The sequence below is a fragment of the Streptomyces sp. GbtcB6 genome (assembly GCF_019091475.1).
GTDB classification, from domain to species: Bacteria; Actinomycetota; Actinomycetes; order Streptomycetales; family Streptomycetaceae; genus Streptomyces; species Streptomyces hyaluromycini.
The window spans coordinates 172209-229355 of sequence record NZ_JAGXJL010000002.1 but is presented as its reverse complement, the minus strand read 5'-3'; the positions used below and the strand labels follow the sequence as shown (position 1 = coordinate 229355).

The 57147-nt window shown below is 71.5% G+C and carries 46 protein-coding genes, 4 pseudogenes and 1 riboswitch (1 of these 51 cut by a window edge); of the genes and pseudogenes, 21 read left to right on the top strand and 29 right to left on the bottom strand.

Annotation, left to right across the window (positions count from 1 at the left end; all coding sequences use genetic code 11):
• Window positions 1-1386 carry the 5' portion of a xanthine dehydrogenase family protein molybdopterin-binding subunit gene (locus KVT45_RS03935; RefSeq protein WP_217545047.1) on the bottom strand. The gene continues 987 nt to the left of window position 1, outside the view, so the window shows 1386 of its 2373 coding nt (coding positions 1-1386); it begins with the start codon at window positions 1384-1386; the stop codon falls past the left edge of the window.
• Complete coding sequence (locus tag KVT45_RS03930) at window positions 1383-1865, bottom strand: (2Fe-2S)-binding protein (protein ID WP_217545046.1); 483 nt, start codon at window positions 1863-1865, stop codon at window positions 1383-1385. Before KVT45_RS03930 ends, KVT45_RS03935 begins: the two co-directional genes overlap by 4 nt.
• Before the next feature lie 265 nt (window positions 1866-2130).
• Here KVT45_RS03930 and KVT45_RS03925 point away from each other — a divergent pair.
• Both KVT45_RS03925 and KVT45_RS03920 read left to right on the top strand, forming a co-directional pair.
• A pseudogene (locus tag KVT45_RS03925) lies at window positions 2131-2394 on the top strand (GTP-binding protein); the annotation flags it as partial.
• 153 nt (window positions 2395-2547) lie between these two features.
• Window positions 2548-2859: a hypothetical protein gene (locus KVT45_RS03920; RefSeq protein ID WP_089103473.1), complete on the top strand. Its 312-nt coding sequence runs from the start codon at window positions 2548-2550 to the stop codon at window positions 2857-2859.
• Between the two features lie 180 nt (window positions 2860-3039).
• Here the strand turns inward: KVT45_RS03920 and KVT45_RS03915 are convergent, their stop codons facing one another.
• The 4 genes from KVT45_RS03915 to KVT45_RS03900 form a co-directional block, all read right to left on the bottom strand.
• On the bottom strand, window positions 3040-4296 hold the full coding sequence (locus tag KVT45_RS03915) for a glycosyltransferase (RefSeq protein WP_217545045.1): 1257 nt from the start codon (window positions 4294-4296) through the stop codon (window positions 3040-3042).
• A gap of 4 nt (window positions 4297-4300) precedes the next feature.
• Window positions 4301-5332, bottom strand: a complete 1032-nt coding sequence (locus KVT45_RS03910) for an alpha/beta hydrolase family protein (protein ID WP_145968953.1) — start codon at window positions 5330-5332, stop codon at window positions 4301-4303.
• Window positions 5333-5522: 190 nt separating this feature from the next.
• On the bottom strand, window positions 5523-12191 hold the full coding sequence (locus KVT45_RS03905; RefSeq protein ID WP_217545044.1) for a type I polyketide synthase: 6669 nt from the start codon (window positions 12189-12191) through the stop codon (window positions 5523-5525).
• The gene (locus KVT45_RS03900; protein WP_217545043.1) at window positions 12188-13957 is read right to left on the bottom strand and encodes a fatty acyl-AMP ligase; all 1770 of its coding nucleotides are present in this window, start codon (window positions 13955-13957) and stop codon (window positions 12188-12190) included. The genes KVT45_RS03905 and KVT45_RS03900 overlap by 4 nt, the downstream gene beginning before the upstream one ends.
• Before the next feature lie 353 nt (window positions 13958-14310).
• Between KVT45_RS03900 and KVT45_RS03895 the strand changes: the two genes are divergently transcribed.
• The 3 genes and pseudogenes from KVT45_RS03895 to KVT45_RS03885 all read left to right on the top strand — a co-directional run bounded on the left by KVT45_RS03895 (window position 14311) and on the right by KVT45_RS03885 (window position 18005).
• Complete coding sequence (locus KVT45_RS03895) at window positions 14311-15762, top strand: MFS transporter (protein WP_217545042.1); 1452 nt, start codon at window positions 14311-14313, stop codon at window positions 15760-15762.
• A gap of 97 nt (window positions 15763-15859) precedes the next feature.
• Window positions 15860-16081 (top strand): annotated as a pseudogene (locus KVT45_RS03890) (GTP-binding protein); the annotation flags it as partial.
• Window positions 16082-16148: 67 nt separating this feature from the next.
• Window positions 16149-18005 (top strand): cellulase family glycosylhydrolase, encoded by a 1857-nt coding sequence (locus tag KVT45_RS03885; protein ID WP_217545041.1) that lies wholly within the window; start codon window positions 16149-16151, stop codon window positions 18003-18005.
• Between the two features lie 61 nt (window positions 18006-18066).
• Here KVT45_RS03885 and KVT45_RS03880 read toward each other — a convergent pair whose 3' ends face one another.
• Entirely contained in the window at window positions 18067-19314 is a 1248-nt protein-coding gene (locus KVT45_RS03880) for a YncE family protein (protein ID WP_217545040.1), read from the bottom strand.
• Window positions 19315-19493: 179 nt separating this feature from the next.
• Here KVT45_RS03880 and KVT45_RS03875 point away from each other — a divergent pair, with 179 nt between their 5' ends.
• Window positions 19494-20159: a TetR/AcrR family transcriptional regulator gene (locus tag KVT45_RS03875; RefSeq protein ID WP_217545039.1), complete on the top strand. Its 666-nt coding sequence runs from the start codon at window positions 19494-19496 to the stop codon at window positions 20157-20159.
• Between the two features lie 78 nt (window positions 20160-20237).
• On the opposite strand, the gene KVT45_RS03870 is transcribed toward KVT45_RS03875, so the two are convergent.
• Window positions 20238-21467 (bottom strand): glycosyltransferase, encoded by a 1230-nt coding sequence (locus tag KVT45_RS03870; RefSeq protein ID WP_217545303.1) that lies wholly within the window; start codon window positions 21465-21467, stop codon window positions 20238-20240.
• 217 nt (window positions 21468-21684) lie between these two features.
• Between KVT45_RS03870 and KVT45_RS03865 the strand changes: the two genes are divergently transcribed.
• Window positions 21685-23664: a ricin-type beta-trefoil lectin domain protein gene (locus KVT45_RS03865; protein ID WP_217545038.1), complete on the top strand. Its 1980-nt coding sequence runs from the start codon at window positions 21685-21687 to the stop codon at window positions 23662-23664.
• A 101-nt stretch (window positions 23665-23765) separates the two neighbouring features.
• Here KVT45_RS03865 and KVT45_RS03860 read toward each other — a convergent pair whose 3' ends face one another.
• Window positions 23766-24101, bottom strand: a complete 336-nt coding sequence (locus KVT45_RS03860) for a hypothetical protein (protein ID WP_217545037.1) — start codon at window positions 24099-24101, stop codon at window positions 23766-23768.
• Window positions 24098-25696: a cytochrome c oxidase subunit I gene (gene ctaD, locus KVT45_RS03855; protein ID WP_217545036.1), complete on the bottom strand. Its 1599-nt coding sequence runs from the start codon at window positions 25694-25696 to the stop codon at window positions 24098-24100. Before ctaD ends, KVT45_RS03860 begins: the two co-directional genes overlap by 4 nt.
• A gap of 105 nt (window positions 25697-25801) precedes the next feature.
• On the opposite strand from ctaD, the gene KVT45_RS03850 reads away from it, so the two are divergent.
• The gene (locus tag KVT45_RS03850) at window positions 25802-26344 is read left to right on the top strand and encodes an RNA polymerase sigma factor (protein ID WP_217545035.1); all 543 of its coding nucleotides are present in this window, start codon (window positions 25802-25804) and stop codon (window positions 26342-26344) included.
• A complete protein-coding gene (locus tag KVT45_RS03845) occupies window positions 26337-27311 on the top strand; it encodes a CU044_5270 family protein (protein WP_217545034.1) in 975 nt (324 codons plus the stop codon). The genes KVT45_RS03850 and KVT45_RS03845 overlap by 8 nt, the downstream gene beginning before the upstream one ends.
• 11 nt (window positions 27312-27322) lie before the next feature.
• On the opposite strand, the gene KVT45_RS03840 is transcribed toward KVT45_RS03845, so the two are convergent.
• The 3 genes from KVT45_RS03840 to KVT45_RS03830 all read right to left on the bottom strand — a co-directional run bounded on the left by KVT45_RS03840 (window position 27323) and on the right by KVT45_RS03830 (window position 28817).
• The gene (locus KVT45_RS03840) at window positions 27323-28171 is read right to left on the bottom strand and encodes a bifunctional 5,10-methylenetetrahydrofolate dehydrogenase/5,10-methenyltetrahydrofolate cyclohydrolase (RefSeq protein WP_217545033.1); all 849 of its coding nucleotides are present in this window, start codon (window positions 28169-28171) and stop codon (window positions 27323-27325) included.
• Window positions 28172-28197: 26 nt separating this feature from the next.
• Window positions 28198-28280: riboswitch (ZMP/ZTP riboswitch) on the bottom strand.
• Window positions 28281-28296: 16 nt separating this feature from the next.
• Window positions 28297-28464 (bottom strand): hypothetical protein, encoded by a 168-nt coding sequence (locus KVT45_RS03835; RefSeq protein WP_217545032.1) that lies wholly within the window; start codon window positions 28462-28464, stop codon window positions 28297-28299.
• Entirely contained in the window at window positions 28452-28817 is a 366-nt protein-coding gene (locus tag KVT45_RS03830; protein WP_089103487.1) for a nuclear transport factor 2 family protein, read from the bottom strand. The genes KVT45_RS03835 and KVT45_RS03830 overlap by 13 nt, the downstream gene beginning before the upstream one ends.
• A gap of 173 nt (window positions 28818-28990) precedes the next feature.
• Here KVT45_RS03830 and KVT45_RS03825 point away from each other — a divergent pair, with 173 nt between their 5' ends.
• Entirely contained in the window at window positions 28991-29287 is a 297-nt protein-coding gene (locus tag KVT45_RS03825) for a hypothetical protein (RefSeq protein WP_217545031.1), read from the top strand.
• Between the two features lie 95 nt (window positions 29288-29382).
• On the opposite strand, the gene KVT45_RS03820 is transcribed toward KVT45_RS03825, so the two are convergent.
• Both KVT45_RS03820 and KVT45_RS03815 read right to left on the bottom strand, forming a co-directional pair.
• Window positions 29383-31149 carry an ABC transporter ATP-binding protein gene (locus KVT45_RS03820; RefSeq protein WP_217545030.1) on the bottom strand — a complete coding sequence of 589 codons (1767 nt, stop codon included), beginning with the start codon at window positions 31147-31149 and terminating at the stop codon, window positions 29383-29385.
• Window positions 31150-31228: 79 nt separating this feature from the next.
• Complete coding sequence (locus KVT45_RS03815; RefSeq protein WP_217545029.1) at window positions 31229-31810, bottom strand: rhodanese-like domain-containing protein; 582 nt, start codon at window positions 31808-31810, stop codon at window positions 31229-31231.
• 71 nt (window positions 31811-31881) lie between these two features.
• Between KVT45_RS03815 and KVT45_RS03810 the strand changes: the two genes are divergently transcribed.
• Window positions 31882-32169 carry a metal-sensitive transcriptional regulator gene (locus tag KVT45_RS03810; protein WP_217545028.1) on the top strand — a complete coding sequence of 96 codons (288 nt, stop codon included), beginning with the start codon at window positions 31882-31884 and terminating at the stop codon, window positions 32167-32169.
• A 96-nt stretch (window positions 32170-32265) separates the two neighbouring features.
• Here the strand turns inward: KVT45_RS03810 and KVT45_RS03805 are convergent, their stop codons facing one another.
• From KVT45_RS03805 to KVT45_RS03800, 3 genes and pseudogenes are all read right to left on the bottom strand, one after another.
• Entirely contained in the window at window positions 32266-33018 is a 753-nt protein-coding gene (locus tag KVT45_RS03805) for a sulfite exporter TauE/SafE family protein (RefSeq protein ID WP_217545027.1), read from the bottom strand.
• Window positions 33015-33266 (bottom strand): annotated as a pseudogene (locus tag KVT45_RS56105) (rhodanese-like domain-containing protein); the annotation flags it as partial. The gene KVT45_RS03805 and the pseudogene KVT45_RS56105, both read right to left, overlap by 4 nt.
• Before the next feature lie 69 nt (window positions 33267-33335).
• Window positions 33336-34682: pseudogene (locus KVT45_RS03800) on the bottom strand (rhodanese-like domain-containing protein); the annotation flags it as partial.
• A gap of 216 nt (window positions 34683-34898) precedes the next feature.
• Here KVT45_RS03800 and KVT45_RS03795 point away from each other — a divergent pair.
• Entirely contained in the window at window positions 34899-35987 is a 1089-nt protein-coding gene (locus KVT45_RS03795) for an S-(hydroxymethyl)mycothiol dehydrogenase (protein ID WP_217545025.1), read from the top strand.
• Window positions 35987-36616: an MBL fold metallo-hydrolase gene (locus KVT45_RS03790; RefSeq protein ID WP_217545024.1), complete on the top strand. Its 630-nt coding sequence runs from the start codon at window positions 35987-35989 to the stop codon at window positions 36614-36616. Before KVT45_RS03795 ends, KVT45_RS03790 begins: the two co-directional genes overlap by 1 nt.
• A gap of 64 nt (window positions 36617-36680) precedes the next feature.
• Here the strand turns inward: KVT45_RS03790 and KVT45_RS03785 are convergent, their stop codons facing one another.
• The gene (locus tag KVT45_RS03785) at window positions 36681-37217 is read right to left on the bottom strand and encodes a hypothetical protein (RefSeq protein WP_217545023.1); all 537 of its coding nucleotides are present in this window, start codon (window positions 37215-37217) and stop codon (window positions 36681-36683) included.
• Between the two features lie 50 nt (window positions 37218-37267).
• Here KVT45_RS03785 and KVT45_RS03780 point away from each other — a divergent pair, with 50 nt between their 5' ends.
• Complete coding sequence (locus KVT45_RS03780; protein WP_217545022.1) at window positions 37268-38086, top strand: SDR family NAD(P)-dependent oxidoreductase; 819 nt, start codon at window positions 37268-37270, stop codon at window positions 38084-38086.
• Here the strand turns inward: KVT45_RS03780 and KVT45_RS03775 are convergent.
• A complete protein-coding gene (locus KVT45_RS03775) occupies window positions 38072-39466 on the bottom strand; it encodes a pyridoxal-dependent decarboxylase (RefSeq protein WP_217545021.1) in 1395 nt (464 codons plus the stop codon). The two genes, KVT45_RS03780 and KVT45_RS03775, sit on opposite strands and share 15 nt — an antisense overlap.
• Window positions 39467-39659: 193 nt before the next feature.
• Between KVT45_RS03775 and KVT45_RS03770 the strand changes: the two genes are divergently transcribed.
• Window positions 39660-40355 carry a L,D-transpeptidase gene (locus tag KVT45_RS03770; protein WP_217545020.1) on the top strand — a complete coding sequence of 232 codons (696 nt, stop codon included), beginning with the start codon at window positions 39660-39662 and terminating at the stop codon, window positions 40353-40355.
• A gap of 44 nt (window positions 40356-40399) precedes the next feature.
• On the opposite strand, the gene KVT45_RS03765 is transcribed toward KVT45_RS03770, so the two are convergent.
• Window positions 40400-41599, bottom strand: a complete 1200-nt coding sequence (locus KVT45_RS03765; RefSeq protein ID WP_217545019.1) for a Gfo/Idh/MocA family protein — start codon at window positions 41597-41599, stop codon at window positions 40400-40402.
• Between the two features lie 141 nt (window positions 41600-41740).
• Here KVT45_RS03765 and KVT45_RS03760 point away from each other — a divergent pair, with 141 nt between their 5' ends.
• Window positions 41741-42889: an ROK family transcriptional regulator gene (locus KVT45_RS03760; protein WP_217545018.1), complete on the top strand. Its 1149-nt coding sequence runs from the start codon at window positions 41741-41743 to the stop codon at window positions 42887-42889.
• 153 nt (window positions 42890-43042) lie between these two features.
• Window positions 43043-43198, top strand: coding sequence for a hypothetical protein (locus KVT45_RS03755; protein ID WP_167450010.1), 156 nt, complete (start codon window positions 43043-43045; stop codon window positions 43196-43198).
• Between the two features lie 99 nt (window positions 43199-43297).
• Here the strand turns inward: KVT45_RS03755 and KVT45_RS03750 are convergent, their stop codons facing one another.
• Window positions 43298-44674, bottom strand: a complete 1377-nt coding sequence (locus KVT45_RS03750; protein ID WP_217545017.1) for a S1 family peptidase — start codon at window positions 44672-44674, stop codon at window positions 43298-43300.
• 189 nt (window positions 44675-44863) lie between these two features.
• On the opposite strand from KVT45_RS03750, the gene KVT45_RS03745 reads away from it, so the two are divergent.
• The 3 genes from KVT45_RS03745 (at window position 44864) to KVT45_RS03735 (ending at window position 47342) form a co-directional block, all read left to right on the top strand.
• Window positions 44864-46036 (top strand): MalY/PatB family protein, encoded by a 1173-nt coding sequence (locus KVT45_RS03745; protein WP_217545016.1) that lies wholly within the window; start codon window positions 44864-44866, stop codon window positions 46034-46036.
• 31 nt (window positions 46037-46067) lie between these two features.
• Complete coding sequence (locus tag KVT45_RS03740) at window positions 46068-46826, top strand: type 1 glutamine amidotransferase domain-containing protein (protein ID WP_217545015.1); 759 nt, start codon at window positions 46068-46070, stop codon at window positions 46824-46826.
• A 120-nt stretch (window positions 46827-46946) separates the two neighbouring features.
• Window positions 46947-47342 (top strand): PPOX class F420-dependent oxidoreductase, encoded by a 396-nt coding sequence (locus tag KVT45_RS03735; protein ID WP_217545014.1) that lies wholly within the window; start codon window positions 46947-46949, stop codon window positions 47340-47342.
• Between the two features lie 49 nt (window positions 47343-47391).
• Here the strand turns inward: KVT45_RS03735 and KVT45_RS03730 are convergent, their stop codons facing one another.
• The 5 genes from KVT45_RS03730 to KVT45_RS03710 form a co-directional block, all read right to left on the bottom strand.
• Window positions 47392-50160: a hypothetical protein gene (locus KVT45_RS03730; protein ID WP_217545013.1), complete on the bottom strand. Its 2769-nt coding sequence runs from the start codon at window positions 50158-50160 to the stop codon at window positions 47392-47394.
• Between the two features lie 117 nt (window positions 50161-50277).
• The gene (locus KVT45_RS03725; protein WP_217545012.1) at window positions 50278-51288 is read right to left on the bottom strand and encodes an FAD-binding oxidoreductase; all 1011 of its coding nucleotides are present in this window, start codon (window positions 51286-51288) and stop codon (window positions 50278-50280) included.
• Window positions 51289-51311: 23 nt separating this feature from the next.
• Window positions 51312-51698: a DUF4440 domain-containing protein gene (locus KVT45_RS03720; RefSeq protein WP_217545011.1), complete on the bottom strand. Its 387-nt coding sequence runs from the start codon at window positions 51696-51698 to the stop codon at window positions 51312-51314.
• 52 nt (window positions 51699-51750) lie between these two features.
• Complete coding sequence (locus tag KVT45_RS03715) at window positions 51751-52170, bottom strand: Zn-ribbon domain-containing OB-fold protein (RefSeq protein ID WP_217545302.1); 420 nt, start codon at window positions 52168-52170, stop codon at window positions 51751-51753.
• Between the two features lie 162 nt (window positions 52171-52332).
• A complete protein-coding gene (locus tag KVT45_RS03710; protein WP_217545010.1) occupies window positions 52333-53085 on the bottom strand; it encodes a TetR family transcriptional regulator in 753 nt (250 codons plus the stop codon).
• Between the two features lie 184 nt (window positions 53086-53269).
• On the opposite strand from KVT45_RS03710, the gene KVT45_RS03705 reads away from it, so the two are divergent.
• A complete protein-coding gene (locus KVT45_RS03705) occupies window positions 53270-54010 on the top strand; it encodes a peptidoglycan-binding protein (protein WP_217545009.1) in 741 nt (246 codons plus the stop codon).
• Between the two features lie 51 nt (window positions 54011-54061).
• On the opposite strand, the gene KVT45_RS03700 is transcribed toward KVT45_RS03705, so the two are convergent.
• Together KVT45_RS03700 and KVT45_RS03695 are read right to left on the bottom strand one after the other, a co-directional pair.
• Window positions 54062-56431, bottom strand: a complete 2370-nt coding sequence (locus tag KVT45_RS03700; protein ID WP_308310637.1) for a SpoIIE family protein phosphatase — start codon at window positions 56429-56431, stop codon at window positions 54062-54064.
• Between the two features lie 84 nt (window positions 56432-56515).
• Window positions 56516-56899: a hypothetical protein gene (locus tag KVT45_RS03695; protein ID WP_217545008.1), complete on the bottom strand. Its 384-nt coding sequence runs from the start codon at window positions 56897-56899 to the stop codon at window positions 56516-56518.
• Window positions 56900-57147 lie beyond the last annotated feature (248 nt).

Here is a 57147-nt window from a genome sequence, read left to right as displayed (position 1 = left end):
CACGCCGATGCCGAGGCGCACGGTGTCGCCGCGTTCGTTGCGCTGCTGCTGCTCGGCGCGCAGCTCGTCGTACCCGAACAGGGCGAGGGCCTTCTCGGTGGCCGCCTCGTAGTTGCCGGTGTCGTACGTCAGCCCGGCGATCGAGGTGTACGGGAACTCCTCGTGCCGGATCCAGTTCCGGCGCCGCAACTCCACGGGATCCAGGCCGAGTTCGGCGGCCAGCTCGTCCATGATCCGCTCGATGGCGAAGGTCGCCTCGGGGCGTCCGGCGCCGCGGTAGGCGTCGGTGGGGGTGCGGGTGGTGAAGACGCCGGTGCAGTTGAACTCGTACGCGTCCATCTTGTAGATCGCCGGGTACATGAAGGCGCCGAGGATCGGGATGCCGGGGGTGACCAGCATCAGGTAGGCGCCCATGTCGGCGGTCAGGTCCACCTTCAGGCCGAGCAGCCTGCCCTCGCGGGTGGCGGCGACCTCGATGTCCTGGATCATGCCGCGGCCGTGGTGGGTGGCGAGGTAGCCCTCGGAGCGGGACTCCGTCCACTTCACCGGGCGGCCGAGCCTGCGGGCGACGGCGAGCGCGACGGCCTCCTCGCCGTACACCTGGAGCTTGGAGCCGAAGCCGCCGCCCACGTCCGGGGCGATCACCCGGAGCTTGTGCTCGGGGATGCCGGTGACGGTCGCCAGCATGATCCGCAGGATGTGCGGGATCTGGGTCGCCGAGTAGACGGTGTACTCGCCGGAGGCGGCGATCGGGGTGACCACGACCGCGCGCGGCTCCATGGCGTTGGGGATCAGCCGCTGCTGGTGGTAGCGGCGCTTGAGCGTCACGTCGGCGCGCTGCCGTGCGGACTCGAAGCTCTCGCCGGTGGCCAGCGGCCAGGTGTAGCAGCGGTTGGTGCCCTTGTCGGAGTGGACGAGCGGGGCGTCGTCGGCCAGCGCGGCCTCCAGGTCGAGGACCGGGGGCAGCGGGTCGTACTCGACCTCGACCGCCTCCAGCGCGTCGGCGGCGGCGTACCGGTCGCGGGCCACCACGACGGCCACCGGGTCGCCGGCGTGCCGGACCTCGTCGACGGCGATCGGCGGGTGGTCGGGCAGCACGATGTCCTCGGTCACCGGCCAGGCGCAGGGGAGCGAGCCCAGGCCTTCGGCGAGGTCGGCGCCGGTGAACGCGGCGATGACCCCGGGGCGTTCGAGGGCGGGGGAGACGTCGACGCGGCTGAGGCGGGCGTGCGCCATCGGGCTGCGCAGGACGGCCAGGTGGAGCAGTCCGGCGACCTGGATGTTGTCGGTCCAGTTGGTCTGGCCGGTGATCAGCCGGGCGTCCTCCTTGCGCAGCCGGGAGCGGCCGATCTCGTGTGCTGCGGCTTTCACGGCCTGGTCGGTCATGCCGTGGCCTCCTCGGGTACCTGTTGCCCGGAGGCGGCGAGCACCGCGCGGACGATGTTCTGGTAGCCGGTGCACCGGCACAGATTGCCCTCCAGGGCCTCCCGGACCTCGTCGGAGGTGGGGTGCGGGTTCTCGCGCAGCAGATCCCGCGCGGCCATGATCATCCCGGGGGTGCAGTAGCCGCACTGCAGTGCGTGCCACTCGTGGAACGCGTGCTGGAGCGCCGTCCATTCCCCGTCCTCGGCCAGTCCCTGGACGGTGGTCACCGTGCCGCCGTCCGCCTGTACGGCCAGTACCGAGCAGCTCTTGACGGTCGCCCCGTCCAGGTCGACCGTGCACGCGCCGCAGTTCGAGGTGTCGCAGCCGATCGGGGTGCCGGTCAGGCCCAGAACGTCGCGCAGGTAGTGGGCCAGCAGCAGACGGGGTGCCACCTCGTCCTCGTAGGGCGTGCCGTCCACCGTCACCTTGATGTGGGTCATGTGGCCTCCAGACCGTGCGGGCAGGAGCGAGGGAAAACGGGGTGTATGAGTCATATGGGCGTGATGTAGGTAACTCTATGACCGCGCCTTGGAGGCGGCGAGCGCTGCGGCAGGGCTTTTGTTGAGCGTTAATCCATTGCCGCCGCCCGGGCCGTCCTGCTGCACTGCTCCTCACCCGACGTCACCGAGAGAGGACCACCGATGCGCGCTGCGTGCATGTCCACCGAGGAAGGAATCCCACCCATGCCGAAGGACATCACGCCCAGTGCATCTGCTCAATCTCGGAATTCTCGCGCATGTCGACGCAGGTAAGACCAGTCTGACCGAACGGCTGCTGCACACCGCCGGCGTCATCGACGAGCTCGGCAGCGTCGACGACGGCAGTACCACGACCGACTCGCTGGCCCTGGAACGGCAGCGCGGCATCACCATCAAGTCCGCCGTCGTGTCGTTCCCCCTCGACGGCGTCACCGTCAACCTCATCGACACCCCCGGGCACCCGGACTTCAACGCCGAGGTGGAGCGGATCCACCCAAAGGGATCAGAGGCGCCGCTGATCAGACAAGTCCGCGGCCCGCGGGGGCCTGGAGCCGGTCGTCGGCTGGCCTGATTCTCGGGCCGTCACGGATACCCGCAGCATGGAAAAGACCCGAACGCCGTCGTTTCGCGGAGGCGAACCGCGATGACTCTGCCCGTACACCACCGGCCCGGCCATCTCATGGAACGAGCGGTCCTCCCCTCCCCGGGCTGGGTCGAGCCGATCGCCGCCGTGTTCGACGACCTCTTCCAGCGGATGAGCCGGTTCCTGGAGCAGGCCGCCGGTGTCGCGCCCTCCTTCAGGGCCTTCTCGCCCCTCGGCCGCGTTCAGCACCCGCGCCTGCCCGGCGAAGTGTTCCACCTTCCCCGGCGGCACACCTTCCAGCCACTTCGCCGTCGGCCCCAGCAGCTCCAGCCTGTCCAGGCAGGCCGGATGCTCGCGCAAGTACGACACTGACGGCGCCTTCGCCAGCCGCTTCAGCCCGTCGTACCGGCTGCGCGACCCGGTCACCACCCGCAGCAGCCCGAGGATACGTTCGGTGTTCACGCTGTCGACAACATCGCCAAGACCAGCGGGGTGATCCGGGACGCACTCGAACACGGCCTCCGGATCTGGGGCATAGCCGATACCCCGCTCCTACCGGGAACTTGAAGCCACCCTGCCGAGCTGGTCCAGGACCTGACAGGCCTGGGCGATGCCGTCCTCGGCTTCCAGGGCCCGGCCGAGCCGGCGCGCGGTCTCGGTGTAGGGGGCATGCCGGGTGAGGGCGTGCAGGCGATGGACGAGGGCGGCAACGGTGAGCTTACGGATCGGCAGAGGCGCGGGCCCCGCGCCGAGTTCGTGCACCCGTGCGGCCCAGTAGGGCTGGTCTCCGAAGAACGGGCAGATCAGGGAGGGTCTTCCGGCGCGCAGTGCTGAGGCCGTCGTGCCGGCTCCGCCGTGGTGGACGACAGCGGCCATCCTGGGAAACAGCCAGTCGTGGGGGGTGTCGCCGACCACGAGGATGTCGTCCTCGCTGGTGGCCGGGTCCCCCGGCAGCACTCCACGCAGGTTCGCCCGACGCAGGGCCGTCCGTACGAGGGCGTCGGTCGCCTCGGGGTCGCCGGTTCTCATGCTGCCGAATCCGACGTAGACGGGCGGGGGGCCGTCGGACAGGAAGGCAAGCAGTCGCCGCGGGGGGTTCCACAGCGGCCGATCATGGTGCCAGAAGCCGGTGACGTGGACGTTCGGTCCCCAGTCGAACGGCCGCGGCACGGCAGTGGGGCTGAACGCACACAGCACGGGGGCTTGCCGAACCTGCCGGAAGGGGGCCGACAAGGAGAGCGCTGGGAGGCCCAGGCTCTCCCGGCGCCATGCGTTGACGAACCGCCGGAACACCATCCAGGACCCGAGGTCGACGGCACCGAAACTGAGCCGGTTGCCCACGCCACCCAGCATCCGGGCAGCCGGCGCAAACGGGTGCGGAAAGACCTTCGTGGGCTGGCTCGGCTGGAAGTGAATGACGGCGTGCGGGACCTGGAGGTACTGGCTCAGGTGAAGACCGAGGAAGCTGAAGGTTGGTGCCAGAACCAGGTCAGCTCCCTTCGCGCCGACCTGCGTCTCCTCAAGCATCGACATCATGCGGGGTCGTAGGACCCGGTCCATACGACGGATGAACGCCACCGGATTCCTTCGTCCGGCGAGGAGTTCCTGCCCCTCGGCCGACTCGATGATCTCCACCGGGTCGACCGGAAGGGGATGAAGATCCAGGCCCGCCTCGGCGATCAGATGCCGATAGCGGAGGCTGGCCAGGATCCTCACCGTGTCGCCCCGACGGAGCAGTGCTCGCCCCAGTGCCAGGCAGGGCTGGACGTCGCCGCGGGATCCCGCGGCGAAAATCACCACTGTCCGCATGAAATCACTCCCCGATCGACTTCATGACCGACGGCCAGATGCTGTGCAACTCCGCCTGCCAGTACGGCCAGGAATGCGTCCCCGGCGTGTACAGATGCGTCGTGACGTCGACGCCCTCAGAGCGGAGCGACCGCGCGAATCTTTCGATCTGCCCCCACAGGGGTGCCTCGCCCAGCACGCTCACCAGCACAACATCGGAGGGGCGTCCCGTGTCCAGCGGTCCGGGCTGGCCGCTGCCCGCGGAGAGATGGACGTGCATTCCGCGGAAGGCACGCGGCATTGCAGCAGGGGTGTGGGCGTGCCAGACTTCGTCGTTCTTCACCGGGTCGCCCCAGACATCTTTGATGTCGATCCCCTCGTTCCCGGTACCAAGGGCGAGTTCCAGGCGCACGGCAGGGTCGTTCAGATCCACGTAAGAGCTCATTGAGGCCACGTAACGGAACATCCCCCGGTTGTGCGCCGCGTAGTTGAGTGCGCCGAAGCCTCCCATGGACAGTCCCACGACGGCTCGTGAGTGGCTCGCACGGAACTTCTCCTCCATGAGCCGCACGAGTTCGCGGGTGTGAAAGGTTTCCCAGCGGGGAGCACCGGCGAACCAGTCACTGTAGTAACCATTCCTTCCGGCGTCCGGCATGACGACCAGCACGTCAGAGTCTTTCGCCAACGCTTCCACGTCTGTCTCGCGTGTCCAGGACGTGTAGTCGTCGTCGCCGCCGTGGAACAAGTAGACAACTGGAAAGGTGGTTGTCGGCTTTTCTCTCCAGTGCGCGGGAAGAATGACGCGGACCGGGATGGACATTCCCATCGCCGGAGAACTGACCATGAGATCGCGCATCCGGTTGTCAATGACCTTCACGTCAGTGACACGAGCCTCCGCATGGTGAGGCCGGGGCGAGGCGTCCGGTTTCCACTCGGCCGCGTGCGCCTCGGTCGAGAGAAGAGCCGCGGCGAGCCAGAGACAGACCAGATTTCTTTTCGCGTACTTCAGAAAGTGACCCGCACATGCGGGAGCATGACGAAATGCGTTGATCACCACCAGCAGACACCCCGTTCCACGGAGGGCAAAGGTCCGTACAGCCGTACAGCCGAGCAGCGTTCGCGGGGTACCGGGCTCGGCGTCACCCGCTCGCAGGCCGTGCTCTGGTGGGCGAAAAGCGGCTCTGGTGGGTGAAAAGTGGTTGCGCCTGTTCCACGGGGAGCCCCGCGGAACAGGCGTGGTGCGCCGATCATCGGGGGGGCCACCCCATAGCCCGGGTGACGTGCTGCACGATGGTCTGGACGTGCGGGGGGTCGATGACGGACAGATGGTCGCCGTCGACCGGGACGATCTCGAGGGTGTGGCACAGGGCCGCCCACCCGAGGTCGGTGTCCTGCCGGAGGTAGCGCGGGTCCAAAGCGGCGGTGAGCTGTTGCGGTTGCTTGGCGCGATAGAGCACTACGTGGCCCTCCTGGGGGCGGGGGACATACCGTTCGCCCACGCGGGCGTCGATGTACGAGGTCCGTTGGTGCTCCATAATCCCTGGGCTCATGTCGAGTCCTGCCTCGGCGACCAGACGCATGACAACGTCGATCCGCTGATCGTCCGGGGTGGCCGCCAGCTCTTCGTAGGGCAAGTCGAGGCGGTGTCCGTACGTCTTCTCGATGTATTCGGCGAAACGACCGAAACGCTCGAGCAGGAACTCCCGTGATTCCGGTTGCGGCAGGACGGGGGGCAGGATGGTGTCGATCAGCCCGAGAAACTCGATGTCCTGTCCTTCTTCCCTCAGTTGAAGCGCCACTTCGTAGGCGAGGCATCCTCCGAAAGACCAGCCGAGCAGGTGGTAGGGCCCTTCCGGTTGGATGTCACGGATGAGTGTGCGGTAGCGGGCCGCCTTCTCCTCCATGGTGCTCAGCCGGTCGACGCGTTCCAGGCCGTACACGGGCTGTTCGGCCGGCAGCAGCCCCGTCAGTGGCAGGTAGACGGAGGTCGGGCCACCGGCGGGGTGGAAGGTGAACAGCGGGGGCCGTTCCGACCCGGGGAGTGGGGGGCGCAGGGTGGTGAGTGCCGACCTGCCGGTTCGGTTGACGACGGGCCGGATCAGTTCGGCGACGGCTGCGACGGTGCGCTGGGCGAGGACGGCGTCGGCCGTCAGGCTCAACTCGGTGTCGTCACCGAGGCGCCGGCGAATGACGTCCACCATGGCCGCGGCGGCGGCCTGGTCTCCGCCGGCGGTGGTGAAGTCCTCCCGGATGTCCCTCGGCCCTTGCCGCAGGACTTCGGCCCAGGAGCTCGCGACCAGCCGCTCCGCAGTGTCCCTGGGGCCGAGGAAGCTCGGCAGCGTGAGTGTGGACGGCTCGGCCCGGCGAGTGTCCTCGGGCGCCGTGGGCTGGGAACCGGCCGTCGGCTCCGTGGCGTCCAGTCCAAGTTGTTCGAGCACCGCGCGACCGATTTCACGCAGGCTGGCGCCGCGCAGCAGTCGGGGGGCGGGCACGTCGATGCCGAAGTCCTGGCGGATCGTGTTCTGGATGCGTACCGCCACCAGGGAGTCCAGGCCCAGGTCGGTCAGCGGGACCGTCTCGCTGAGTTCGGCGGCCGCGAATCCCATGACGGCCGCCGTTATCCTGACCAGGCGTGCGTACACCTTGTCTGCGGCGGAGCTGCCCAGAGCCCCGATGCCCTGGGGGCCGACCCAGTCGTCGGCACTGGGTGAACCGATCTCGAGGACGTCGGAGAAGAAAGGAATGGCGGACAGTCCGGGGAACGCCGCCAGCACGCGCTCCGTGTCGAGGTGGACGACGCCCACGTGCGCGCAGTTGAGGGTGACGAGTGCCTGCAGGACGTCCATTCCCTCGCTCATCTGGATGGGCTCCAGCGCCAGCACCTGGTTCCCGGTCGTCATGCCGACGTTCTCCCAGGGGCCCCAGGCGATGGAGGTCGCGGGCAGGCCGCTGGCTCTGCGGTGGTGGGCCACGGCGTCGAGCCAGGCGTTGGCGGCCGCGTAGGCGGACTGTCCGGGTGAGCCGAGCAGTGCCGCGGCGGAACTGTAGATCACCCACCAGTCCAGATCGTGGTCGGCGATAGCCGCCTCGAGGTTCCGGGCTCCTACGGCCTTCGGCCGCAGCACCGTGTCGATGTCCGCCGGTTCCAGGTCGGTGATCATGCTGTCGTGCAGGACGCCGGCACAGTGCGCGATGCCGCGCAGGGTGTGGCCGTCGGCGAGCGCGGCACGCACCAGGTTCGCGGCCACGTCGAGGTCCGCGATGTCCCCTTGTACCACGGCGACGGATGTCCCACGTTCCTGCAGTTCGGCCAGGACGGCCTGGGCCTCGGGTCCCGGGGCACGGCGTCCGTTGAGGACGATGCGCCCGGCACCCTGCTCGGCGAGCCGGCTCGCTGTAGCCAGGCCCAGCCCCGTCAGGCCCCCGGTGATGATGTACGCGCCGTCGGGACGGGTGAAGGCCACGGTGTCGTTGCGCTGTGCGCTGAGGTCGGCCCGGGCCAGACGCGCGGTGAGGCGTGTGCCGGCCCTCCAGGCGATCTCGTCCGCGTCGCTGCCCGCGAGGAGTTCGCGGGCGAGGTCGTCGACCGCTCCGGGCTGATTGTCGATGTCTACCAGCGAGGCCCGCAGCTGAGGGTGTTCGAGCGCGAGGACCCGGACGAGTCCACGCAGGCAGGCGAGAGACGGCGCCCCGGGTTCCCCGGACCCCGTCGCCTGCGCCAGCACGGTGGCCATCCACAGGCGTGGCGGCTGCCGGTGCGTTGCGCCGGCCAGGCGGCGCGCCAACCGTGCCGCCCTGTGCAGTGACCGCATGTCGTCGTCGCGTTCGTCCTGCTGGAAGAACAGGACTACGGCGCTCTGGCCGTCCTGCGGGCTCTCCAGCCAGGCGTCAAGTACGTTGTCGCAGGCGTCGTCCCGGGCATCGGTCGCCGTGACGTCGGTACCGCCGGCTTCCAGGGCTGCCACGAGCGAGGCCGTGGCGCCGCCCGCGGTGTCCGGTTCGTCGCTGATGAGCAGGGCACGCTGCAGACGCCTCGACGGCAGGGGAACGGTGGACTTCTCCCACTGGATGTCGTACGTGCACGTCTCGAGGGACCGTGGCACTTCGCGCCGCTCGACGGGCCGCAGCTGAACGAACCGGGCGACGATCTCGCTCGTGTCGCCCCGGGCAGAAACATGCCACTGGCCGACGTCCGGGCCTGTCGGGCCGGCGCCGTCGGCGGGCGTGCGGCTGATGTCATAGCCGGGGTCAAGGACGCCCGGCCCCTTGATGAGCAGGGACCGTACGCCGACCGGGACGGTGTGTGCGGCGGCTTCGACGGCGCGGTCGCCGACCGGTGGTGTGTCCTCGGCGCCCTGCGCCTCCAGCATGGCGGTCAGGACATGTGCGTAGGACGGCCGGTGCGGGGACAGGGGGTCCTTGGGGATGAAGTGCTGGGCAGGCGTCGGCTTCGTTTCCGGCTCGGGGTGCGGCTCGCCCTGGGGTTCCGGGGCGCGGGTGACACGGGCCGAGGCGTAGCAATGCCAAACGGTCTCGGCGCCACGGGCGTGGAGGGTGATGGTTCCGTGTGTGCCGGAGTCCGGTTCCCACACCGTGGTCAGGGGGGTGCTGCTGGAGATGGCGAGCCACCGGTGGATCTGCAGGTCCTCGATGCCGAGGTGGGTGATGCCCTCACGGGCCCACAGGTCCAGGCCGGCTTCGATCATCAGCTCCGCGGCCTCGGCGAGGGTCAGCACCGCTCTGCCGTGGACCGTGCCGCGAGTGCCGTGCCAGCTCGTGCCGACTTCTCCCTGCCACAGCACCGCGCCGGTTCTCGGGTCGTCGGTGCGCACCCCCAGCAGGGGATGGCCGCCGGCTTCGGTCGATCGGGTGGGGCGGGGGAACCAGAACTGTTCATGCCGCCACGCGGGCGTGGGCAGTGCGGTGCGCGCACCGGCGGGCCACAGCCCAGGGTTCAGCGGGACGCCGGCGAAGTGCAGCCGCGCCAGCGCGACTCGTACCTGGACGGTGTCGTCGGTGTTCTTGCGGAGGGTCGGGAGGACCAGCGCCTGGTCCCCCGCCGGGGTGGCGTCGAGGCTCTCCGCGAGGGGGACGACGACGATGGGGTGGGGCGAGATCTCCAGGAACAGGGTGTGGCCGTCCTCGGCTGCCGCTGTCACCGCCTGTTGCAGAAGCACTGGGCGGCGGGCGTTGGCGCACCAGTAGCTCGTATCGGCTGCCGCGCCTGCGCGGGGATCATCAAGGACTGTGCTGTACCAGGGTGTGGCGGGTGGTCGCGGGCACAGGTCGGCAAGATCCTCGCTCAGTGGCGCCAGGATGGGATCGACCAAGGCTGTGTGGGCGGCTCCGTCCAGCTCTAGCAGTCGGGCGAGCCGGTCCTGATCGGTCAGCTCGTCCACCAGGTCGCGCACCGCTTGGGCCGGGCCGGCCACCGTGCAGCGTTGGGGCGAGGAGTGAACGGCGACCTCGACACCGGGAAAGCGGCTGAGAACGGTCGCCCGGGACTCCACGGGCAGCTCCACCGCGGCCATCGCGCCGGCCCGGCCGGCTTCGAGGATGGCGAGGTGGGCCGACCGGCGGACGATGACGCGCACTCCGTCTCGGTCGTCGAGAGCACCGGCGACCACGGCGGCTGCGACCTCGCCCATCGAGTGTCCGATGACGGCGGCGGGTTCCACGCCATGGGCCTGCATGGTCCGCGCCAGGGCCAGCTGGATTCCGAAGATCAACGGCTGGATCCGGTCCGCTGTCTTGGTCAAATCGGACATGAGCATGTCGGTCAGGGAGGAGCCCGTCTCCCTGAGGAAGTGCGTATCGAGCGCGGACACCTGGGCGGCGAAGACGGCATCGTCGGTCAACAGGCGCCGCCCCATGCCTTCCCACTGTGAGCCGTAACCGGAGAAGACGAAGACCGGTCGCTGCGCTGTGAACGACTGCGCCGCTCGTGCGTCGGTGCACGCGGCCACCACGCCGGGGACCATCTCCCCCTGGGCCAGCGCGGCCAGCCCGGCAGCCGCGTCGGAGTGGGTCCGCGCGACGACGGCGGCGCAGGACGGGCCACGGCGGTGCGAGGCGAGCGTGTGGGCGATGTCGGTGAGGGCGGGCGCGTCGTCGGCTGCCACCCATCGCGACAGACTCGCGGCCGCGTCCGCGAGCCGGTCCGAGGAACGGGCTGACACCACCAGGATGTGCGGGCGGCCGGCCTCTTCGTCGTCGGCCCGCGTGGCATGCGCGCCGGTCGGGCACGCCTGCTCGAGTACGGCGTGGGCGTTCGTACCGCCGAAGCCGAAGGCCGACACACCGGCGCGCGCCGGACGGTTGCCGGCGGTGGGCCATGCGGTCGGTTCGGTGACCACACGCAGGCCCAGCTCGGTGAAGTCGATGTGTGGGTTGGGGCAGTGGAAGTGCAAGCTGGCCGGGATACGGCCGTGATGCAGGGCCAGCGCGGTCTTGATCAGGCCGATAATGCCGGCCGCGCCTTCGAGGTGGCCCAGATTGCTCTTGACCGATCCGATCAGCAGTGGCTGGTCGGGCTGCCTGTCACGTCCGACGACCGCTCCGAGGGCGGTCCCCTCGATGGGGTCTCCCAGCAGGGTGCCGGTCCCGTGCGCCTCGACGTAATCGACGTCGGCCGCGTGGATGCGTGCGTCGCGCAGGGCGTCCCGCAGCAGCGCTTCCTGCGCCGCCGGGTTGGGTGCCATAAGACCCGCCGAGCGGCCGTCCTGGTTCACGGCGGTGCCCCTGATGACGGCGAGCACCCTGTCGCCGTCGCGCCGGGCGTCGGCGAGCCGCTTGAGCACGACGACGCCGCAGCCCTCACTGCGGGTGAATCCGTCCGCCGCGGCGTCGAAGGGTTTGCACCTGCCGTCCGCGGCCAGTGCGCCGGCCTGGTCGAGGGAGGCCGTGACCGCCAGGGACAGAAGGAGATTGACTCCTGCGGCCAGTGCCGTGTCGCACTCCCCGCTGCGCAGGCTGCGGCAAGCCAGGTGCACGGCCACGAGGGACGACGAACAGGCGGTGTCGACGGTGATGCTGGGGCCCCGCAGGTCGAGCAGATAAGACACGCGGTTGGCGGCGATGCTGCCGGCGGCTCCGGTGCTGGTCCACGCGGTCAGTCGCGCGGGGTCCGAGGTGGTCAGATGCCCGTATTCGAGGGCGCTCAGGCCGACGAAGACCCCGGTGGATGTGCTCTGCAGGGCGGGGGCAGGTACGCCCGCGTGGTCCAGCGCCTCGCAGACGACTTCGAGCAGCAGCCGTTGCTGGGGATCCATGACTTCGGCCTCGTGGGGCGTGATGCCGAAGAACTTGGCGTCGAACCCCTCGATGTCGTCGAGAAAGCCACCCCACTGTGTGGTGGATTCCATGAGGGCGGTGACCTCGGGCGCCGTGCCGGCGAAGTTCGGCCAGCGTTTCTCGGGCACCCGGCCGACCGTGTCCGTTCCCGCCATCAGCTGGTCCCAGAACGCGTCCGGCCCGTGTACGTTGCCGGGCAGACGGCACCCGATGCCGACGACGGCGATGGCACCGTCGTCGGTGCGGGCGACGGCGGCCTCCTCATCGGGCGTACGGGGCTGCCGGTCCGACTGCGCGGCGTCGGTCTGGCCGGCGTTCGTCAGGGCGGCAACGAGTTGTCCGATGGTGGGGTACTCCCACAGCAGCGTGGCGGACAGTGATCGGTCCAGGATCTTCTCCAGTTCGCCGGTCAGTCCGACGGCGTCGCGGGAGGTGAGGCCGTACTCCGCCAGAGGACGGCCGTCGTCGAGTTGTTCCGGCGAGATGCCGCTGATGTCCGAGACCAGCCGCACCAGTGCGTTCCGCAGCTCGCCAGCGCCCGATCCGGAGCGGCCGTCTGCGATGGAGGTGGTGGCCTCGGCGTTGTCCTCGACCGGGTCCTGGTGTCCGCCTGGCTGGTTCATACGTCGCCGGTCTCTCTCTGTACGTGCGTGTCGGAGGTCCAGGCACCCCGGAGGTAATGCTCACGGCAGGCGCTGCGGGCGACCTTCCCGCTGGTGGTGTGGGGTACGGTGCCGGGCTGGGCGAGGACGAAGTCGTGCATCGCGATGGCGTGACCGGCGGACACCGCCACGCGTACCGCGCGTGTCACCTCGTCCCGGACCCTGTGGGGTTCCGTGAGGTCACGGACATGCTCGGCTACGACGACCAGGCGTTCTCCGTCGTCGGTGGGAACGGAGAATGCCGCGGTGTGATGACGGCGGATCGCCGGGTTGGCGTTCTCGACGGTGTGCTCGATGTCCTGCGGATAGTGATTGGTCCCGTCGATGATCACGAGATCCTTTAGGCGACCGGTGATGTAGAGGTGGTTTTCGTGCCACACCCCGAGATCTCCCGTGCGCAACCAGTGCTGCGTCTCCGCGCCCGGGTTGTCGCCGTGGAGGGTGGCGCGGAAGGTCGCCTCGCTCTGTTCCGGGCTTCCCCAGTAGCCGCGTCCGACGTTGGGGCCGCGCAGCCAGATCTCGCCCACACGCCCGTCCTCCAGCCGGACGAGGCCGACCGGGTCGACGACGGTGGCCTCCTGGTCGGTGGGCCGCCCGCAGCCGACCAGACGGCTCACGGCCTGTGCCTCGGTGCCCTCGGCCGGCCGGGCGGTGCCGGCCGCCAGCGCGTCGCGGTCGAAGGAGGTGACGGTCGGTTCCTCACCGGCCGGTGAGGCAGACACGAACACGGTCGCCTCGGCCAGCCCATAGGACGGACGCATCGCCGTGGGGACCGCGCCGACTGGGGCGAAAGCCTGCTGGAACCGTTGGAGCGTCTGCTCGGCGATGGGTTCACTGCCGTTGACCATGGCGGCGACCGACCCCAGCGACAGCGTTGCGCGATCCTCGTCGGTGACGCGGCGCACACAGTAGTCGTACGCGAAGTTGGGGGCGGCGGTGAGCGCACCCGGGTGTTCGCTGAGCAGCCGCAGCCAGCGGACGGGCTGCTGGACGAAGGCCAGCGGATCCATGAACACGGAGTGGACCTTGCCGACGACGGGAAGCACGATCGCCAGCACGAGCCCCATGTCGTGGTACAGGGGAAGCCAGCCGACGGTGCAGTTGCGCCCGGCTCGGATGCCGTACGCCTTCAGCGCCTGGCGTGCGTTGGCGCAGACGTTGGCGTGGGTGATCTCCACGCCGGACGGCATGCGGGTGGAGCCCGAGGTGTACTGCAGGTAGGCGCACTCCTCGGGGCGTGGATGAGAATGCTCACCGTCCGCTGGTTCGGCCCATGCCGCCCAACCCGAGAGCAGGTCCTCCTCGGTGACCACACGCACGCGGAGGCCGTCCTGGTTGGCGCAGAACTTTTCTGCGGCCTGAAGCGAGTCGGGGCTGGTGAGGGCGAGCACCGGGTCGGCGTCGGCGAGCGCAGCGGCCAGTTTCTCCGCATGGCCCGGCAGAGTCGGGGGGAACAGGGGAACGGCGATCGCACCGGCGCACGTGACCGCGAGGAAGCCGACGATGTAGTCCAGGTTCTGCGGCCCCACGAGGGCCACCCGCTCGCCGACCGCACCGCCGCGACGCAGGACCGACGCGAGGGTACGGACCCTCTTCTCCAGTTGGCGCCATGTCAGAGAGGCGGAGGCTCCTTCGCGATCGGTGCTGAAGTCCACGAAAGTGAACGCATTTTCGGCGGGGGCCCGCTCCGCAGCCCGAGTGAGATGATGACTGATCGTGTCTTCCATGGTTTTCCGCATGAAGTCACCGAACCTTCGTTCACGACAGACAGCGGGGCTTCTCGGCCGTCAGCCATTCCGGAGAATTGACGACAGACATCGCTGCCCGTCATCCATCTCCCATGCATGGTGGCAGTGCTGGTGATCAGTAAAACGTATAGGCATACCGTGGGACGCAACGCCACGCCGGGAGTCCTGCCAGGCCGACCTGCAGGAAAGCGAGCGGCGCTTCCCGCACACCGGATGCCGTAATCAGAGCGCCCCGGAGTCGCGCCTGCCATGCCCACGGGGCAGAGTACGAAGAAGGGCGCGCGGAACGTGGCGGCCACTTACCGCCGTCGGTGCTACTCAAGGCAGGTACCGTGAGTCGACTGCGTGTCCTCGCCATCCTCGTGGCCGTGCTGCTGCCGTCCTTCATGACCGCCCTGGACAACACCGTCGTCAATGTGGCACTGCCTCAGATTCAGGCCGAACTCGCATTGAGCGAGGCCGACCTCAAATGGGTGGCGGCCATTTACCCTCTCACCCTCGCGAGCCTTCTGCTGCTGGGCGGGCATCTGGCGGACACCGTCGGGCGGCGTGCGACGCTGTCGCTCGGTGTCGCACTCTTCACCGTCGCATCGGTCGGGTGCAGTGCGGCGCCCTCCGGGATGGCGTTGATCGCCTGCCGGGGGCTGCAGGGAGCGGGCGCTGCGCTGATCCTGCCAGCCTCACTGGCGGTCCAGTCGCATGATCTGCCGCCCCGCGTGCGCAATGCCGCCTTCAGCGCCACCACTGCGGCGTTGGCGTCCGCGCTGGCCTGCGGCCCTGTGGTCTCCGGTGTCATGACACAACACTTGGGCTGGGAGTCCGTGTTTGCCATGAACGCGCCACTGGGTTGCGCCAGTCTCCTCGTCGGCTTCCTCATCCCCCGGCCCGGACCCTCGACCCGTGCCGCGTCCCCGGCCTCGGCCTCGGCCACGCTCTCGCTCCGCGTCGTCGCGTTGGCCTGTTGCTCGCTGGCGGCCCTTGCCTACTGCCTGATCGAAGGGCCTGAACAAGGCTTCGACGCCCTTCCCGTCGCCACGTCAGGGGGAGTCGTCGTCGCATCGGCCGCCGGCCTGTCCTACGAACTGACATCGCGCCGGAACACCGTGCTGCGACTCCTCTTCCGGCAACGCCCTTTCGTCGGCGGAATCATTACTCAACTGCTGTGGGGCCTGAGCGTAAGCGGAGTCTATTTCTTTACGTCCCGGTTTCTGCAGAACGGCCTCGGTCTCGCCCCGACACCGTCCGGGCTGACATTCATGCCCGTGGCCCTTTCCGTGATCGTCGCCACCCCTTTCATTGCGCGTATGGCGCGCCGCTGGGGAGACGGCCGGATCTCTGCTGCGGGTCTGCTCCTGGTCGGCCTTGGGTTGCTGATGGTCGCGCTGGGCAGTTCGGGAGGGAAGCTCGTCGATATTCTGCCCGGGCTTTCAGCTCTCGGTTTCGGCTCCGCGCTGGCCGCTCCAGTGACCACCCGCGCTCTGGAATCCTCACCGAATCACCTTTCCGGAATCGCGGCCGGATTGTTCAGTGCCGCCCGTGAGGCGTCCGGAGTCGTCGGAATCGGCCTGGTGGGCGCCATCGTGTCGTTCGTGGAACATGCCGCAGCCGCCGCCGGGGCCGATGACTCGGGTGCCTTTCTCTCCGGCTACCAAGCCGGTCTGTGTTTCGCTTCGGCGCTGGTCGCGGCAGGAGCTCCCGTCGCGTTGTGGGCGCTGCGCCACCGCAGGAGCACACCGGAAGGCGACAGGGGCGCGTCCGCATGCACCTCGAAGCCAGGGCCGTGACGCAGCCCGGCTTTCCGATACAGGGTGCGGTCCGCCCTGGGGCGAACCGCGCCGGGATCGGCCGGAGTCTCCATCAGACCCGGAGCGGTTCGCCGAGGGGACGCTCGCGGTCCTGGAAGGTGCGGTACCCGCGGCCCGGGTGCACGGACTGGAGCAGCGGCTGCCGGGGCTGACCCGTGGCGAGCGCGAGCTGGAGACCGTCTTCGACCACTACGCCGCGGTGCTGCGGGGGCCGGTCCCGGAGCGGCCGCGCACCGACCACAACCCGCTGAGCCGCAAGGAGTACCTGTTGAACGTGGCGGGCCGAGTGACCGGCTGAGGGAACCGGTACGAAACTTACTCGTGAGTCAGAAGTATTGACTGTGTCCGGAAACCACCGGACTGTAATGGGCATGACGAATATCCGGGCACGGCTGATCGTTGTCCTGGTTGTCCTCTGCGGATTCCTCGCGGTGGCGGGCACCCCGTCCGCCACCGCAGCCACCCCGTCCGGCTCCCTCTCGTTCGACGGCACCGCGCTCACCGTGCAGAACGGCCGTTTCATCGACGGCCAGGGCCGTGAGGTCGTACTGCGCGGCTACAACGTCTCCGGCGAGACCAAGCTGGAGGAGAACAGCGGCCTGCCCTTCGCCTCGGTCGCCGACGCGAAGAAGTCCGCCACCGCGGTGCGCGCCCTCGGCGGCGGCAACGCCGTGCGCTTCCTGCTCTCCTGGGCGCACGCCGAACCCGTCCAGGGCCAGGTCGACACCACCTACCTGGCCAACGTGACCGCGCAGATGCAGGCGTTCCTCGACGCCGGCATCCGCGTCTTCCCCGACTTCCACCAGGACCTGTACTCCCGCTACCTGTTCAACTCGGGCAGCTGGTACACGGGCGACGGCGCCCCCGAATGGGCGGTGGCGCTGGGGAACTACCCGGCCGAGTCCTGCGGCATCTGCTTCCTCTGGGGCCAGAACATCACCCAGAACGCGGCTGTCCAGAAGGGCCAGTACGACTTCTGGCACAACAACTACGGCCTCCAGGACGCCTTCCTGGCCACGGCCCAGACCACCATGACCTACCTGGCCCAGCACCTGACGTCCGACGAGTTCGCCGGCGTGGTCGGCTTCGACCCGTACAACGAGCCGTACGCCGGCTCCTACGACTCCGGCGAGGCCTCCCGCACCTGGGAGCAGAACCGGCTGTGGCCCTTCTACCAGAAGTTCCGGGCTCGGATGGACGCGGCCGGCTGGAGCAGCAAGCCCGCCCTCGTCGAACCGAACCTCTACTGGAACGGCAACGTCTCCAAGGAGGAGGGCGGCCTGCTGGACACGGGCACGCTCGGCTCGCGTTACGTCTTCAACACCCACTTCTACGACCAGAAAGCGATCTCCGGCATCCTGATGTGGGGCAACGCCTCCGACGGCCAGTACTCCACCGACTTCGGCACCATCCGGGACCGGGCGTCGGCAGCCGGGACGACGGCGATCGTCAGCGAGTTCGGGCATCCGCTGGCCGGCTCGACCGCCGGCAAGGCGCCGACCGTCGACAAGGCGATGTACCAGGCCCTCGACTCCCGTCTCTCCGGGGCGAACTGGTGGTCCACACCGGCCTCCTCGGGTCCGGTCCTCTCCGGTACCCAGTGGCAGTGGGACATCTACAACGGCCGCCACCACGAGCTGATGAACGACAACCCGGACAAGGTCCTCACCTCGGGTGACGCCTGGAACGACGAGGACCTCTCGGCAGTCAACATGACCGACTCGGGCACCGTGACGCTCCGTCAGGACGCCCGGTTGCTCGACCGGATCTACCCGTCCGCCACCTCCGGCTCCACCCTCGCCTTCACCTACGAGGACCGTTCCCGGGACGGCTCCACGACCCTGACCTGGAACCCGGTGCCCAGCTCGCTGCCGAACGTGGCCGCGCTGGTCGGCTCCGGGCAGTACGCCGTCCAGGTCTGGCGCTCCAGCAGCGCCACCGCACCGACCGAACTCCACCTTCCGGTCTCCTTCCCGACCGCGTCCACCACCGTCGTCTCCGACCTGGGCACGGCCTACGCGCCCCCGGCGTACACGTCCTCGACCCCGGTCGGCGTGGCGGCGGAACCGGGTGGGACGGGCAGCCGCCGACTGCTGCTCACCGACTCGGACTCCGGCGTGCTGCACTTCGCGCTGGTGACCAACGGGGCGACCTCGCCCAGCTCCACCGTGCTCAACGCGGCCAAGGCGGAGCTGGCCGCCTGGGTGGCTGCGAAGTTCTGAGCAGTGCTTCGGCCTCCGGGGTGCGCCGCACCCCGGAGGCCGAATGTTTCATGACGATCGGTCAACTTCCGGACGCACCCGCCCAGTCGGCCTGCACATGGCCGAGCCGGACGCGCTGCGGATGGTCGCCGACCGGGACCGAGGTCACCTTCTGGCCGGTGCCGAAGTCGATGGCCGTCACCTGGTCGGCGCCCGCCTCGGAGATGATGCAGTCCTTGCCGTCGCCGCTCACCGTCGCCCAGTACGGGGTGGACGCGGTGACGAGCGGGCCCTCCTGGAGGGTGGCCCGGTCGACGATGGTGGCGTAGTTGTCCATCGTCCCGGCGACGCACAGCTTGGTGCCGTCCGGCTTCATCGAGATGCCGTGGTGGCGCGAGTCGAGGAGCCAGGTGGTGCGGTCGGTGCTGGTCGCCGGGTTCGCCGGCAGCGTCTTCACCCGGGTGATCTTGTCGGTGGCGATGTCGTACTCCAGGAAGCCGTTGAAGAACGACACCTGGAAGTACATCTTGGACCAGTCGGGCGTGAAGGCCGCGGGCCGGACCGCGTCCGAGAAGTCCGTCAGGCCGATCGCGTCCAGCCGGTCCCGCATGTCGATGATCTTGACCTGCTTGTAGGTGGTGGCGTCCGCGACGGTGATGTGCCGGTCGCCCTTCGTCCAGTCCCAGACCGGGTCGTCGAGCGAGGTGGTGACCTCGCCGATCGCCATGTTCCAGATGTACTTGCCGTCGGGGCTGAAGACGTTCTCGTGCGGCTTGTCACCGGTGGCGAACTCGCCCAGTTCCTTACCGGTGTTGATGTCCAGCACCTGCACCTTGTTCGCCGTGGACGCCGAAACCGCGACCTTCGTGCCGTCGGGGGAGACGGCCATGTGGTCGGCGCGGTAACCGGCCACCGGGAAGCGCCAGTTGATCGTGTCGGTGGCGAGGTCGATGGAGACGACGTCGGCGAAGCTCGGGCGGGAGACGACCACGGACTTCCCGTCCGGCGTGGAGTACATGTCGTCCACGTACTGGTCGTGGCCCTGGCCGACCTCGTTGCGGATCGACGTGTAGTAGATCCACTTGATGGGGTCGGCGTTGATCTCGGCGATCCGCTGGTCCTTGTCGGGGATGACGTTGATCTGGCCGACCTTGGCGAAGTCGCCGGTCGAGTTCAGGACGGTCGCGGTGCCGTCCCAGTTGTTGCCGACGAACAGCACCTCGCGCAGGGACGCGTCGGCCGCGGCGGTGGCGGCGGTCGCGGGCGCGGCGACGGTCAGGACGAGGGCGGCGGCCACGGAGCAAAGGTGCCTGGGTCTGAAGGCAGGCATGACTGCTCTCTTCTCTGAGGGGGGTGGAGACGCGCGCGTGCGCGTGGTGACGGGGTCACGGAATCTGAACACGGGCGCGTTCAAAGTGAACTTACTGAAAAGTAAGGAGGGGGTGGCTGACTCCACAAGAGGCGTACGCGAGAAAATTGGCCATCGGGCGGTCGACGGAGGGGGCAATCTTGGCGGGCAGGCTCAAGGCGCCGACGGGTCGCTACGGCGGCCGGTCCGCCGAGGAACGCAAGGCCGAGCGGCGTCGGCGCTTCCTGGACGCGGCGCTTCAACTCTTCGGCGGCACACCGGGGTTTCGCGCCACCACCGTCGCCGCGCTGAGTCAGGCGGCGGGTCTGTCGACCCGTCAGTTCTACGAGGAGTTCCGCACGCTGGAGGACGTGCTCGCCGCGTTGCACCTGGAGGTCAACGGGTGGGCGGAGGCGGCGGTGGCGGCGGCGTTCGCGGAGGCGGAGCCGCTGCCGCTGGTCGAGCGGGTGACGGTGCTGTTCCGGGCCTACGCCCGGGACGTGACCTCGGATCCGCGCCGGATCCGCATCGCCTTCGTCGAGATCATCGGCGTCAGTCCCCGGCTGGAGGAGCAGCGGCTGGCGCGGCGGGCGCGGTGGGTGGAGCTGATATGCACCGAGGCGAACGCGGCGGCGGCGCGGGGGGATGCGGCGCCGCGGGACTACCGGCTGGCGGCGACGGCGTTCATCGGCAGTGTGAACGGGTTGCTGCACGACTGGAGCGCGGGGTGGGTGGACGCGAGTCTGGATGACGTCGTGGAGGAGTTGGTGCGGTTGTTGGTGGGGATCTTGCGGCCGGAGGGGTGGGTACCGGGGGGCTCGCGGTAGTCGTGTGTGTGCGGGTGCGATGTGGCTGGTCGCGCAGTTCCCCGCGCCCCCAAACGGGGCGCTCTCGCCTTCCGGCGCCTAGTGGGCCAGCTCGTCCAGCGCCCCGACTACCGGAGTCACACCGTCCTCCGCTCGGATTCTGCGGCCCAACTCCGCGGCTCGCTGCGCGAATTCGGGTCGCCGGGTCGCCTGCTGGAGCGCATGCGCGAGTGTCTCCATGCGCAACCCCCGCAGCGGGACAACAGCCGGCGCCACCCCGAGGTGCACCAGTCGCGCCGCCCAGAACGCCTCGTCGAACTGGATCGGCAGGGGTACCGCCGGTACTCCGGCGCGCAGCCCCGCCGCCGTCGTGCCCGCGCCCGCGTGGTGGACCACTGCCGCCATCCGGGGGAACAGGGCCGAGTGCGGCATCTCGCCGATGGTCAGCATGTCGTCGCCGTCGGCGGTCAGGCCGCCCCAGCCGCTCTGGATCACCCCGCGCAGCCCGGCCTTCCGCAGCGCCGCCATGACCTGCCCGCTCAGCCGTCTCGCGTCGGGCACCGTGGCGCTGCCCAGCCCGACGAACACCGGCTTCGGCCCGGCGTCCAGGAACGCCCGTACGTCGTCGGGGAGTCGGGCCGCACCGTCGTACGGCCACCAGTAACCGCAGACCCCGAGGCCCGGGCGCCAGTCGCGGGGGCGGGGGACCACCTGGGGGCTGAAGCCGTGCTGGACGGGCCAGAGCCGGCGCTCCCTGGCCCGGCGGGCGGCGCCGGAGCGCTGCGGGGGCAGGGCCAGGCGGGTGCGCAGCGCGGGGACGGTGGATGCGAAGACCTGTTCCACGGCCAGGGTCACGCCGTGGCCGGCGATCCGGTTCCCGGTGGCGCCCCAGGTGCCGCCGCCGAGCACGGGAGGTGCGAACTCCCTTGTGGCGGCGAGTGGTTGGAGGTACACACCCATGCTCGGCAGCCGTAGCCCCTCCGCGATCGTGTGGCCGATCGGGGCCAGGGAGCCGGACAGCAGAAGTACGTCGCTGGCTTGTGCCGCCGCGAGCAGGTCGTCCGTCATCCGTCCGACCAGCCGGCGGGCGAGCTCCACCACCCGCAGCAGTTTGCCGACCCCGCTGGCGCTGCGATGCAGCCCGCGCCCCCGCGTGGACTCCAGCTCGGTCCGGGGATCGACCGGCAGGGGGTGGAAGCCGACTCCCGACCCCTCGACCAGTCCCGCGAAGCGGCCGTGTGTGACCAGGGTGACCTCGTGTCCGGCACGGCTCAGCCCGTACCCGAGTCCGGTGTAGGGGGCCACATCGCCCCGCGAGCCCGCCGTCATGATCGCTACGCGCACGACCAGCAGTATGGCGGCGCGCGCGCCCTCGTGGGGTGAACGACCCGAAGGGAAGGGCGACTTCACGTCTGTCACAGCCGTTGACTTCACCCTCCGGCGGCTCTACGGTCGGCCCGCGATGCGTTCGGAACACCGATCTATGTTCGTGATTTCGAACGCAACTGAGCCGTACCCCCCTCGTGCACCCCCGTGGAGGAGCCGCATGTACCCCCCGCCCAGATCGACCGGCAGCGGTCTTGTACGACACCTGTGGGCCGCCGCCGTGCGCGCCCTCGCCCTGGCCCTGACGGCCGCCGCCGCGCTCCTGTTCGCCGCGCCGGGACCGGCTCAGGCGGCGACGGTCTCGCAGGTCTCGGTGCCCACCGCCCCGATGGGCTGGGCCTCCTGGAACAGCTTCGCGGCGAAGATCGACTACAGCGTCATCAAGGCGCAGGTCGACGCGTTCGTCGCGGCCGGCCTCCCGGCCGCCGGATACAAGTACATCAACATCGACGAGGGCTGGTGGCAGGGCACCCGGGACAGTGCCGGCAACATCACCGTCGACACCAGTGAGTGGCCCGGCGGCATGAGCGCCATCGCCGACTACATCCACAGCAAGGGCCTGAAGGCCGGCATCTACACCGACGCGGGCGCGAACGGCTGCGGCTACTACTACCCGACCGGCCGCCCCGCCGCCGCCAACACCGGCAGCGAGGGGCACTACGCGCAGGACATGCTCCAGTTCTCGGAGTGGGGCTTCGACTTCGTGAAGGTCGACTGGTGCGGCGGTGACGCCGAAGGTCTCGACGCGGCGACCGCATACAAGTCGATCAGCTCGGCGGTCGCCACGGCCGCGGCCACCACCGGCCGCCCGCTGACCCTGTCCATCTGCAACTGGGGCTACCAGAACACCTGGAACTGGGCGACGGGCCTCGCCCCCATGTGGCGGACCAGCACGGACATCTACTACTACGGCGGCACGGCGTCCCAGGCGAGCGTGCTGTCCAACTTCGACCAGACCCTGCACCCGGCCGCCCAGCACACCGGCTACTACAACGACCCCGACATGCTCACCGTCGGCATGTCCGGCCTCACGGCAGCCCAGAACCGCACCCACATGGCCCTGTGGGCGATCTCCGGTGCCCCGCTGCTCGCCGGCAACGACCTCACCACGATGACCAGTGAGACGGCCGCCATCCTCAAGAACTCCGACGTCGTCGCCGTCGACCAGGACGCACGCGGCCTCCAGGGCGTCAAGGTCGCCGAGGACACCACCGGTCTCCAGGTCTACAGCAAGGTCCTCTCCGGCACCGGCAACCGCGCGGTCGTGCTGCTCAACCGCACCTCGTCCGCCGCGAACATCACCGCGCGCTGGGCCGACCTCGGCCTGACCAGCGCCTCCGCGACGGTCCGCGACCTGTGGGCGCAGACGAACCTCGGCTCGTACGCCACGAGTTACACCGCCAGCGTCCCGGCCGGCGGCTCGGTGATGCTCAAGGTCAGCGGCGGTACGGAGGCGTCGAGCACCAGCTACAGTGCGACCTCCACCGGCAAGTACACCGGCGTCAGCGCCGCGAGCACCGGCCTGGACGTCGTCGACGTCGCCTACACCAACACCGGCTCGACCGCGGTCACCGGCACCCTCCAGGTCAACGGCCAGACCGCCACAACGGTCTCCTTCCCGCCGACCGGGTCCTCGCAGGGCACCGTGTCCGTGCAGGTCGACCTGAGCAAGGGGTCCGGCAACTCGCTCACCTTCACCGGGAGTTCGCTTCCGGCGCTCGGCTCGATCGCGGTGAGCCCGATCCCCGGAACCAACGGCACACTCGTCGTGGGCAAGGCCTCCAGCCGCTGCGCCGACGTCTACAACAGCACCATCACCAACGGCACCCAGGCCGAGATCTGGGACTGCAACGGAGGCCAGAACCAGGCCTGGACGTACACCTCCCGCAAGGAGTTCGTGGTCTACGGCAACAAGTGCCTGGACGCGTACAACCAGGGCACGACCAACGGGACCAAGGTCGTGATCTGGGACTGCAACGGGCAGAACAACCAGAAGTGGAACGTCAACTCGGACGGGACGATCACGAACGTCAACGCCGGGCTGTGCCTGGACGCGTATGGCGCGGGCACGAGCAACGGGACTTCGCTGGTGCTGTGGGCCTGCAACGGCGGGACCAATCAGCAGTGGAGCCAGAGTTGAGTTGAGCAGGTAGTTCGTCGGGCGCGGGTGGACTGTGGCTGGTCGCGCACACGCGGCGGTAGCCGCAGATCAGACACAGCCCCGCGCCCCTGACGGGGCGCTCATGCCGCCAGCCTTAGTAGAGCCGTTGCCGTCAGCAGGGCGCAGGTCAGCAGGAAGCAGGCCAAGAGGCGTTGGCGCAGAGACTGGTATCTGGTCTCGTACTCACGCCTCAGCTGCTCGCCACGTTTCGTCGTGCGCTGCCAGGACGCTCTGGCCAGGTCCAGGTACTCGGCCTCGAAATGCCGCTCAAGGTCGGCCCGTTGGGTGTCCGTGAGCCAGCCGATGCGGTCTGCGAGCCGAGCCGCCGCCCTTCGGCCCTCTTCCCTGGTCGCCGCCAGCAGCAGATGCCCCTCGATCTGGCTGACCAGCGCTCGTTCCTCCTCGCGCGCTGTCATCGCGCGCTCAACTCCCGCTCCACGGAGGCATGGTGCAGGTCGAACGCCGGTGACTCGCTGCGGATCCGCGGCAGGGTGAGGAAGTTGTGGCGCGGGGGAGGGCACGACGTCGCCCACTCCAGGGAACGGCCGTAGCCCCACGGGTCGTCCGACTCGACCTTCTCTCCGTACCTGGCCGTCTTCCAGACGTTGTAGAAGAACGGGAGCAGTGACGAGCCCAGCAGGAACGAGAAGATCGTCGAGACCGTGTTGAGCGTGGTGAGGCCTTCGACCGCCAGGTAGTCGGGGATCCGGCGCTGCATGCCTTCGGCGCCCAGCCAGTGCTGGACCAGGAACGTGCCGTGGAAGCCGGTGAACAGGGTCCAGAAGGTGATCTTGCCGAGGCGTTCGTCCAGCATCTTCCCGGTGAACTTGGGCCACCAGAAGTGGAATCCGGCGAACATCGCGAAGACGACCGTACCGAAGACCACGTAGTGGAAGTGGGCGACGACGAAGTACGAGTCGGAGACGTGGAAGTCGATCGGCGAGGACGCGAGCATCACGCCGGTCAGCCCGCCGAAGACGAAGGTCACCAGGAAGCCCATGGTCCAGAGCATGGGCGTCTCGAAGGACAGCGAGCCCTGCCACATGGTGCCGATCCAGTTGAAGAACTTCACTCCCGTCGGGACGGCGATCAGGAAGGTCATGAAGGAGAAGAAGGGCAGGAGCACGCCTCCCGTGACGTACATGTGGTGGGCCCATACGGTCACCGAGAGGCCGGCGATGGCGATGGTCGCCCCCACCAGGCCGAGGTAGCCGAACATCGGCTTGCGGGAGAAGACCGGGATGACCTCCGAGATGATGCCGAAGAACGGCAGCGCGATGATGTAGACCTCGGGGTGGCCGAAGAACCAGAAGAGGTGCTGCCAGAGCAGTGCTCCGCCGTTGGCCGCGTCGAAGACGTGGGCGCCGAATTTCCGGTCCGCCTCCAGCGCGAACAGCGCGGCGGCGAGGACCGGGAAGGCGAGCAGGACCAGCAGCGCCGTCAGGAGAACGTTCCAGACGAAGATCGGCATCCGGAACATGGTCATGCCCGGCGCGCGCATACAGATGATCGTGGTGATGAAGTTGACGGCGCCGAGGATCGTGCCGAATCCGGACAGCGCCAGGCCCATGATCCACATGTCGGCGCCGATCCCCGGGGTGCGCACCGCGTCCGAGAGCGGGGCGTAGGCGAACCAGCCGAAGTCGGCGGCCCCCTGGGGGGTGAGGAAGCCGCCGACCGCGATGGTGGAGCCGAGCAGGTAGAGCCAGTAGGCCAGCATGTTCAGGCGCGGGAAGGCCACGTCCGGGGCGCCGATCTGAAGCGGCATGATCCAGTTCGCGAAGCCGGCGAACAGCGGCGTCGCGAACATCAGCAGCATGATCGTGCCGTGCATCGTGAACGCCTGGTTGAACTGCTCGTTCGACATGATCTGCAGGCCCGGGCGGGCCAGTTCGGCGCGCATCAGCAGGGCCATCACCCCGCCGACGCAGAAGAACGAGAACGCCGTGACCAGGTACAGCGTTCCGATCGTCTTGTGATCCGTGGTCGTGAGCCACTTGAGGTTCCGCATGCCCCGCCTGTGTCCGGGCTGTGCGCGCCGGTCACACTCGACGGATGCGACGAGCGTCACGCGGCGGGGTGTGACGATCGGGAAGGTGCCGGACAAGAACGGGACATGAGCAACGACGAGATCTTCGCCGCTGCCTATCGCGAGCACTACTGGGCGGTCAGCCGCTATGTCGCGCGGCGACTGGACGGGCGGACCGGCGAGGTGGAGGAAGTGGTGGCGGAGGTGTTCACGGTGGCCTGGCGCCGCCGCGCCGACCTGCCGGCGGCCCCGCTGCCCTGGCTGTACGGCGTGGCACGCAACTGCCTCGCCAACGCGGTACGCGGGTACGGGCGCCGGCGCCGGCTGCTGGACCGGCTGGGCAACGACGACACCGCGCACGGACGGCACGTCGTCGCCAGCCCCGGCAGCGAGCGGCCCGGCGCCTGGGTGCACGAGGCGCTCGCCCGGCTGTCCCCGGGCGACCAGGAGGTGCTGCGGCTGACCGCGTGGGAGGAACTCGGCGTCGACGAGGTCGCCGTCGTCCTGGGCTGCGGGAGACGGGCGGCGGCGATGCGGCTGCACCGCGCCCGCGGCCGGCTCAGAGCCGAGATCGACCGACTGCGACCCCCCGCCGCCGGGGCCCTTCCCGAGGAACACCGCCATGGCTGACGAACTCGACCTGCTGCGCGCCGCCGACCCGGCCCCCGCCGCCGGCCCCCACTTCGGCGACGGCCCCCTCGACCACACCGCCGAACGGCACCTCGCCCGGCTGCTGCACGAGCCGCGCCCCGTGCGCCGGACCCGGCCGCGACTGGCGTGGGGGCTGGTCGCGACCGTCGCCGTGGTCGCGACCGCGCTGACGCTGCTGCTCGGCGGTTCCGCCGGCACCCCCGCGCTCGCCGCACCCCGGCCGCTGACCGTCCGCGCCCACTCCGTGCCCGTACCGCTCGCGGACGTGGCGGAACTGGCCGCCGTCGCGGCCCGGGACGGATCGCCGGCCCTGCGCCAGGGCACCCATGTGCAGTCCTGGAGCCTGGGCATGAGCGACGACAAGCCGCCCGTCACCCTCCCCGAGGAGAGGGTGGTGCGCTGGCGGGCCGACGGCAGCCACACCGAACTGGTCGTGGCCACCGACCCGGGCCGCCCGGGCCGCCCGGTCCTCACCGACGAAGGCGACACACCGCGGCTCGTCGAGGACGGCCATGTGCTCAGCCGGCGGACCTATCCGCCGATGTGGGGCGACGCCCCGCCGCTGGCGACACCCCCGCACGACCCGGCGAAGTTGCGCACCTACCTGACCGAGCTGAACTACACCGACACCCTCAGCACGCCCGAACTCCTCGACGCGGCTGCGGAGTTGCTGGACAACTGGACACTCGGCGCCCGTGAGTCGGCGGCGCTGGCCGAACTCTTCGCGAAGGCCGGCGGACTGCGCCCGGTGGGGGAGGTCACCGACCGGCTGGGCCGCACCGGACAGGCGTACGTCTGCGACGACGGCTCCGGGCAGCGCCGGATGCTGATCCTGGACCCGGCCACCGGGACCGTCCTCGGCATGGAGGCCGTGCTCACCCGGGCCGACCCCGACTACGGCGTGAAAGCCGGGGCCGTCATGCAGTACAGCGTCTGGATGCGCTGAGCGCGTCCGCGTCACACACCGAGCTGCCGGGCGGCCGCCGTCACCGTCTGCTCCAGCAGCACGGCGATGGTCATCGGGCCGACCCCGCCCGGCACCGGCGTGATCAGCGAGGCCCGCTCGACGGCGTTGTCGAAGTCCACGTCGCCGACGTTGCCCTCGTTGTAGCCGGCGTCGAGCACGACCGCGCCCGGCTTGATGTCCTGGCCCCGGATCAGCCGGGGCCGGCCCACGGCGGCCACCACGATGTCGGCCTCGCGGACGGCCGCCGAGAGGTCGCGGGTGCGGGAGTGGCAGTAGGTGACGGTGGCGTCGCGGGCCAGCAGCAGCATGCCGGCCGGCTTGCCCAGGATCGCGCTGCGGCCGACGACCACCGCGCGCTTTCCGGCCGGGTCGACGTCGTACGCGTCGAGCAGGCGCAGGATGCCGCCGGGCGTGCAGGAGACGAAGCCCGGCAGGCCGAAGCTCATCGTCGCGAACGACGCGAAGGTCACGCCGTCCACGTCCTTCTCCGGCGCGATCGCCTCGAACGCGGCCCGCTCGTCGATGTGTTCGCCGACCGGGTGCTGGAGCAGGATGCCGTGCACGGCCGGGTCGGTGGACAACTCCCGCAGTACGGCGACGAGTTCCTCGGTGGTCGTGGCGGCGGGCAGGGCCACGTGCCGGGAGGCGATGCCCGCCTTGCGGCTGCGGTTCTGCTTCATCCGGACATAGGTGACGGAGGCGGGGTCCTCACCGACCAGCACGGTCGCCAGACACGGCGTGACACCGGTCCGTGCGGTGAGGTCGGCGGCCTTCTTCGCGGTCTCCTCGACGATCCGGCGGGCGACGGCGGTTCCGTCAATGAGACGGGCCTGGGTCATGCGGCACACTCCTGAGCTGGTTCGACCTTGATCGCCCAGGCGCACGGCATCGACAGTGCGGACCGCTCCCCGGTGGTGCTCCACCTCAGCGCCAGTCACGGCCCGCCCCCAGCGTAACCGAGCCGTCAGTGCTTCCTGCGGTGGTGCGGCGCCCGCAGGACCGTCCACAGCAGCAGGGCGGACCAGCGGCGACGCGGGCGGCGGGCGTGTCCCAGGGCCGCCCGCGCCGAGAAGGTCCAGGTCAACCGGGAGCTGACCTGGACCCTCGCGGTCCTCCCGACTAGTCGTCCCATGCCTGGATCATGATCTGTTCGGCGATCTTGCCGTCGCGCAGCGTGATCATCGACTCGGCGAGCACCCGGACCCCGTCCTCGTACTCGCAGGACTCGGTGTATGCGGCCGTGTCGCCCTGGACGACGCAACGGTCCAGCTTGTGTGTCATGTCGCGGCTGTAGACGTCGTCCAGCAGCGCGGCGATGTCCTTGCGGCCGTGCAGGATCCTGGGGTGGCTGGGCTGGGTGTTGCGGTCGACGATGCGGATCTCCGCGTCGTCCGCGTAGAGCGCCAGAAGGGTGTTCCCGGTGTTCCCCTCTATGGCCCGGCGCAGCGTGTCGGTGTCGAACGTGGAACCGGTCGCGGTGCCCATGGTGACCTCCTGCGGGAGCCCGCGACCCGATGCGGAGCAGGCCGCGCGAGCCCCTCACAACGAGCCTCCTCCGCCCCGCCGGGCTCGGCAAGCGCAGGCCGCGCACTCCGTCTGACGGGTGAGGGGGACCGGCTGCCCGTGTCCGGCCCGGCGCCGGGGCCGTTGCTGAGGACATGATCTCAACACGACGTATCGTCGCCGCCGTCGGTCTCGCCGTCGGGGTCACCGGCCTCGCCGCGCCGCTGGCGAACGCGGCCGACGCGAGCGCGCAGCACCCCGGGAAGCTCACCGCGCTCGGCGTGCTCGACTCCATCGCCCGCAGTGACATCCCGGCGCCGTACAAGGACGAGATCCCGAAGGTCTCGGAGCAGGTGCAGGGGCTGAACGGAGTCCAGAGACTGGGCGAACTGCACCAGGTCACCGACCTGGCCGCGCCCGTCATGGGACTGGTACCGGGCATCGAGAACTGACCCCCGCCCGCATCCCGAGGGCCGTCCCGGAACCGGGGCGGCCCTCTTCCGTACCCGGTCTCCGGACGTCGTGACCGGTGCCCGGCTCGCGTGTCTCAGTGCTCGGCGGCGAGGAACTGCGTCGCCGCCAGTTCCGCGTACAGCGGGTCCGCCGCCACCAGCTCGCGGTGTGTGCCCACCGCGCGGACCCGGCCGGCGTCCATGACGACGATCCGGTCCGCCATGGTCACCGTCGACAACCGGTGCGCGACCACAAGCACCGTGGTCGACCGCGCCACATCGGCGACCGTGTCCCGCAGCGCCGCCTCGTTCACCGCGTCCAGCTGCGAGGTGGCCTCGTCCAGGAGCAGCAGCCGGGGCCGGCGCAGCAACGCCCGGGCGATCGCGACCCGTTGCCGCTCCCCGCCCGACAGCTTGGTCCCGCGATGGCCGACCAGCGTCTCCAGCCCCTGCGGCAGCCGGGCGACCAGACCGTCGAGCCGGGTCGTCTTCACCACCCGCGCGACCGCGTCCTCGTCCGCCTCCGGGTTGCCGAGGAGCAAGTTGTCCTTCAGCGACCCGGACAGCACCGGCGCGTCCTGCTCGACGTACCCGATGGCCGAACGCAGCAGCGGCAGCTCCCAGTCGGCCACCGGGCGGCCGTCCACGGCGATCGTGCCGGACTCGGGGTCGTAGAACCGCTCGATCAGCGAGAACACGGTGGTCTTGCCCGCGCCGGACGGCCCCACGAAGGCCGTCATGCCCCGCGCGGGGACGTCGAAGCTGACGCCGTGGTGGACGTACGGCAGGTCGTCGGCGTAGCGGAAGCGCACGTCGGTGAAGGCGACGGCGGCCGGTTCGGCGCCGGCGGACGGCAACTCGGCGGGCCGGGACGGGGGTTCGGCGGGCAGCCGCAGCGCCTCCTGGATCCGGGCGAGCGCGCCGGCGCCGGTCTGGTACTGGGTGATCGCCCCGACGACCTGCTGGATCGGCTGCATCAGATAGAAGACGTAGAGCAGGAACGCCACCAGCGTGCCCACGCCGATCGCACCGGTGGCGACCCGGGCCCCGCCCACCGCGAGCACCGTGATGAACGCCAGCTGCATCGCGAGGCCCGCCGTGTTCCCGGCGGCCGCCGACCACTTGGCGGCCCGCACGCTCTGCCGCCAGGACTCCTCGGCGGCCTCGTGCAGGGCAAGCTCCTCGCGGTGCTCGGCGCCCGACGCCTTCACCGTGCGCAGCGCGCCCAGCACCCGTTCCAGCGAGGCCCCCATCACGCCGACCGCGTCCTGCGCCCGGCGGCTCGCCCGGTTGATACGCGGCACGATCGTGCCGAGCACGATCCCCGCCCCGACGATCACGGCGAGGGTGACGGCAAGGAGCACGGGATCGACCACCCCCATCATCACCACGGTGGCGACCAGGGTGAGCCCGCCGGTGCCGAGCGCGACCAGCGAGTCCGTGGTGACCTCGCGCAGCAGGGTGGTGTCCGAGGTGATCCGCGCCATCAGGTCACCGGGCTCGGTACGGTCCACGGCGGTGATCCGCAGTCTGAGCAGATACGACGACAGAGTGCGCCGCGCCCCGAGCACCACCGACTCGGCGGTGCGCCTGAGGACGTACGAACCCAGCGCGCCCACCGCGGCGTTGCCGACCACCAGAGCAGCCATCGCGAGCAACTTGGCGGTGATGGAACGGTCGTGGGACAGGTCGTCGATCAGTCCCCGGGCCACCAGCGGCAGCAGCAGCCCGGTCGCGCCCGTCACCAGCGAGAGCGCCGCGCCCGCCAGCAGGGCCCAGCGGTGCGGCCGTACATAGGAGAGGAGCAGCGGGAACACGGGCTCTTTGGGCTGTCTCGTCGGAACTGCGTCTGCGACGGTCACGGTGCTCCTCGTCCGGGCGGCGGGCGGCGCCCTCCGACGACCCCAGGCTACGACGGCCGCTGCCGGCACCGGTGTCCGGTCAGCCGCGGGCGGAACCCAGGGCCGCGAGGGTCGCGTCGAGGTCCGTCGCACGGGGCCGGTTGTGCGGCAGCCTCGCCAGCAGCGCGGCCATCCCGCAGGTGTCGGTGAGCGCCGAGAACACCAGGCCGCCCGCGATCCCCGCCGACAGCAGCAGCCAGGCCGGGTGCAGTTGCCCGAGGGCCAGCCCGGCGAGGACGACCGTCCCGGCGGTGAGCCGTACCTGGCGCTCCATGGCCCATGCCGTACGGGCCGGGCCCGCCGGCCGGTGGAGTTCCTGACCGTGCCCGGCCCAGCCGCGGGTGCCGCCGGTGAGGGTGGCCGCCGGGATGCCGTGCCCGGCGAGGACCGCCCGGGCGTTCTCGGCGCGGGCGCCGGAGGCGCAGACGAGGAGCAGTTCGCCGCGCGCTGCGCGGAGAGTGGGCAGGGCCCGGTGCAGGGTGTCCAGCGGGATGTTGTGGGCGCCGGGCAGGTGGCCGGAGGCGAACTCGCCGGGGGTGCGGACGTCGACGACGGTGAGTTCCGGGAGACGGGCGAGGGCGTGCTCGGGGTCGAGGGTCGGGTACGAGGGTGTCGTGGGCATGGGAGTGCGATCCTTTCTGGAGGTGATGAGCGGCGGGGTAACATACCCCTACGGGTATGTGAGGAGTGGTCGTGGAGCTTCAGTTCGAAGGCGATGAGCTCAAGTCGGTGCTGAACCGGCTGCGCCGGGCGCAGGGGCAGATCGCCGGCGTGATCAAGATGATCGAGGAGGGCCGCGACTGCGAGGACGTGGTCACCCAGCTCGCCGCCGCCTCGCGCGCCCTGGACCGGGCGGGCTTCGCGATCATCGCGACCGGGCTCCAGCAGTGCATCGCCGATCCGGGGCGGGGCGGCTCGGACGGCGAGACCACCGAGCAGATGAAGGCCCGGCTGGAGAAGCTGTTCCTGTCATTGGCCTGAGCGGCAGCGTCCCGAAGGGGCGCGGGGAACTGCGCGATCAGCCACGACGGCGCCGCAGTCGGCAGATCACGGCACTTCCAGCGGAGCGCCAGCACGTCAGCCGACCGCGTCGGCCAGCATGAACGCCGCCACCGCGAGCAGCGCACAGGCGAAGAGCCGCTGGAGGGTGCCGGCGGAGAGCCGGGCCGCGAGCCGTCTGCCGTCCCAGGCGCCGAGGATCGCGGCTCCGGCGAACGGGCCCACGGCCGACCAGTCGACGTCCACCGCCGAACCGGCGCGCGCCGCCAGCGCGGTGAGCGAGTTGATCGTGATGACCAGCAGGCTCGTGCCGATCGCCGCGCGCATCCGCAGCCCCACGACGTTCACCAGGGACGGTACGGCGAGAAAGCCGCCGCCCACACCGAGCACCCCGGTCACCGCGCCGAGACCGGCGCCCGCCCCGGCCACCCGGGACGCCCGGGCCGGTACCGGGACCGAGGTGGCCCCGGCGGTCGACGGCCGCAGCATGCGCAGTGCCGCCACGGCGGCGAGCACCGCGAACGCCCCGGTCAGCAGCGCCGCCGGCAGCTGCCGGGAGACCGCCCCGCCGACCGCCGCCGGCACGATCCCGGCCGCCGCGAACACCGCCCCGGCCCGCCACCGCACCGCCCCCTCGCGGGCGTGCGCGACGAGCGCGGTCGCCGAGGTGACCGTGACGACGACCAGGCTCGCGGTGGTGGCCGCGGCCGGGGTGAAGCCGAGCAGATAGATCAGCGCCGGTACGGCCAGCACGCTGCCGCCACCGCCCAGCGCCCCGAGTGCCAGCCCGGTGACGGCCCCGGCGCCGAGGGCGAGCAGAAGCGCGCTCATCCGGGGGTGCCCTCGGTGCTGACCGCGAGGCCCGCCGCGCGCCAGCCGGTCATCCCGCCCACGACGTCCACCGCGTCCAGCCCGCGGGCGGTCAGCAGCGCCGCCGCCTCCCGCGACCGCCGCCCCGAGCGGCAGATCACGACGAGCGGGCGGTCCGCGGCGGCCGGTGGCAGCGGAGCCCCGGCCGCCAGCCCGGACAGCGGGGCGTGCACGGCCCCCGGCGCGTGTCCGGCCGCCCATTCGCCGGCCTCGCGGACATCCAGCAGTACGGCATCCGCGTCCGTGCGCTCCCGCGCCTCGGCCGGGGTGAGCCGGGCCATCGGCAGCCCGGCCGCACGCGCCGCCGCGAACCCGTCGTCGACGGCGACCACGGCATGCCCGGCCGCGTCGAGGAGCGAGGCGGCGACGGCCGCCCGCATCCCGCCCGCGCAGTGCACCCACACCGTGCCGCCGGGTATCTCGCCGAGCCGCTCCCGCAGCTGGTGCAGGGGTATGTGGAGGGAGCCCCGAAGGTGGCCGCCGGCCCGTTCCGTGTCCCGGCGCACGTCCAGGACGACGACGTCCCGCGTCCCGTGCGCCGCCAGCTCCGCGAACGTGGCACGCGGGAAGGAGCGGGGCCGCTCGCCCGCGCGCAGCCAGGCCCCGGGGGTGCCGGTGGCGGCCGCGGCCGGGCGGTCGATGCCGACGCGGGTCAGTTCCCGCTGGGCCGCGGCGAGCTGTGCGGCCGACTCGGCGAGCAGCGTGACCGGCCTGCCCCAGGGCAGCAGCCAGGCCAGATGGGTGGCGAGCTGTCCGTCGGCCTCGAAGTTCAGCGTGCCCGGGACATGGCCTTCGGCGAACGCCACCCGGTTACGCAGGTCCACCACCCACTCCCCGGCGGCCAGCCGCGCCGCGATCTCCGCCGCGTCCGCCCGGCGCGGCGGCGTGAGGTCGACGGGGGCCGGGCCCCCGGAGTTCAGCGGGCCCATGTGGGCGTAGTACGCCGGTACGTCGTCGAGCCCGGCCAGCAGCTCGGCGACGAACGTGTCGACGTCCTTGACCAGCGCCTCGTTCACCGTGCGCTCCCGGCCGATGGTGGTGGCGGAGCCGGACGCGTCCCCGGCCGAGCAGAAGCTGCCGAAGCCGTGGGTCGGCAGCACCGCCGTCCCGTCCGGCAGCTCGGCGGCCAGCCGGTGCGCCGAGGCGTGCTGCGCCCGGGCCAGCTCGCCGGTGAGCCGGGGCTCCACCAGGTCGGGCCTGCCGACCGTGCCGATCAGCAGCGAGCCGCCGGTGAAGACGGCCACCGCGCGGCCGGTCTCCTCCAGGACGTACGACGTGTGGTGCGGGGTGTGCCCGGGGGTGGCCAGCGCGCGCAGCGCAAGGCCCGCCTCGATCTCCAGTACGTCCCCGTCGGCCACCGGCAGCCGCTCGTACGCCACTCGCGCCCCGGCCGGCACCACGTACGCGGCCCCGGTCAGCCGGGCCAGTCCGAGGCCGCCGGAGACGTAGTCGTTGTGCACATGGGTCTCCACGACATGGGTGAGCCGCACTCCGTGCCGGGCGACGGCCGCCAGCACGCGGTCGACGTCCCTGGGCGGGTCGACCGCGACGGCGCCGTGCGCCCCGCCCGCCAGATAGCCGCGGTTGCCCAGTCCGGGCACCTCGATGGTGTCGACGAAGGACACGGCGGCACACTCCTCTCCTCGGTCCCCGGAAATTACCCCCGGGGGTATATGCGTCACCGTAGCAGAGGTACCCCCGGGGGTATCTGGCGGAGGTGATGGGAGGCAGGGACGGCGGCCGTCCGGGAAGATCGGCGACGAACGATGCGTGCCGTCGCTGATCGTTCCCGCGTAGGGTCGGAAGACAGCACGTCAGCAGAGCGACGAAAGGGCAGGCCCATGGCGCAGGAAGTACGCGGCGTGATCGCACCGGGCAAGGACGAGCCCGTGCGGGTCGAGACGATCGTGGTGCCGGATCCGGGGCCGGGCGAAGCCGTCGTACAGGTGCAGGCCTGCGGGGTCTGTCACACCGACCTGCACTACAAACAGGGCGGGATCAACGACGAGTTCCCCTTCCTGCTCGGCCACGAGGCCGCCGGGGTGGTGGAGTCGGTCGGCGAGGGCGTCACGGACGTCGCACCCGGTGACTTCGTGATCCTCAACTGGCGTGCCGTGTGCGGGAACTGCCGGGCCTGTCTGCGCGGCCGGCCCTGGTACTGCTTCAACACCCACAACGCCAAGCAGAAGATGACCCTCGCCTCCACCGGGCAGGAGCTCTCCCCGGCGCTCGGTATCGGCGCCTTCGCCGACAAGACGCTGGTCGCCGCCGGGCAGTGCACCAAGGTCGACCCGGCCGTCTCCCCGGCGGTCGCCGGGCTGCTCGGCTGCGGGGTGATGGCGGGCATCGGCGCCGCGATCAACACCGGCGGCGTCGGCCGGGGCGACTCGGTCGCCGTGATCGGCTGCGGCGGCGTTGGCGACGCCGCGATCGCCGGGGCCCGCCTGGCGGGCGCCGCGAAGATCATCGCCGTCGACATCGACGACCGGAAGCTGGAGAAGGCCCGCTCCCTGGGCGCCACCCACAGCATCAACTCGCGCGAGAGCGACCCCGTCGAGGCGATCCGCGACCTGACCGGCGGCTTCGGCGCCGACGTCGTCATCGAGGCGGTCGGCCGCCCCGAGACGTACCAGCAGGCCTTCTACGCCCGCGACCTCGCCGGCACCGTCGTCCTGGTCGGCGTGCCCACCCCCGAGATGAAGCTCGAACTGCCGCTGCTCGACGTCTTCGGCCGCGGCGGCGCGCTCAAGTCCAGCTGGTACGGCGACTGCCTGCCCTCCCGGGACTTCCCCATGCTGATCGACCTGCACCTGCAGGGGCGGCTGCCCCTGGACGCCTTCGTCACCGAGACCATCCAGCTCGACGAGGTGGAGAAGGCGTTCGAGCGGATGCACGGCGGCGACGTGCTGCGTTCGGTGGTGGTGCTGTGATGACCACGCGCATCGAACGCCTCGTCACCTCCGGGCAGTTCACCCTCGACGGCGGCACCTGGGACGTCGAGAACAACGTGTGGATCGTCGGCGACGAACGCGAAGTGATCGTCATCGACGCCGCGCACGACGCCCAGGCCATCGCCGAGGCGGTCGACGACCGCGTCCTGAAGGCGATCGTCTGCACCCACGCCCACAACGACCACATCGACGCGGCGCCCGCCCTCGCGGACCTCACCGGCGCCAAGATCTGGCTGCACCCCGACGACCTGCCGTTGTGGAAGCTCACCCACCCCGACCGCGACCCCGACAACCACCTGTCCGACGGGCTGGTCATCGAGGCCGCGGGCGCCGACCTGACCGTGCTGCACACGCCCGGTCACGCGCCCGGCGCCGTCTGCCTCCACGACCCCGGCCTGGGTGTCGTCTTCACCGGCGACACCCTCTTCCAGGGCGGCCCCGGCGCGACCGGACGGTCGTACTCGCACTTCCCGACGATCATCGACTCCATCCGGGACAAGCTGCTCACCCTCCCGCCCGAGACGAAGGTCCTGACCGGGCACGGCGACCCGACCACCATCGGCGCCGAGGCACCCCAGCTGGCGGAGTGGATCGCCCGAGGACACTGACCAGCACGTGATGTCGGGTTCCGCGGAAAGCCCGCCACCGGCCTCCGCGGAACCGGCACGCCCCTCAGCCGTCGGACACCGCCAGGGTCGGCCAGAGCGCCGGGTGCCCCGGAGGCAGCGCGAGATCCGCGCGTACGGCGGCGTAGTAGCGCTCCCGGCAGGCCCGCTGCCGTGCCAGCAGGCCCTGCCAGGCGTCCGGGTCGACCGTCCCGGCGCGCATGAACCGCTCCATGGCCATCACCGTGGTCACCCACTCCCGCGCCTGCTCCACCACCTCCCGGCTGCCCAGCATGATCAGCGCCTCCCCGGCCGGATCACGGCCGTCGGTGGCCGCCGCCAGCTGCGGCTCGGCCTCGGCGGGGGAGATCGGGTGCGGATGCGGATCGTTGCCGAGATGGGCCGCGACGCGGTAGGTGAGGTTCACCGTTTTCTTCAGCGCCCGCGCGTAGTCGCTGTACACCGTCAGCCGCCGCTCCTCCCAGCGCGCCTCCTGCTCCTGCCGGAACCGCGCCCGATCGCCCCGCACCACCGCGAGATACGAACCGAGCGCGCCGATCACGACGCCTATGAGAGCCGGGAGTTGCTGCAAGAACGAGGACATGTGCGCACGCTATCTGTCCTGTTGATCGTCCGGCCCGTACGGTCGTCGGCATGACCGGACTCGATCGCCTTGCCGGACACGGAGTTCTCGTCACGGGCGCGGCCCGCGGCATCGGCGCGGCCGTCGCCCGCCGGCTGGCCGAGGAGGGCGCACAGGTGCTGGCGGCCGACCGGGACCTGCCCGAGGCGGAGCGGACGGCGGCGGCGCTGCGCGAACACGGGCTGGCGGTCACGGCGTTCGCCTGCGATGTCGCGGACCGCGACGCGGTGGAAGCCGCCGTCGCCCGTGCCGTCGACTCCTTCGGCACGCTCGACGTCCTGGTGAACTGCGCCGCGCACTGCACCCCGGACGTCCCCCTCTTCGAGGACCAGCCGGACGACGGGTGGGCCCTGGACCTCGACATCACGCTCACCGGCGTCCACCGCTGCTGCCGCGCCGCCCTTCCGCACCTGGTCGCCTCCGGCCGGGGCGCGATCGTGAGCATCGGCTCCGTCAACGCCGAGGCCGACTTCGGCAACCACGCCTACAGCGCCGCCAAGGCCGGACTCGGCTCGCTGACCCGCACCCTCGCCGGGCACGCCGCCGCGCGCGGGGTGCGGGTCAACCTGGTGGAACCCGGCACGGTCCGCACCTCGGCCTGGGCGGGCCGGGAGGACGAACTCGACGCACTCCGGCCGCTGTACCCGCTCGGCCGGGTCGGCGAACCGGAGGACGTCGCCGCGGCCGTCGCCTTCCTCGCTTCCCGCGACGCCGCCTGGATCACCGGCACCACCCTCCGCGTCGACGGCGGACTCACCGCCGTGCACGGCGGGTTCCACGCGGCGCTGCGGCCGCACCGGGAGGCCCGGCGCGGGTCAGAGAGCCGCTGAGGCGGTCGCGAGCACGGCCAGCACGCGCCGGGTGTCGTCCTCGGTGGTGCGCCAGTTGCTGAACGCCGCCCGCAGCGCCGGCACCCCGCCGTACACCGTCGGCGTCAGGAACGCCTCGCCGGACGCGGCGACCGCCCGGGCCAGGGCGGCCACCCGCTCCTGCGTGGGGTCCTCGGCGAGGGTGAAGCAGACGACGTTGAGCCGGACCGGGGCGAGGAGGCGCAGGGCGGGCAACTCCCCGATGCCGGAGCCGAGACGGCGCGCCTCGGTGACATTGCGCTCCACGATCTCGCGGTGCCCGTCCCGGCCGTACGCCGTCAGCGCGAACCAGGCGGGCAGCGCCCGCATCCGGCGGGAGTTCTCCGGGGTGAGGTGCAGGAAGTCCGGGGTGCCGGTGGGCGGGCCCAGGTACGGGGACTCGTTGTGGAAGACGGCCACCTGGAGGTCGCGGCGACGGGTGAACTGGACGGCCGCGTCGTAGGGGACGTTGAGCCACTTGTGCAGGTCCACACAGACCGAGTCGGCCGCGTCGAGACCGTCGACGAGCGGGGCGTGGGCGGGGGAGAGGGCGGCGAAGGCGCCGAACGCGGCGTCCACGTGCAGCCAGAAGCCGTACCGCTCCCGGAGGGCGGCGATCGCCCGCAGGTCGTCGAAGTCGACGGTGTTCACCGTGCCCGCGTTGGCGACGACGATCGAGGGCCGCCCGTCCAGCCCGGCCAGCGCCGCGTCCAGCGCGGCCACGTCGACCGCCTCCCGGTTGCCGGGCAGCAGCGGCACCGGGCGCAGCCGGTCCCGCCCGACGCCGAGCACCGACAGCGCCTTGCCCACACTGGAGTGCGGGCTGCCGGAGAGCACGTCGACCGGGCCCAGCGCGGCGGCCCCCGCCCGGGAGACGTCCACCCCGAGCCGCTCCCCGAGCCACTCCCGGGCGATCGCCAGACCGACCGTGTTCGACATGGTGGCCCCGGTCACAAATGCCCCGCTGTGTGCCTCGCCGAGCCCGAAAAGCTCGGCGAGCCAGGCCACGGTCTCGCGCTCCAGGGCGGCACCCCAGGAGCCGGCGTCCCCGGACAGGTTCTGGTCGTAGGCCGAGGTCAGCCAGTCGCCGGTGAGGGAGGCGGGGGTCACACCGCCGGTGACGAATCCGAGGTAGCGTGGCCCGGCCGAGGCGGACATTCCCGGCGCCCACCGCTCGGTGAACCGGGCCAGCGCGCCGTCACCGCCCTCCCCCTGCTCGGGCAGCGGCGCCCGTGCGGGTGCGGGCCCGGGCGCGGCCACCGGCCGCTCGGCCGACCCGGCCACCGCACGGGCGGCCTCGTCGCGGGCGGACTGGAGAAGTTCGGGAAGCCGGGCGAGATCGTCGGCGAGTGCGGGGTGCATGACCCGCAGACTAGGTCGGCCACAACGCTGTGGCGCGGTCCACTTCCGGGTAGGTGGACCGATGCCGGCAGGGGCGGCCGCAGCGGCGAAGTTAACCGTTTCGTCACAGCCCGGCCCGGGCTACAACCAATGCCGTGTATCGGCCGGTCCAGTACGACGAGACCGCAGGACAGAAAAAGGAGACAGACGTCATATGGGGGACATACGCAGACGAAGTGCCGTCGTGCTTGGTGTCACCGGGCTGGTGGCGCCCCTCACGCTCGCCCTCACCTCCGCTCCGGCGCAGGCCGCGAGCTGCACCACGCAGGCCGGGCCGTACCAGAAGCAGGTGGAGAAGTTCCTCGGGCGGCCGGTCGACGGCAAGCAGTCCACCGCCGACTGCAAGGCGATCCAGGCGTTCCAGAACAAGCACGGCATCACGCCCGCCGTCGGGTACGCGGGACCCGTCACCTGGGGCGTGATGGACCTGATGAACAAGCAGAAGGCCGTCGGGAACAACCCCAACAAGGACGGCAAGTGCCCGACGAACAAGGGACGCATCGCCTGCGTCAACCTCACGCTCCAGCTGAGCTGGGTCCAGGACGGCAACAAGCTGGTCTACGGCCCGGTCCCGGTCCGTACCGGCCGTGACGGCTTCGAGACCCGGACCGGTCTGAAGAAGATCTACTGGCGTGACATCGACCACGTCTCGTCCGTCTACAACGTGCCGATGCCCTACAGCCAGTTCTTCGACGGCGGCCAGGCCTTCCACTCGGTGAACCTCAGCATGTGGAACCCGCCGGGCTCGCACGGCTGTGTGAACATGACCACGAAGGACGCCAAGAAGTACTGGTCGCTGCTGAAGACCGGCGACGACGTCTACGTGTACGGCCGCAAGCCGGGCACCTGACGGCACCCGGCCCCGGCCGGCGGCTGCGGACCCGTGGTTTCGGCTCAGCTCTCCGGGGCGTCCCCGAAGTCCGGGATCTCCAGCCTGGCCCCACCCTGCCGCGCCGACTCGTGCGCGATGATGCCCGGCAGGGTGTAGCGGGCCGCGACCCAGGCGTTGACCGACGGCAGGCCGCGCGTGTTGACGGCGGTCACGAAGTCGTCCACCAGGAAGTGGTGGCTGCCCTCGTGCCCGTTGTGCAGCGCGTCGAACTCCCGCGGCAGCCGCTCCCGGTCGTGCACCGGTGCCGACCCCGAGGTGAAGGCCGCCCGCAGCTCCGGCGCGATGTGCTGGAGCGACGGGTCGTCAGGGGACATGGTGGGCTTGGGTTCGAGCAGCTCGCTGATGTCCTTCACGCCGTGCTTGTCCTGCCACAGCGCCACCGTCGCCAGTTGCTCCATGCTCGCCTCCGTGCCGAAGAACCGGAAGCGGGACTCGCGGATGTGGGACGGGTAGCCCACCCGCCGGAACTCGTTCGTACGGAACGAACCACCGCCGGCCACCTCGAACAGCGCGGTCGCGTTGGACACGTCGTTGCCGAACTGGCTGACCTCCTTGTCGAAGACGCCGTCGCCGCGGTCGTCGACCACACCGATCGCCGACACGCTCACCGCGTGCGTCTGCCAGGCCCCCAGCACCCCGCCCACCGCGTGCGTCGGGTAGAGCAGCGGGGGATAGCTGGCGGTCGCCTTCCAGTTCTCGCCGCCGCTGTAGCGGTAGGCGTCGTAGAAGCCGAGGTCCATGTCGTGGACGTAGTCGCCCTCGGCGTAGAAGAGCCGCCCGAAGGCGCCCTCGGCGATCTGGTTGCGGGCGTGCACGGTCGCCGGGTTGTACTGGCTGGTCTCGCCCATCATGTAGGTCAGGCCGGTCGCCTTGACCGTGTCGATGATCGCGGCGATCTCCTCGGTCGTGATCGCCATGGGGACCGCGGAGTACACGTGCTTGCCGGCGTTCAGGCCCTGCAGGACCAGCGGGCCGTGCGTCCAGCGCTGGGTGAAGATCGCGACCGCGTCGACATCCGACTCCAGCATGGCCTCGTACGACGGGAAGGTGCCCGCCAGACCCTGGGCGGCGGCGAGTTTCTCCGCCCGCTCGGGCAGCAGGTCGGTGACGTACACGTCGCCGACGCCGGGATGGGCCTGGAACAGCGTGGCGAACTGGCCGGAGAACTGACCTGCGCCGACGATGCCGAGTGAGAAAGTCATGGGGGTTACTTTTGCTGCGGAAGAATCTGGCCGTCAAGGGGCGGAAGGAAGTCAGAAAGGTGCGAGGAGGGCGCTTATGCGGCGCACCCGGCGCACAGTAGGGTGGACGGGTTGCTTCAGCTCCGGAAGAAAAGGGATGCCGTGACCGACTGGCTGCCGCTGAGCCCCGCGGAGCGCTCCGTGGCGATCGAGGTGCTCGTCCACGGCCCGCTGTCGCGCACCGAGCTGGCCCGCCGGCTGAACCTCTCCCAGGGCAGCCTCACCCGCCTCAGCAAGCCGCTCATCGAGTCCGGCCTGCTCGTCGAGGCCCCCTGGGCGGGGGCTTCGGCGGAGGCGCGCCAGGGCCGTCCCTCACAGCCGCTCGACGTGGTCGCCGAGTCCCGGTCCTTCCTCGGCTTCAAGATCACCGACGAGATGGTCTACGGCGTCGTCACCAGCCTCAGGAGCGACATCGTCGCCCGCCTCGACCGGCCGCTCACCAGCCATGACCCGAAGTACGTCGCCGACCTGCTGGCCGCCATGACCGCCGAGCTCGCCGGCCGGCACCCCGCGGTCGCGGGCATAGGGATCGGCGTCGGCGGGTTCGTGCGCGAGTACGCGGTGGTCGGCGAGTCGCCCTACCTGAGCTGGCGTGACGTCCCGCTGGCCGGGCTGGTCCGGGAGCGCACCGGGCTGCCGGTCGTCGTGGAGAACGACGTGGCCGCCCTGGTCGAGGCCGAGACCTGGTTCGGCGCCGGCCGCGGACTCGACCGCTTCGTCGTGCTGACCATCGGCGCCGGCATCGGCTACGGCCTGGTGCTCGGCGGCAGGCGGGTCCCCTGTGCCGAGGAGGACCGCGGCTTCGGACGGCACTGGATCATCGACCCGCAGGGCCCGCTCACCCCGCAGGGCGAGCGCGGCAGCGCCGTGTCGCTGCTCACCATCCCCAGCATCCGCTACCAGGTCCGGGCCGCCACCGGCCGGGACGCGTCCTACGAGGAGATCCTCGCCGGTGCCGCCGCGGGCGAGCCGATGGCCGCGCGGGTGATCGGCGAGGCCGGCCGGGCGCTGGGCACGCTGCTCGCGCAGATCGCCAACTTCGTCATGCCGCAGAAGATCCTGCTGGCCGGGGAAGGTGTCGGCCTGATGGAGGTGGCCGGCGACACGGTGCGGGACGCGGTCCGCGCCCACCGGCATCCGCTCGCCGCCCCGATCGGCCTGGAGACCAAGGTCTCCGACTTCCACGACTGGGCGCGGGGTGCCGCCGTACTGGCGATCCAGGTGCTGGTGCTCGGCGGGGCGGGCGGCTGAACTGCGGTTTCCGTTCGGACAGCCGGTGCCGCACCGCATCGAACTCCCGTCTCTCCTTGACACATTGACGTGATGAGTAACACGGTCCGATATGTCCGTATCAGTCGTACTTACTCACGGCGCCTTCACGCCGACCGGCATATGCTTCACACCATGTCCACCACTGTTGAAGCCGTCACCGAGCGATCGGCCGACGAGGTCAACGAGGAGATCCGGGCCCTGTGGCTCCGGTCGGGCGGGACACTGAGCACCGAGCAGCGCGAGGAGTACCAGCGGCTCGTCCTCGAATGGGCGGCAGCGACCCCGTAGCAGCCGGACCAGGCGGCCTGACCGCCCGTCCCGGGCACCCGTCGGGACGGGTGCCCTTCTCGTAGGACCTCGCCGAGGCCCCTGTCCTCGGTTCCTCTGTCAGCCCCAAGTAGCCGAGTAGTAGCGCTGGTACGCCTTGCGGTCCTGTTCCGAGCGGATGTACCGGGTCGCGACCAGCGCGATCAGACTGCCCCCGATCACCAGCAGGCCCGGACCGACGTTGCGGGTGTCCGTGAGCCGGGCGACCAGACTGGTGTCGTCCCCGGTCACCGGCGCCGTCGAACCCGGCGAGGCCGCGCTCGGCGCGATGGCGCTGTGGTTGGCCGACGCGGACGGCGCCGGCGCGGCGCTCTGAGCCCCGGCGGCCGCCTGCTTCGTCACGATCAGCTGGACGTTCAGCGCCGCCATCGCCCGCGTCACCGGCTGGAAGAACGTCACCCCGCCCGTGGTGCAGTCACCGCTGCCGCCCGAGGTCACCCCCAGTGCGATGCCATTGGAGAACAACGGACCCCCGCTGTCGCCCGGTTCGGCGCACACATTGGTCTGGATGAGCCCGGTGACCGTGCCCTCGGGGTAGTTGACGGTCGCGTTGAGCGCGGTCACCGTGCCGTCGTGCAGCCCGCTGGTGGAGCCGCTGCGGAACACCTTCTGCCCGACCGTCGGATCGGCCGCCCCGGTGATCCGCACGCCCTGGCCGTTGCCGATCGCGACCACGTCCGCGTTGTCACCGGCCTTCCCGGACGCGTACTGGATCAGCGAGAAGTCGTTGCCCGGGAACTGCGTGTTGATCGTCGTGCCCAGCTGCTGGTTGCCCTGGCTGTCGTCGAACCAGATGGTGTTGGCGGGACCGCAGTGACCGGCGGTGAGGATGAAGTCGGTCGTCCCGTTGGTGACGTTGAACCCCGCCGAACAGCGGCCGCCCGTCGACAGGATCGGCTGCGCCGCGTTCAGCCGGGTGGTGAACGTCCCCTCGGAGCGCTGCATCTGCACGAAACCGCCGATGCCCGCGGCGACCCGGCTCAGGTCCGACCAGTCGGAGGCGGAGACCGTGCTGTCGGCCTCCACCATCACCCGGTTGGTCCTGTAGTCCACCACCCACGCGGTGCCGGCCACCCGCGGCGCCGCCTTCAGCGTGGCGGTGGCCGCCTTCAGCTCGTTCATGCTGTGCGACACCATCTTGGGCACGGCACCCGCCTGCTTCACCATCGCCGCGGCCTGCGCGTCGGTGACCGCGACCACCGGCTTGCCGTCGGCGCCGATCCAGCTGCCCGCGGTACGGGCCGTGCCGAGCTTCGCCACCAGCGCGGCACCGCTGTTACCGGCCTCGGTCGCGGAGCCGGAGCTGAACGGGACGGCGGACGTCCCGGGAGTCTCGCTCGCCATGGCCGTGGTGACCATCGCGCCTCCCAGAAGGAGTCCGCCGACCGCCGCCAGCTGTGTCCCCCGCCGGACGACCCGTCGTCGTGCGTGCCTCATCCATGGCTCCCGAACCCCGAACGCGCGGTGCCTGCACCGCGGGGCCCTCCGGTCGTCGAGCGCCCTGCTCTCCATACGTGGGCGGCCCGCAGGGTGTTCACAGCGTTGGTGATCTTTACGATCCCGTGGCAGTACGGCATGACCGCACGCCTCGTTCCCGGGCCTGCCCCAGCCGCCTATCTTGAGCCCATGACCAGCATCCCGCAGGAGAATCCGGGCGAACCGAACCCGCTGCGCGCCCTCACCCTCGACCGGCTGCGATGTCGTACCAGCATGAAATGGCGCACCTACCCGGAGGACGTGCTCCCGGTCTGGGTGGCCGAGATGGACGTGCCGCTCGCCGCACCGATCGTGCGCGCGGTCACGGCGGCGATGGAACTCGGCGACACCGGCTACCCGGCCGGCACCGCCTACGCCGAGGCGCTCGCCGCGTTCGCCGCGAAACGCTGGGGCTGGGACGGGCTCGACGTGGCCCGCACCGCGATCGTCCCCGACGTGATGCTCGGTGTGGTCGAGATGCTCCGGCTGGTCACCGGGCCCGGTGACCCGGTGGTCGTCAACTCGCCGGTGTACCCGCCCTTCTACCAGTTCGTCGGGAACATGGACCGGCGGGTGGTGGAGGCCCCGCTCGGCGCCGGCGGGCGTATCGACCTCGACGTGCTGGAGGAGGTGTTCCGCGGGCTCGGCGGCGGGCGGGCCGGCTATCTCCTGTGCAGCCCCCACAACCCGGCCGGCACCGTCCACACCGTCGAGGAGCTCACCGCCGTCACCGTCCTCGCCGAGCGGTACGGCGTCCGGGTCGTCGCCGACGAGATCCACGCCCCGCTCACCGCCCCGGGCGTCGACTTCGTCCCCTACCTGAGCGTGCCGGGGGCGGACCGGGGACTCTCGCTGATGTCCGCGTCCAAGGCCTGGAACCTCGCGGGCCTCAAGGCCGCGCTCGCCGTCGCCGGACCCGGCGCCGCAGCCGACCTCGCCCGGCTGCCGGAGGAGGTCAGCCACGGCCCCAGCCATGTCGGCGTCATCGCCCACACGGCCGCCCTGACCGACGGCACCGCCTGGCTCGACGCCCTGCTCACCGGCCTCGACGAGAACCGGCACCTGCTCGCCGGCCTGCTCGACCGCCACCTGCCCGGCATCCGGTACCGACCCGCCGAGGCCACCTACCTCGCCTGGCTGGACTGCCGCGCCCTCGGCCTCGGCGACGACCCGGCCGAGGTCTTCCTGGAGCGCGGCCGGGTCGCCGTGAACTCCGGCATCCCCTTCGGCACCGGCGGCGCCGGGCACGTACGGCTCAACCTCGCCACCTCGCCCGAGGTGATCACGGAGGCGGTACGACGGATGGCCGCGGCGCTCGCGTGAGGCGTGACCGCCCGGCTGACATCATGGCCGTATGCGTGTGCTGATACCGCTTCCCGACCGGGACTTCGACGTGACCGAGGTGGCCGTGCCCTGGCGGGAGCTGACCCGGGCCGGCCATGAGGTCGTGTTCGCCACCGAACGCGCCGGCACCCGGCCCGCGGCCGACCCCCGGCTGCTCACCGGCGTCCTGTTCGGGCAGCTCGGCGCCGCGGACGAACCCCGGCGGTTCTACGAACAGCTCACCGCCGCACCGGAGTTCACCGCCACCGTGGCCTGGGCCGGCCTCGACGTCACCGGCTTCGACGGGCTGGTGCTGCCCGGCGGACACGCGCCCGGCATGCGCCAGTACCTCGGCTCGCCCGAACTGCGCGACCAGGTGCGGAAGTTCTGGGCACTGGGCCGCCCGGTCGGCGCGATCTGCCACGGCGTCCTCGTCCTCGCCCGCACCCTGGACCCGGCCACCGGGCGCAGCGTTTTGTCCGGCCGCCGGACCACCTGCCTGCCCAAGTACATGGAACGCACCGCCTACTTCACCACGGCCTGGCGTCTCGGCCGCTACTACCGCACGTACCCCGCCTACGTCGAGGACGAGGTGCGGGCCGCCCTCGCCGAGCCGGACATCCAGTTCGAGCGCGGCCCGCGCGAGCTCACCCGGCGAGGCACCGCGAGCGACGACACGCACGCCTTCGTCGCCGAGGACGGTACCTATCTCTCGGCACGTTGGCCCGGCGACGCGTATCTGTTCGCACGGAAGTACCTCGACCTGCTCGACCGGCGGGCGGACGCCTGAGCGCTCCGCTGGGAGAGCCGTGATGGGCCGGTGGTAGGCTGCGGGTCCGTTGTGGCTGGTCGCGCAGTTCCTCGCGCCCCTTCGGGGCGCTGCTTCGCCGGACCCGCCTAGACTCCGGGCATGGAAAACACCACCGGCACGGCCCTCGACCAGCTCGGTGCCGGCAAGTACCTGCTGGTCACCAGCTACCGCAAGGACGGCACCCCCGTCCCCACCCCGGTGTGGGTGGTGCGGGACGGGGACACGCTCGGTGTCTGGACGGCCGCCGACACCTTCAAGGTCAAGCGCATCCGCCGCCGCGCCGACGTCAAGGTCGGCGCCTGCGACCTGCGCGGCCGCCCGACCGGCGACCCGGTCCCGGCCACCGCGGAGATCGCCGACGCGGCCACCACCGCCCGCTACCGCGACCTCATCGCCCGCAAGTACGGCATCACCGGCCGGCTCACCCTCCTCGGCAGCAGGCTGCGCCGCGGCCTCGACGGCACCGTCGGCATCCGGGTGACCCTGACCCCTTGAGAAAGCCGCGCCCTGGGGAGACCACGGTCTCCCCAGGGCGCGCGGACCGCTACGAGGCGTCCAGCACCGTTCCGGTGAGCGTCAGACCGCCGGGCAGCGGCTTGCCCTCGTCGTCCGTCTGCTGGAAGGTGACCGACTCGGCCGGTTCCGCGACCTGGTCCCGTACGGTCGGCACGGTCACGTCGAGGCTCGTCTGCCCGGCGGGCATGTCCAGCCACAGGTACAGGCCGTCCACCTGGGACAGCGGGCGTTCCGGGTCCGGTTCCGCGCCGGAGACACCGGCCAGCCAGTCCGGGGCGACGTCCTTGGTGGACAGCTCCGTGCCGCCGCTGCCGACCGGGACGGGGACGAACAGCGCGCCGATGTCCGTGTCCGCGGCCTCGGACAGCGAGATCCGCCACTTCAGGGCCGCACCCTCGGTCACCGGGTCCGCGAGCGGGGTCACCGTGATCGTGGGCGCGGGATCGTCGTTGTGCACGGTCAGCCCGCCCCGGTAGGAGCCGACCACGGCCCCGTGGACGGCCTTGACCAGCACGTCGTACGGCACGTCCGCGCCGTAGCGGGTGTTGCCCCGCACCTCGACCGGCACGTCGATGTCGTGGCCGCCCGGCCGCACGGTGACCAGGCGGTCCTTCGCGTCGCCGGTCGCCGGGTCGACGACGTACACCCGGACCTGGCCGGTGCCCCGCCCGGACACCTGCACCGGGACGTGGTAGGTGCGTACGCCCTGGTCGCCCTCGTCGACCGTGAGCCGGCCGACGTCGACGCGCGGCAGTGCGGCCGCGCGGACCGCCGGGGTGCCCGGCCGCCAGCCCCAGGCGTCCATCAGCCAGGCCCGCCCGGATCCCGAACGCGGAGTCAGCTCAAGGGAGGTGACGGACCGCAGGTCGAGCCCGGCCCGGCGGGCGGCGGTGAGCGGTACGCGCAGCTCGCGCGCCCAGTAGGACGCCGTGCGGTCGCTGCCGGGCAGTCCGTCGGTCCGGACCCGGCCCAGCGTCGCCCGCCGGCCGTGGCTGTCGGTGACGGACACGTCGAGCGCGGTGCCCCGGGAGTTCGGCGGCACGAAGACCCGCAGCGCGAGCGCCTCGGCACCGGAGAGCGATACCGGCCGTGCCACCCGGACCCGCGTCGGCGATCCGGCGGACGTCCAGTGCAGCGCGACCGCGTGCCGGCCGGCCTCCCGTCCCGTCTCCCACTGCGCGAAGTGCGGCGAGACACCCGTGACGCCCTGCCCCAGACAGGCCACCGCCGGGTCGGGGTCGACCGCCGAGCACAGCCGGCCACCGGTCACCGTCACCGCGCCGTCCGGCAGGAACCCGGCCCCGCGGTTCGCACCGACCGCGTGGCTGAGCACCCGCGCCGGATCCGCCGACGGCGCCCGCCGCCCCGAACCGTCCAGCAGCGGACGGACCTTGTCGTCCCCCGCGACGAACAGCCGGGCCGCCGCCGCGATGTACGTGGAGCCGGCCTGGTGCTGCTGGTCGGCGGTCAGCCGGGTCGCGGCCCGCGGGGAGCAGACCGGGTCCGGGTGGTCCGGGTCGTCGGAGAAGTCGTCCTCCGCGGGGGCCTGTGCCTGCCCCGGCGTCCACTGGGTGTTGAAGAAGTTGTGGTCGGCGCCGATCACGTACACCGCGCTGTGCAGAGCCTTGCCGCTGCTGACCGCGCGGGTGCCGTCGACGTAGACCTCGCCCTGCAGGTCGGAGACATCGCCGTCGCAGCCCGGCAGGATCGTGAGCGAAGGGACGTCCGGCACCGGGTTCTGGCCGAAGACGGTCGGGCCGATCAGCACGGTTCCGCTGATGTGCCAGCGCACCCCGCCGTGATAGCCGTCCTGGTCGGCCGGCGGCGGGTACAGGCTGTCCAGCGCCGCCCGGTTGACGCCCTCGCCGCCCCGGGAGTGACCGATCAGCAGCACGCGGGACAGGTCGGCGCGGGGTGCCTCGCGCACGATCGGGGGCGCCAGGCGCGGGTGGCGCGCCCAGTCGGCCCAGTGCGCCAGGTGCAGCCGGATCAGCGACGAACGGGCCTGTGCGCCGCCGTCCTCGGCCTGCCAGTCCTGGCCGTTGATCCCGTTCGCCGAGATCGACACCGTCACATAGCCCTGGGAGGCCAGCAGCCGCTGGTCGCGCAGATAGCCCCGGTGGCTCGGCACCGGGAGCGTGCCCGCCGGGCAGGGCCAGGCGCCGGAGGCGTCGTCACCTCCGCCGTGCGGGGCGTAGCAGGTGGCGTGGCGGCCGTGCAGGAACAGCGCCAGCGGGCGAGCCCCGGAGACCCCGGTGGGCGCGACCACAACGGCGCGCATCTCGACCGGGACGGAGAACCCGGGCAGGCGCACCGACTTGAGCTGGTAGGAGCCCGTCTTCGTGCGGTACGGGCCGGGCTTTCCCGGGTCCACCGGATTGGCGGGTAGCGGGGCCGGGGGCCGGACCGCCGCCGAAGGCGCGGATGCGTCCGCGTCCGGGCGGGTGTCCAACCGGCGTCCGCCGGACCAGACTTGCAGGTCCTTCAACGCTCCCGCCCGCGCCCCGGCCAGACCGAGCCGGAAGGTGTGCCCGTCCCGCTCCGGCTTAGGCACCCCCAACAGCCGTCCGTCCGACCGGAATTCGACCCGAGCGTCACCCATCGGCACCCGTCTGCCGGACCGCCACACCAGCTGGGGCGCCGACCGCTCCTGGTCGATGCGCCAGCCCGGCGGCAGCTTTCCGCCGGACGCGGCCGCGGCCGGGGCCTGTTGAGCCTGTGCGGTGGTGCCGGACACTCCTCCCGCGAGCGCGAGCACCGCTGTCGCGATGACCCATATGCGCCGGGTACGGACCAATGTTCCCTCCTCCTCGGAAGGCGAGCACGGGCCGCCCCGGCCGTCCCGGGGAGCCCCTCGCCCTCCGGAGGACGGGGAGTTGAGTCTGTGGGTTGCCTGTGGGTCTGGAGTGAAGGGTCACGTGCGGGGGAAACGGCACCCGTCGAGTTCGGGGGCGGCCTGTCCGGTGGCGAGTTCCGCCGCGACCAGGCGGCCGACGGTGGGGGCGAGGGCGACCGCGGAGTGGGCGACGGCCAGGTAGGCGGAGCCGTCCGGGGTGAGCGGGCCGATCAGCGGGCCGTCCTCGGGCATCGGACGGACGCCCACCCGGGACCCGACCACCCGGAACTCGCCCTCGAACGCCGCGCGGAAGCCGGCGACGGCCGTTTCGTCGTCCGCCTTCGTATGGGTGAGCAGCAGCCGTCCCGCGCTCACTTCGCGCACTTCGAAGTCCGGTCCGGCCACGACGGACCGCACCAGCCCCGGCGGCGCGGCCAGCCGGAGCAGCCGGGCGGGGGAGCCGACGACGGGCAGCGCGATCCCGAGGGGTGCGGCCAACTCGACGGCTCCCGTCCCGGCGGCCAGGACGACAACGGAGGCGGGACGGAATCCGGCCGCGGTGTCGACCCCCGTGACGCGCCCGGTCTCCGTCCGCAGCGTCGCGCCCGCCGCTTCGTACTCGACCCGGGCGCCTCGGGCCCGTGCCGCCCCGACCAGCGCAGCCGTGACCGCGACGGGGTCCACGCCCGCGTCGGACGGGGTGTGCACGGCCGCGTCCGGGGGTGTACGGAAGTGGGGCTCCAGCGCCTGGATCGCCGTGCGGCCGACCGGATGCCGTCCTTCGGAGAGCCGGCCGCCGCCGGGACCGTACGGCACCGGCCAGGTGAGCGAGCCGGTCCGGCGGACCGTGACGCCCGGCACCTCCCGCTCCAGCCGCCGCCAGTCCGCCAGGACCGCAGGGCGCAGATCCTCGGCACCGCCGGGCCAGTCCCCGCCGGTCGTGCCCCCGATCCACGCGAAGGAATCCCCGGTGACGCCCGTGGCCGGACCGGGGCCCTGTTCGACCAGCGTCACCGGTACGTCCCGGCACGCCAGGTGGTAGGCCACCGACGCGCCGAGGATCCCGGCCCCCACCACGACCACCCTCACGGCAGTCCCCGCCCCCCGCCGCGCTACTCGACGCCGGGCGGAACGACCGTGGCGTGGTGGTAGTACATCCGCCAGCCGCTCCGCTCGTCGCGTCGGCGCCAGAGGGAGCTGTGCCGGGAGCGCCGCTCGCCGAGACGGGCCTCGAAGGTCACCTGCACAAGACCCGGAGCGAGGACGACACCGGTCATGCCGGACGGCTCGTACCGGGGGCCGTCCTTCGACGCGCCCGGCTTGTCGGCCAGTTCGGCGAGCAGCTGCTCGTACGCGTACCTGCGGCCGGACGCGCCCACCTCCACGAACTCCGGGTCCAGCAGCTCACCCGCCAGCTCCCGGGAGGCGCGCACCTCGGGGTCCATGAGCCGCAGCTCGCCCGCGATCGCGGCCGCCACCTGGGCCGTTTCATCGCTCATGGGCACATCCTCGCCCAGGCCACCGGCCGTCGGGCAACCGGATTTCCGGCCGTCAGCTCCAGGCGCGGTACGGCTCGTCGAGCAGCTGGAAGACCGGCTCGCCCCGCACCGGGTCCTTGGCCGTGGAGAGCTTGACCCGGTCGCCGCTGTGGATGCCGATCGGCGGGCCCATGACCCGGCCCCGCACCACGAACCCCTCGGCCATCTCGATCAGGGACACGTTGCGCGCGGCGGGCGTGTTGCGGTGCACCACCGTCGAGTGGCGGACCGTGCCCGTGCCCTCGCTGCGCTCCGTCCGCAGCTCGCTGCCCTGGCACACCGGACACAGCAGCCGGTGGTACATCGCGGTGCCGCACCAGGCGCAGCGCTGGTAGACGATGGCGTCCTGGGTGCGCTCCGCGGGCGCGTGGTCGAGAACGCCCGTCGCGAATCCGACCGCCGACTGCGCGGCGCTCGTCGAGTGGTGGTACACGCTGGTCAACTCCCTGGGCTCGCCCGGAATCCCGCGTGTCCGGACCCGGCCGGGCACGCCTGTGCCCGGTCGGCGGTGCCACCGTGCACGCCGACAGCGTATGGCACTCAGTGTCAGTCGTAAAGGCACTGCGTACCCCCAATGTGGGTCCGCCGGGACTTCTCAGGTGCGGCCGAACGCGGTCTCGATCTCCTGCACCACCCGCCACAGCGGGGCGTCGCGCCGCGAGACGAGGACGACCACGTCGTCCGGGTGTTCCACCGGGCCGCCGAACAGCGCCGCCGGCGCCCCGCCCGGAGCGGGGCCGGCGGGCGCGGCGGCTCCGGTGCCGAACGCGTCCTGCACGTACCCGAGGGCGTGGTCGACCGTCTCGTCCGCGTCGCTGCGCCCGTCCGAACGCAGCCAGGAGCGGAGCGCGTTGTTGTGCGCCGCGACCACTGCCGCCGCGATGACGTCCGCCCGCAGCGTCCCGTCCGGGCGGCCCGCGTACCGGCCCCGCAGGTACTCGGCGAGCGCCCGCTCGTAGCGCCACACCACCGACAGCTCGTACGCGCGCAGTCCCGGGACCTGCTTGGTGAGCCGGTAGCGCTGTACGGAGAACGTGGGGTTCTCGGCGTACATCCGCAGTACCAGCCGCGCCGCGTCGCACACCCGCCGCACCGGCTCGCACTGCGGGTCGGCCGCCGCCAGGAAGGCGGTCATGTCGGCCAGGCACCCCTCGTGGTCGGGGAAGACCACGTCCTCCTTGGACGGGAAGTAGCGGAAGAACGAGCGCCGCCCGACCCCCGCGAGGGCAACGATGTCGTCGACGGTCGTCTGCTCGTATCCGCGCTCCACGAAGAGCCGGAAGGCCGCCGCGACCAGGGCGTCCCGCATGGGCGGCTTGGCGGGCGGTGCCGCGCTGCTGGAGCTCATGGACGCGAACGTAGCATTCCGTCCGCCATCTGGCACTCAGTGCACGATATTGGGGGACTGAGTGCTCTGCCGGCCACCCTCGGCCCGCCGCCGCTCCCGGGCTGAACCGGCGGGCCGGTCCTCCCGTATGTGTTCTCGGGGATCGCGGACACCCGTGCGAACGGGTGCGTGGAAGGAGAGCAGTGTGTCGACACCGCCCGACCCTGAACAGCCGCACCGCGGACCGGTTCTGGAACCGGTCCGGGTCCTGCGCCCCCGCAGGCTCGACACGCTCGCGGAGCTCATGCGCGAGTTCCACGAGGGGACGGAGGCCGACGCGAGGGCGAGGGCGCCGAAGAGCCGGGGTCCGGCGGACTTCGAGGCCTTCGACCCGGCGTCCGGCTCCGGCACGGAGGACGAGACCCAGGAGCTGCCGCCTGTCACCGACGGCCCGCGCACCGCGCCGGGCGGCCGTGGTCGCGGGTACGGGCAGGACGCCCACCCGTCCCGTGCCTTCGGCTTCGGGCCGGGACTGCGCCGGGCCGCCGTGGTGGTGGCCGTCGGCGCGGCCGCCCTGGTCGGCTTCGGCTGCGCCCTGCTGCTGCCCGGCCGCGAGGGCACCGCCGAGGCCGCCCAGCCGTCCGCGTCCGCCACCACGGCACCGGCCGGCACCCCGTCGGCCTCCGGCACCTCCACCGACCCCGACGGCGCCGGCACCCTCCGCCAGGGGGACACCGGCCCTGACGTCGTCGAACTGGAGCAGCGCCTGCTGCGCATCCCGGACGTGTACCGCGACGGCTCTACCGCCGGCACCTACGACGCCGCCCTGACGGCAGCCGTGGAACGCTTCCAGGTCTGGTACGGCATCAGCGGCGACGAACGCGGTGTCTACGGCGACGACACCCGCCGCTCCCTGGAGTCCCGCACCAGCCTCACCGACAGCTGACCGGCGGCTTCGAGCGGCGGGCAGTGGATGAGAAGAACACCGACGGTCCGGCTACTCCTCGCCCGTCACCGGCACCCGGATGTCCAGCACGCACACGTCGTCCCGCCGTTCGCCCGCCAGCATCGCGGCCAGGAGCGCGTCCAGGGAATCCGGTCCGGCGGCGAGGGCGGCCGCGGCCAGGCGGTCGAGGCCCGCGTCGATGTCCTCGCCCGGCCGCTCGACGAGGCCGTCGGTGTACAGCAGCAGCCGGTCGCCGGGCTCCAGCCGGAACTCGGCGGACTCGTAGACCGGGTCCGCGCACGCCCCGAGCAGCATGCCGGCCGGACGGTCCAGGCGGTGGGCCCGGCCCCCGCGCACCAGCAGGGGCGGTGGGTGACCCGCCTGGGCCCAGACCAGACGGCGCTCGGCCGGCTCGTAGCGGGCGAGGACGAGCGTCGCGGTGGACTGGGCGTCGCGCGAGTGCAGGAGCAGGAAGTTGAGCCGGGCCAGCGCACCGGTCAGGGAGGAGCCGGTGGTCACCATGCCTTTGGCGGTGAACCGCAGCTGGGCCATCGTGGCGACGGCGTCGACGCCGTGGCCCGCCACGTCGCCGACCACGAACAGCGCGGCCTCGTGGGGCAGTTCGATGGCGCTGAACCAGTCGCCGCCGACATGCACCCCGGCCTGGGCGGGCAGATAGGCGACCTCGACGCGCAGCCCGCGCAGCCGCACCGGCCGGCTCGGCAGCGGCAGCAGCGCGTGCTGGAGCCGGGCGGCCAGGGCGCGCTCGGCCTCCAGGACGCCGCGCTGCACCAGGATCGCGCGCTCGCTGTCCACCAGGGCGAGTTCGGCGCTGCGCTGCGCGGTGAGGTCCTGCACGAAGCCGTGCACCTCGACGACCGTGCCGTCCGGGGTGGTCACCGCCTCCGCGACGGCCCGCAGATGCCGTACGGCGTTCCCGGTCCTGATCCGGAACGGCACGTCGAACGGGTGCCCGGTGCGGGCGAGTTCGGAGACGGCGCGGGCCAGCGCGTGGGCGTCCTCGGGCAGCACGAGGTCCGGCAGCAGGTCCAGCGGGACCGCTCCGCGCCCCGGCTCGCGGCCCAGGATGGTGTACACCTGGGGGGACCAGTCGACCTGACGGGTGATCAGGTTCCAGCTCGCCCAGCCGAGGTTGCCCAGCCGCTGCATGTCCGCCAGCCGCTGCTCCTGCCGCTCCTCCGTGTCGTGCCGCAGCCAGGTGACCAGCAGCCCGTCGCCGAGCCGCGCGGCGCGCACCGAGTAGGTGGCGGTCACGGTCACCCCCGCGACGACCTCCTCGTAGACGAACGGCTCGCCCTCGTACGGCTCTCCGCCGAGTGCCTTCAGATACCCCTGCCACAACGACTCGCCGGCGACGGAAGGGTAGCTCTCCAGGATGTGGGAGCCGACCAGCTCGCGGCCGGTGCGGCCCAGGATGTCCACGGCGCCCGGGGTGGCCGCCTCGACGCGGTAGTCCTCGACCTCTCCGGTGGCGGTCCGCAGCGGGATCAGCAGGACCGCGGCTCCCGGCAGCGCGTCCAGCACCGTCTGCACCGCCGGGGAGAGTCCCGGGGCCACCGGCTCGGCGGGGGCGTCCAGGGTGCCGAGCCGGCCGGCGCACAGCCGGGCGGCGGACCGCAGCAGCTCACGGTCGGCGGGGCCGAAGGCGGCCGCGGACCGGCGCAGTACGCCGAGGGCCACGCCTGCCGGGACCGGCAGCCAGGCCCGGGACAGCCAGCGGCCGGGCGGCTCGTCGATGAGCTGGAACATCTGCCGGTCCTCGGCGAAGTCCTCCAGCCAGAGCGGCTCGCCGGCCCTGAGCGCCTCCAGCGGGGCGAACCCCTGCAGCGGAGGCACCTGGTGCCACTGGGCGGCGAGCGTCGCGTCCAGCCCCGCGTACCCGATCAGTTCGAGCCCGTCGCCGGGCTGCAGCCGCCGGTACAGCATTACCGCGTCGGCGTCGATCCGGGGTGCCAGGTGCTCGAGCAGCGTCCCGGCCAGCTCCTGCGGGGAACCGACGTGCAGCAGGGCCCTGCCGAGCAGGCCGAGGGTCTCGGCGGTGCCGGGCGGGGCGGGCGACTCCGGGGGCATCACGGGGGCGGGCGGGCCGGTGACGGCGGCGGCCCCGGCTGCGGCTGCGGGCGCGGTGGGCATCAGGGCGCCGAGGGTCAGCCAGCACTCCTCCAGCAGCGTGCGGTTCCCGGCCTCGGCCCGCTGCAGAAGCGCCTCGTGGGCGGCGTCGGGGGAGCAGCCCGTGGCGGCCATCAGAGCACCCTTGGCACGCTCCACCGCCGCGGACGTGGCCAGCGAGTCCCGCAGCCGGTCCAGCTCGGCGCGCTGCCTGGACACGATCCTGGCCAGGGCTGCCAGCTCGGCGACGGCTGCTCCGGCGTCCGCGGAAGGCACGTGCTCGCTCGTCACCGCTTGAGCATGGCACAGAAGGGTGTCTCCGATCACACGCGTACCCGGTCCGTGGAGGATCCGGGCAACCGTGGACCGAAACGGTCAGCGGCCGGTGCTGTGCCCGACGAGTGCCTCGGTGACCACGCGGACGCTGCGGGCGATGTGCTGCAGTTGCAGGACCTCCGCCGCGTACAGCTTGATCGTGTGCTCGATGACCGATTCCGGCAGGCCCAGCAGGGGCAGTTCGGCGCGCGCCGTCTGCAGCGCCGTGCGTGCCACCCGGACCTCTTGCTGGACCTGGATCTGCGCGTGCCGGGCCAGCAGCACCGGGTGCCGGATCAGCGCCGGGTAGCTGGCGTAGCGGGCCGGCACCAGTTCGCGCAGCCACTTGGCGGCGGAGCGCTCCCAGTCGTAGCTGCCCGGTGCCTTGACCTGGCAGGGCCAGTCGGGGCTGATGCGCGCGGTCGTCGTCAGAGTCATGATCATCGCTTCCCGGTGTGCGGCGTCGTGAGGGTGCTCGACGGGGGTCTGGGCGGCTCCGGCCTAGGGGATGGCCGGAGCCGCCGCGGGCGAATCGCACAGGCGATGCCCGTTCGAACATCCCCGGCGCCGACGCGGGTAGGAGACGGCGGCTGGGGGTGTCCGTGCGAGGCCCCGGGCGCCGGCCGCCGGCACTGCTGGTGGTGCTGCGTGCGCATGGGCGGTCCGTCGGCTTTCTCGGGGCGGGTGCGAGC

Excerpts from the sequence above, each read along its gene's own strand:
- KVT45_RS03930 (WP_217545046.1), bottom strand. The coding sequence starts at position 1,865 with ATGACCCACATCAAGGTGACGGTGGACGGCACGCCCTACGAGGACGAG.
- KVT45_RS03920 (WP_089103473.1), top strand. The coding sequence starts at position 2,548 with ATGACTCTGCCCGTACACCACCGGCCCGGCCATCTCATGGAACGAGCG.
- KVT45_RS03915 (WP_217545045.1), bottom strand. The coding sequence starts at position 4,296 with ATGCGGACAGTGGTGATTTTCGCCGCGGGATCCCGCGGCGACGTCCAG.
- KVT45_RS03905 (WP_217545044.1), bottom strand. The coding sequence starts at position 12,191 with ATGAACCAGCCAGGCGGACACCAGGACCCGGTCGAGGACAACGCCGAG.
- KVT45_RS03900 (WP_217545043.1), bottom strand. The coding sequence starts at position 13,957 with ATGGAAGACACGATCAGTCATCATCTCACTCGGGCTGCGGAGCGGGCC.
- KVT45_RS03885 (WP_217545041.1), top strand. The coding sequence starts at position 16,149 with ATGGGCATGACGAATATCCGGGCACGGCTGATCGTTGTCCTGGTTGTC.
- KVT45_RS03880 (WP_217545040.1), bottom strand. The coding sequence starts at position 19,314 with ATGCCTGCCTTCAGACCCAGGCACCTTTGCTCCGTGGCCGCCGCCCTC.
- KVT45_RS03870 (WP_217545303.1), bottom strand. The coding sequence starts at position 21,467 with ATGACGGCGGGCTCGCGGGGCGATGTGGCCCCCTACACCGGACTCGGG.
- KVT45_RS03865 (WP_217545038.1), top strand. The coding sequence starts at position 21,685 with ATGTACCCCCCGCCCAGATCGACCGGCAGCGGTCTTGTACGACACCTG.
- KVT45_RS03860 (WP_217545037.1), bottom strand. The coding sequence starts at position 24,101 with ATGACAGCGCGCGAGGAGGAACGAGCGCTGGTCAGCCAGATCGAGGGG.
- ctaD (WP_217545036.1), bottom strand. The coding sequence starts at position 25,696 with ATGCGGAACCTCAAGTGGCTCACGACCACGGATCACAAGACGATCGGA.
- KVT45_RS03850 (WP_217545035.1), top strand. The coding sequence starts at position 25,802 with ATGAGCAACGACGAGATCTTCGCCGCTGCCTATCGCGAGCACTACTGG.
- KVT45_RS03845 (WP_217545034.1), top strand. The coding sequence starts at position 26,337 with ATGGCTGACGAACTCGACCTGCTGCGCGCCGCCGACCCGGCCCCCGCC.
- KVT45_RS03840 (WP_217545033.1), bottom strand. The coding sequence starts at position 28,171 with ATGACCCAGGCCCGTCTCATTGACGGAACCGCCGTCGCCCGCCGGATC.
- KVT45_RS03835 (WP_217545032.1), bottom strand. The coding sequence starts at position 28,464 with ATGGGACGACTAGTCGGGAGGACCGCGAGGGTCCAGGTCAGCTCCCGG.
- KVT45_RS03830 (WP_089103487.1), bottom strand. The coding sequence starts at position 28,817 with ATGGGCACCGCGACCGGTTCCACGTTCGACACCGACACGCTGCGCCGG.
- KVT45_RS03825 (WP_217545031.1), top strand. The coding sequence starts at position 28,991 with ATGATCTCAACACGACGTATCGTCGCCGCCGTCGGTCTCGCCGTCGGG.
- KVT45_RS03815 (WP_217545029.1), bottom strand. The coding sequence starts at position 31,810 with ATGCCCACGACACCCTCGTACCCGACCCTCGACCCCGAGCACGCCCTC.
- KVT45_RS03805 (WP_217545027.1), bottom strand. The coding sequence starts at position 33,018 with ATGAGCGCGCTTCTGCTCGCCCTCGGCGCCGGGGCCGTCACCGGGCTG.
- KVT45_RS03795 (WP_217545025.1), top strand. The coding sequence starts at position 34,899 with ATGGCGCAGGAAGTACGCGGCGTGATCGCACCGGGCAAGGACGAGCCC.
- KVT45_RS03790 (WP_217545024.1), top strand. The coding sequence starts at position 35,987 with ATGACCACGCGCATCGAACGCCTCGTCACCTCCGGGCAGTTCACCCTC.
- KVT45_RS03785 (WP_217545023.1), bottom strand. The coding sequence starts at position 37,217 with ATGTCCTCGTTCTTGCAGCAACTCCCGGCTCTCATAGGCGTCGTGATC.
- KVT45_RS03780 (WP_217545022.1), top strand. The coding sequence starts at position 37,268 with ATGACCGGACTCGATCGCCTTGCCGGACACGGAGTTCTCGTCACGGGC.
- KVT45_RS03775 (WP_217545021.1), bottom strand. The coding sequence starts at position 39,466 with ATGCACCCCGCACTCGCCGACGATCTCGCCCGGCTTCCCGAACTTCTC.
- KVT45_RS03770 (WP_217545020.1), top strand. The coding sequence starts at position 39,660 with ATGGGGGACATACGCAGACGAAGTGCCGTCGTGCTTGGTGTCACCGGG.
- KVT45_RS03765 (WP_217545019.1), bottom strand. The coding sequence starts at position 41,599 with ATGACTTTCTCACTCGGCATCGTCGGCGCAGGTCAGTTCTCCGGCCAG.
- KVT45_RS03755 (WP_167450010.1), top strand. The coding sequence starts at position 43,043 with ATGTCCACCACTGTTGAAGCCGTCACCGAGCGATCGGCCGACGAGGTC.
- KVT45_RS03750 (WP_217545017.1), bottom strand. The coding sequence starts at position 44,674 with ATGAGGCACGCACGACGACGGGTCGTCCGGCGGGGGACACAGCTGGCG.
- KVT45_RS03745 (WP_217545016.1), top strand. The coding sequence starts at position 44,864 with ATGACCAGCATCCCGCAGGAGAATCCGGGCGAACCGAACCCGCTGCGC.
- KVT45_RS03740 (WP_217545015.1), top strand. The coding sequence starts at position 46,068 with ATGCGTGTGCTGATACCGCTTCCCGACCGGGACTTCGACGTGACCGAG.
- KVT45_RS03735 (WP_217545014.1), top strand. The coding sequence starts at position 46,947 with ATGGAAAACACCACCGGCACGGCCCTCGACCAGCTCGGTGCCGGCAAG.
- KVT45_RS03720 (WP_217545011.1), bottom strand. The coding sequence starts at position 51,698 with ATGAGCGATGAAACGGCCCAGGTGGCGGCCGCGATCGCGGGCGAGCTG.
- KVT45_RS03710 (WP_217545010.1), bottom strand. The coding sequence starts at position 53,085 with ATGAGCTCCAGCAGCGCGGCACCGCCCGCCAAGCCGCCCATGCGGGAC.
- KVT45_RS03695 (WP_217545008.1), bottom strand. The coding sequence starts at position 56,899 with ATGATCATGACTCTGACGACGACCGCGCGCATCAGCCCCGACTGGCCC.